54 protein-coding genes and 2 tRNA genes (2 of these 56 cut by a window edge) are annotated in these 57043 nt (G+C 62.6%); 28 read left to right on the forward strand and 28 right to left on the reverse strand.

The annotated features are described in order from the left end of the window. From FJ548_RS06095 to FJ548_RS06105, 3 genes are all read right to left on the reverse strand, one after another. On the reverse strand, positions 1-921 hold the 5' portion of the coding sequence (locus FJ548_RS06095) for an undecaprenyl-phosphate glucose phosphotransferase (RefSeq protein WP_140609531.1). It extends 615 nt beyond the left edge of the window; the window shows 921 of its 1536 coding nt (coding positions 1-921); it begins with the start codon at positions 919-921; the stop codon falls past the left edge of the window. An 85-nt stretch (positions 922-1006) separates the two neighbouring features. Beyond that, positions 1007-2137 carry a glycosyltransferase gene (locus tag FJ548_RS06100; RefSeq protein ID WP_140777308.1) on the reverse strand — a complete coding sequence of 377 codons (1131 nt, stop codon included), beginning with the start codon at positions 2135-2137 and terminating at the stop codon, positions 1007-1009. Between the two features lie 10 nt (positions 2138-2147). After that, entirely contained in the window at positions 2148-2711 is a 564-nt protein-coding gene (locus FJ548_RS06105; protein WP_140777309.1) for a polysaccharide biosynthesis/export family protein, read from the reverse strand. A 264-nt stretch (positions 2712-2975) separates the two neighbouring features. Between FJ548_RS06105 and FJ548_RS06110 the strand changes: the two genes are divergently transcribed. Further along, complete coding sequence (locus FJ548_RS06110) at positions 2976-5276, forward strand: exopolysaccharide transport family protein (RefSeq protein WP_140777311.1); 2301 nt, start codon at positions 2976-2978, stop codon at positions 5274-5276. 40 nt (positions 5277-5316) lie between these two features. Here the strand turns inward: FJ548_RS06110 and FJ548_RS06115 are convergent, their stop codons facing one another. After that, positions 5317-6546 (reverse strand): GNAT family N-acetyltransferase, encoded by a 1230-nt coding sequence (locus FJ548_RS06115; RefSeq protein WP_140777313.1) that lies wholly within the window; start codon positions 6544-6546, stop codon positions 5317-5319. A 92-nt stretch (positions 6547-6638) separates the two neighbouring features. Between FJ548_RS06115 and FJ548_RS06120 the strand changes: the two genes are divergently transcribed. Then, positions 6639-7697 carry a polysaccharide deacetylase family protein gene (locus FJ548_RS06120; RefSeq protein ID WP_140777315.1) on the forward strand — a complete coding sequence of 353 codons (1059 nt, stop codon included), beginning with the start codon at positions 6639-6641 and terminating at the stop codon, positions 7695-7697. Between the two features lie 19 nt (positions 7698-7716). Here the strand turns inward: FJ548_RS06120 and FJ548_RS06125 are convergent, their stop codons facing one another. After that, the gene (locus FJ548_RS06125; protein ID WP_140766629.1) at positions 7717-7932 is read right to left on the reverse strand and encodes a DUF2842 domain-containing protein; all 216 of its coding nucleotides are present in this window, start codon (positions 7930-7932) and stop codon (positions 7717-7719) included. A gap of 152 nt (positions 7933-8084) precedes the next feature. Between FJ548_RS06125 and FJ548_RS06130 the strand changes: the two genes are divergently transcribed. Then, a complete protein-coding gene (locus FJ548_RS06130; RefSeq protein ID WP_140777317.1) occupies positions 8085-9176 on the forward strand; it encodes a COX15/CtaA family protein in 1092 nt (363 codons plus the stop codon). Positions 9177-9464: 288 nt separating this feature from the next. Here the strand turns inward: FJ548_RS06130 and argC are convergent, their stop codons facing one another. Further along, complete coding sequence (gene argC / locus FJ548_RS06140) at positions 9465-10391, reverse strand: N-acetyl-gamma-glutamyl-phosphate reductase (protein WP_140777319.1); 927 nt, start codon at positions 10389-10391, stop codon at positions 9465-9467. 29 nt (positions 10392-10420) lie between these two features. Next, positions 10421-11425 carry an agmatinase gene (speB, locus tag FJ548_RS06145; RefSeq protein ID WP_140777321.1) on the reverse strand — a complete coding sequence of 335 codons (1005 nt, stop codon included), beginning with the start codon at positions 11423-11425 and terminating at the stop codon, positions 10421-10423. Positions 11426-11546: 121 nt separating this feature from the next. Here speB and FJ548_RS06150 point away from each other — a divergent pair, with 121 nt between their 5' ends. Next, the gene (locus FJ548_RS06150) at positions 11547-12752 is read left to right on the forward strand and encodes an acyltransferase (protein ID WP_140777323.1); all 1206 of its coding nucleotides are present in this window, start codon (positions 11547-11549) and stop codon (positions 12750-12752) included. An 86-nt stretch (positions 12753-12838) separates the two neighbouring features. Further along, entirely contained in the window at positions 12839-13897 is a 1059-nt protein-coding gene (locus tag FJ548_RS06155) for a glycerophosphodiester phosphodiesterase family protein (RefSeq protein WP_140777325.1), read from the forward strand. 278 nt (positions 13898-14175) lie between these two features. On the opposite strand, the gene rpsI is transcribed toward FJ548_RS06155, so the two are convergent. From rpsI to FJ548_RS06180, 5 genes are all read right to left on the reverse strand, one after another. Beyond that, positions 14176-14658, reverse strand: a complete 483-nt coding sequence (gene rpsI / locus FJ548_RS06160; RefSeq protein ID WP_140609507.1) for a 30S ribosomal protein S9 — start codon at positions 14656-14658, stop codon at positions 14176-14178. A 1-nt stretch (position 14659) separates the two neighbouring features. Next, the gene (gene rplM / locus FJ548_RS06165; protein ID WP_010915638.1) at positions 14660-15124 is read right to left on the reverse strand and encodes a 50S ribosomal protein L13; all 465 of its coding nucleotides are present in this window, start codon (positions 15122-15124) and stop codon (positions 14660-14662) included. A 252-nt stretch (positions 15125-15376) separates the two neighbouring features. Beyond that, a complete protein-coding gene (locus FJ548_RS06170; protein ID WP_140777327.1) occupies positions 15377-15775 on the reverse strand; it encodes a type II toxin-antitoxin system HicB family antitoxin in 399 nt (132 codons plus the stop codon). Between the two features lie 17 nt (positions 15776-15792). Beyond that, positions 15793-15984, reverse strand: a complete 192-nt coding sequence (locus FJ548_RS06175; protein WP_140777387.1) for a type II toxin-antitoxin system HicA family toxin — start codon at positions 15982-15984, stop codon at positions 15793-15795. A gap of 61 nt (positions 15985-16045) precedes the next feature. Beyond that, positions 16046-16495, reverse strand: a complete 450-nt coding sequence (locus FJ548_RS06180) for a PaaI family thioesterase (protein WP_140777329.1) — start codon at positions 16493-16495, stop codon at positions 16046-16048. A gap of 154 nt (positions 16496-16649) precedes the next feature. Between FJ548_RS06180 and FJ548_RS06185 the strand changes: the two genes are divergently transcribed. The 6 genes from FJ548_RS06185 to FJ548_RS06210 all read left to right on the forward strand — a co-directional run bounded on the left by FJ548_RS06185 (position 16650) and on the right by FJ548_RS06210 (position 21128). Continuing rightward, complete coding sequence (locus tag FJ548_RS06185; RefSeq protein ID WP_140777331.1) at positions 16650-17474, forward strand: enoyl-CoA hydratase; 825 nt, start codon at positions 16650-16652, stop codon at positions 17472-17474. A gap of 2 nt (positions 17475-17476) precedes the next feature. Then, positions 17477-17899: a VOC family protein gene (locus FJ548_RS06190; RefSeq protein WP_140777333.1), complete on the forward strand. Its 423-nt coding sequence runs from the start codon at positions 17477-17479 to the stop codon at positions 17897-17899. A gap of 119 nt (positions 17900-18018) precedes the next feature. Further along, on the forward strand, positions 18019-18777 hold the full coding sequence (locus tag FJ548_RS06195) for a GNAT family N-acetyltransferase (RefSeq protein WP_246678569.1): 759 nt from the start codon (positions 18019-18021) through the stop codon (positions 18775-18777). Further along, a complete protein-coding gene (locus FJ548_RS06200) occupies positions 18774-19295 on the forward strand; it encodes a CoA-binding protein (RefSeq protein ID WP_140777335.1) in 522 nt (173 codons plus the stop codon). Before FJ548_RS06195 ends, FJ548_RS06200 begins: the two co-directional genes overlap by 4 nt. A 201-nt stretch (positions 19296-19496) precedes the next feature. Continuing rightward, a complete protein-coding gene (locus FJ548_RS06205) occupies positions 19497-20777 on the forward strand; it encodes an O-acetylhomoserine aminocarboxypropyltransferase (protein WP_140609495.1) in 1281 nt (426 codons plus the stop codon). A gap of 6 nt (positions 20778-20783) precedes the next feature. Further along, the gene (locus FJ548_RS06210; protein ID WP_140609493.1) at positions 20784-21128 is read left to right on the forward strand and encodes a cupin domain-containing protein; all 345 of its coding nucleotides are present in this window, start codon (positions 20784-20786) and stop codon (positions 21126-21128) included. Between the two features lie 44 nt (positions 21129-21172). Here the strand turns inward: FJ548_RS06210 and FJ548_RS06215 are convergent, their stop codons facing one another. Further along, entirely contained in the window at positions 21173-22423 is a 1251-nt protein-coding gene (locus tag FJ548_RS06215; protein WP_140609491.1) for a cytochrome P450, read from the reverse strand. Between the two features lie 214 nt (positions 22424-22637). Further along, positions 22638-23228, reverse strand: coding sequence for a hypothetical protein (locus FJ548_RS06220; protein ID WP_140777337.1), 591 nt, complete (start codon positions 23226-23228; stop codon positions 22638-22640). A gap of 340 nt (positions 23229-23568) precedes the next feature. Between FJ548_RS06220 and clpP the strand changes: the two genes are divergently transcribed. The 4 genes from clpP (at position 23569) to FJ548_RS06240 (ending at position 28921) form a co-directional block, all read left to right on the forward strand. Further along, positions 23569-24198 (forward strand): ATP-dependent Clp endopeptidase proteolytic subunit ClpP, encoded by a 630-nt coding sequence (gene clpP / locus FJ548_RS06225; protein WP_027028064.1) that lies wholly within the window; start codon positions 23569-23571, stop codon positions 24196-24198. Positions 24199-24493: 295 nt separating this feature from the next. Beyond that, complete coding sequence (gene clpX, locus FJ548_RS06230) at positions 24494-25768, forward strand: ATP-dependent Clp protease ATP-binding subunit ClpX (RefSeq protein WP_140609487.1); 1275 nt, start codon at positions 24494-24496, stop codon at positions 25766-25768. Positions 25769-26040: 272 nt separating this feature from the next. Beyond that, positions 26041-28452 carry an endopeptidase La gene (lon, locus tag FJ548_RS06235; protein ID WP_140777391.1) on the forward strand — a complete coding sequence of 804 codons (2412 nt, stop codon included), beginning with the start codon at positions 26041-26043 and terminating at the stop codon, positions 28450-28452. A 196-nt stretch (positions 28453-28648) separates the two neighbouring features. Continuing rightward, the gene (locus tag FJ548_RS06240; protein WP_140609483.1) at positions 28649-28921 is read left to right on the forward strand and encodes an HU family DNA-binding protein; all 273 of its coding nucleotides are present in this window, start codon (positions 28649-28651) and stop codon (positions 28919-28921) included. Positions 28922-29005: 84 nt separating this feature from the next. Here the strand turns inward: FJ548_RS06240 and FJ548_RS06245 are convergent, their stop codons facing one another. Continuing rightward, entirely contained in the window at positions 29006-30028 is a 1023-nt protein-coding gene (locus FJ548_RS06245) for an aldo/keto reductase (RefSeq protein ID WP_140692583.1), read from the reverse strand. 164 nt (positions 30029-30192) lie between these two features. Here FJ548_RS06245 and FJ548_RS06250 point away from each other — a divergent pair, with 164 nt between their 5' ends. Both FJ548_RS06250 and FJ548_RS06255 read left to right on the forward strand, forming a co-directional pair. After that, positions 30193-30759, forward strand: coding sequence for an SIS domain-containing protein (locus tag FJ548_RS06250; protein WP_140692580.1), 567 nt, complete (start codon positions 30193-30195; stop codon positions 30757-30759). A gap of 3 nt (positions 30760-30762) precedes the next feature. After that, on the forward strand, positions 30763-31506 hold the full coding sequence (locus tag FJ548_RS06255; protein ID WP_140777339.1) for a creatininase family protein: 744 nt from the start codon (positions 30763-30765) through the stop codon (positions 31504-31506). 65 nt (positions 31507-31571) lie between these two features. Here the strand turns inward: FJ548_RS06255 and FJ548_RS06260 are convergent, their stop codons facing one another. The 3 genes from FJ548_RS06260 to FJ548_RS06270 all read right to left on the reverse strand — a co-directional run bounded on the left by FJ548_RS06260 (position 31572) and on the right by FJ548_RS06270 (position 35380). After that, a complete protein-coding gene (locus tag FJ548_RS06260; protein ID WP_140609475.1) occupies positions 31572-32489 on the reverse strand; it encodes a carbohydrate ABC transporter permease in 918 nt (305 codons plus the stop codon). Positions 32490-32500: 11 nt separating this feature from the next. Further along, positions 32501-33622, reverse strand: a complete 1122-nt coding sequence (locus tag FJ548_RS06265; protein WP_140609473.1) for a sugar ABC transporter permease — start codon at positions 33620-33622, stop codon at positions 32501-32503. A gap of 90 nt (positions 33623-33712) precedes the next feature. After that, complete coding sequence (locus tag FJ548_RS06270) at positions 33713-35380, reverse strand: sugar ABC transporter substrate-binding protein (RefSeq protein WP_140777341.1); 1668 nt, start codon at positions 35378-35380, stop codon at positions 33713-33715. A 293-nt stretch (positions 35381-35673) separates the two neighbouring features. Between FJ548_RS06270 and ugpC the strand changes: the two genes are divergently transcribed. From ugpC to rbsK, 3 genes are read left to right on the forward strand one after another with little or no spacing between them, the layout of a single operon-like run. Beyond that, complete coding sequence (gene ugpC / locus FJ548_RS06275; RefSeq protein WP_140692568.1) at positions 35674-36723, forward strand: sn-glycerol-3-phosphate ABC transporter ATP-binding protein UgpC; 1050 nt, start codon at positions 35674-35676, stop codon at positions 36721-36723. A gap of 27 nt (positions 36724-36750) precedes the next feature. After that, entirely contained in the window at positions 36751-37203 is a 453-nt protein-coding gene (locus FJ548_RS06280; RefSeq protein WP_140692565.1) for an RbsD/FucU family protein, read from the forward strand. A 4-nt stretch (positions 37204-37207) separates the two neighbouring features. Next, complete coding sequence (gene rbsK, locus FJ548_RS06285) at positions 37208-38146, forward strand: ribokinase (RefSeq protein ID WP_140692562.1); 939 nt, start codon at positions 37208-37210, stop codon at positions 38144-38146. A 9-nt stretch (positions 38147-38155) separates the two neighbouring features. On the opposite strand, the gene FJ548_RS06290 is transcribed toward rbsK, so the two are convergent. Beyond that, a tRNA-Val gene (locus FJ548_RS06290) sits at positions 38156-38231 on the reverse strand. Positions 38232-38447: 216 nt separating this feature from the next. Between FJ548_RS06290 and FJ548_RS06295 the strand changes: the two genes are divergently transcribed. Continuing rightward, a tRNA-Asp gene (locus FJ548_RS06295) sits at positions 38448-38524 on the forward strand. Positions 38525-38660: 136 nt separating this feature from the next. On the opposite strand, the gene FJ548_RS06300 is transcribed toward FJ548_RS06295, so the two are convergent. From FJ548_RS06300 to FJ548_RS06325, 6 genes are all read right to left on the reverse strand, one after another. Beyond that, entirely contained in the window at positions 38661-39431 is a 771-nt protein-coding gene (locus FJ548_RS06300) for an SDR family oxidoreductase (protein WP_140777343.1), read from the reverse strand. Positions 39432-39444: 13 nt separating this feature from the next. Then, entirely contained in the window at positions 39445-40440 is a 996-nt protein-coding gene (locus tag FJ548_RS06305; protein ID WP_140777345.1) for an ABC transporter permease, read from the reverse strand. A gap of 110 nt (positions 40441-40550) precedes the next feature. Next, entirely contained in the window at positions 40551-41591 is a 1041-nt protein-coding gene (locus FJ548_RS06310) for a sugar ABC transporter substrate-binding protein (protein ID WP_140777347.1), read from the reverse strand. 39 nt (positions 41592-41630) lie between these two features. Further along, positions 41631-42395, reverse strand: coding sequence for an ATP-binding cassette domain-containing protein (locus FJ548_RS06315; protein WP_140777349.1), 765 nt, complete (start codon positions 42393-42395; stop codon positions 41631-41633). Then, complete coding sequence (locus FJ548_RS06320) at positions 42392-43558, reverse strand: ROK family transcriptional regulator (RefSeq protein WP_140766651.1); 1167 nt, start codon at positions 43556-43558, stop codon at positions 42392-42394. The genes FJ548_RS06315 and FJ548_RS06320 overlap by 4 nt, the downstream gene beginning before the upstream one ends. A gap of 271 nt (positions 43559-43829) precedes the next feature. Then, the gene (locus tag FJ548_RS06325; protein ID WP_140777351.1) at positions 43830-45134 is read right to left on the reverse strand and encodes a M23 family metallopeptidase; all 1305 of its coding nucleotides are present in this window, start codon (positions 45132-45134) and stop codon (positions 43830-43832) included. Between the two features lie 292 nt (positions 45135-45426). Between FJ548_RS06325 and FJ548_RS06330 the strand changes: the two genes are divergently transcribed. Continuing rightward, positions 45427-46434: a sterol desaturase family protein gene (locus tag FJ548_RS06330; protein ID WP_181168723.1), complete on the forward strand. Its 1008-nt coding sequence runs from the start codon at positions 45427-45429 to the stop codon at positions 46432-46434. Then, positions 46431-47576 (forward strand): GNAT family N-acetyltransferase, encoded by a 1146-nt coding sequence (locus tag FJ548_RS06335; RefSeq protein ID WP_140777353.1) that lies wholly within the window; start codon positions 46431-46433, stop codon positions 47574-47576. Before FJ548_RS06330 ends, FJ548_RS06335 begins: the two co-directional genes overlap by 4 nt. A gap of 32 nt (positions 47577-47608) precedes the next feature. On the opposite strand, the gene FJ548_RS06340 is transcribed toward FJ548_RS06335, so the two are convergent. Beyond that, complete coding sequence (locus tag FJ548_RS06340; protein ID WP_140766654.1) at positions 47609-48076, reverse strand: peroxiredoxin; 468 nt, start codon at positions 48074-48076, stop codon at positions 47609-47611. A gap of 95 nt (positions 48077-48171) precedes the next feature. Between FJ548_RS06340 and FJ548_RS06345 the strand changes: the two genes are divergently transcribed. Further along, the gene (locus FJ548_RS06345; protein WP_140777355.1) at positions 48172-51558 is read left to right on the forward strand and encodes a DUF3971 domain-containing protein; all 3387 of its coding nucleotides are present in this window, start codon (positions 48172-48174) and stop codon (positions 51556-51558) included. Between the two features lie 6 nt (positions 51559-51564). Here the strand turns inward: FJ548_RS06345 and tyrS are convergent, their stop codons facing one another. After that, positions 51565-52818 carry a tyrosine--tRNA ligase gene (gene tyrS, locus FJ548_RS06350; protein WP_140766656.1) on the reverse strand — a complete coding sequence of 418 codons (1254 nt, stop codon included), beginning with the start codon at positions 52816-52818 and terminating at the stop codon, positions 51565-51567. A 369-nt stretch (positions 52819-53187) separates the two neighbouring features. Here tyrS and FJ548_RS06355 point away from each other — a divergent pair, with 369 nt between their 5' ends. The 4 genes from FJ548_RS06355 to FJ548_RS06370 all read left to right on the forward strand — a co-directional run bounded on the left by FJ548_RS06355 (position 53188) and on the right by FJ548_RS06370 (position 56784). After that, on the forward strand, positions 53188-53922 hold the full coding sequence (locus FJ548_RS06355) for a glycosyltransferase family 2 protein (RefSeq protein ID WP_140609441.1): 735 nt from the start codon (positions 53188-53190) through the stop codon (positions 53920-53922). Continuing rightward, a complete protein-coding gene (locus FJ548_RS06360; protein ID WP_140609439.1) occupies positions 53915-54247 on the forward strand; it encodes a lipid-A-disaccharide synthase N-terminal domain-containing protein in 333 nt (110 codons plus the stop codon). The genes FJ548_RS06355 and FJ548_RS06360 overlap by 8 nt, the downstream gene beginning before the upstream one ends. Positions 54248-54287: 40 nt before the next feature. Continuing rightward, a complete protein-coding gene (locus FJ548_RS06365; RefSeq protein WP_181165581.1) occupies positions 54288-55937 on the forward strand; it encodes a glycosyltransferase family 39 protein in 1650 nt (549 codons plus the stop codon). Positions 55938-56127: 190 nt separating this feature from the next. Next, a complete protein-coding gene (locus FJ548_RS06370) occupies positions 56128-56784 on the forward strand; it encodes a phosphatase PAP2 family protein (RefSeq protein ID WP_246678570.1) in 657 nt (218 codons plus the stop codon). Positions 56785-56897: 113 nt separating this feature from the next. On the opposite strand, the gene FJ548_RS06375 is transcribed toward FJ548_RS06370, so the two are convergent. Continuing rightward, positions 56898-57043, reverse strand: partial view of an alpha/beta hydrolase gene (locus FJ548_RS06375; protein WP_027042409.1) — the 3' end only. It continues 529 nt past the right edge of the window; only the last 146 of its 675 coding nucleotides appear in the window; its start codon lies off the right edge, out of view — the gene reads right to left on this strand; its stop codon occupies positions 56898-56900.

A 57043-nucleotide genomic window follows, 5' to 3' on the forward strand; every position in this document is an offset into this window, starting at 1 on the left:
CTTGTCGAAAATGTCGAGCATCGGCACCGAGCCGATGTAGGAATAGGCGCGCGGACGAAACTGCAGCGCGTTGGAGTGTGCCGACAGCCGGATGTCGACCGGCAGGACCCACAGCTTCTTCAGCAATTGCAGGACGCGCGTTTCGGCGGTCAGCGGCAGCGACACGATCAGCATGTCGATGCGGGCGATGCGGGCGAATTCGATCAGTTCCGAAATGGTGCCGAGCTTGGGATACCCGGCAACGATGGGCGGCGAGCGCTTGTCGCTGCGATCGTCGAAGATGCCGCAGATGCGGATGTCGTTGTAAGGCTGCTTTTCGACCGAGCGGATCAGGATCTCCGCCGCCCTGCCGCCGCCGACGATGACGGCGCGCCGCTCCATGCGGCCATCGCGTGCCCAGCGCCGGATCAGCTTCGACATCACCAGCCTGAGGCCGAAGAGGAAGACAAAGCCGACGACGAACCACGTCCCGAACAGCAGGCGTGAATAATCTTCCGACATCTTCGTGGCGAAGGCTGTCAACGCCATCAGGGCGAAGGCGCCGGCCCAGGCCAGCAGGATGCGGCCGAAATTGGCGATCGGCCGCATGAGGGAGACCACCTGATAGCAATCGGTGACATCAAGCAGCACCACGGCGAGGAACGACGCGGCGGCAATCGTCACCGGATATTGCCAGGCGAGATAGTTGAAGAACCCGACATAGTAGAAATAGACGCAGAGCCCCGAAACGAACAGCACCGCGAATTCGACCATGCGCAGGACGCCGCTGACCATGATCGGCGACATCGTATCGCGCCGGTATTGCGTGGCGACCTGTCGGGCAACGTCGTTCATGCCGCCCGGCGCATCGCCATCGGCCGGGCCGTCGAATTTACGCACCGCTTCGGGTGAAAAGCGGCGCGCGGGGTCGATCTCGTTCATGGGACAGTCCGCAAGCTTCCCTCGGGGATAGCAAAAGAGAGCTAAGAAACCCTTGAAGCAACGCATGGCTTTGGAAGGGCTTGGACTAGCTGTCGAGCGCGGCGAAGTAGGCTTTCTCGATTTCGGCGGCCATGACGTCGGCGCCGAAACGCGCCCTGAGGCCGGAACTGTCGGGCATCAGTTCGCGATAGGCGGCAAGGTCGGTCAGCGCCTGGCTCATCTTGCCGGCAAGCTCGGCCGCATCGGGCCGGATCAGGGCAGGGGAATCGGAACCAAAAATCTCTGGTATGCCGCCGACGGCTGTCGCGATCATCGGCCTTGCCCCGGCAAGGGCCTCCAGCACGATATAGGGCATCGCCTCGGCACGCGAAGGAACCACGACGAGCGCCGCCAGCGCGAAAGCCTCCCTGGCCGGCACTGGTGGCAGGAAACGGACATGGCCCTCAAGTCCCAGGCGCCGCACTTGTGCGTGGTAGCGTGGCAGGTCGTCGCCGTCGCCGACCATCACCGCGCTCAGCGCGCGGCCGAGGCGAGGGCCGGCGGCGGCCAGGGCATCGATGAAGATGTCTGGCCCCTTGAGGTCCCGCATCATGCCGATATAGAGCAGGTCCGCCGCATCGGCGTTGGCGATCACGGGTTCGAATTCGGCCGCGCGCAAGCCGTTGTAGACCAGCGCGTTCGGAATGGGCGGTTCGCCCACCTTCCTGCGATAGGTCCGCCGCTCATAATCGGAGACGAACAGCAGGCAATCGGTGAAGCGCGCCATGAAGCGCTCGAGCGCGAAGAACATCTTTCCGGTGGCGGTGTTTTCGTCATAGTGGAGGGAGCCGCCATGCGGCGAATAAAGGCGGGCTACGCGAGACCTTGACACCCGCAACAGTGAGCCGAACAGACGGGCATAGGCGCCACCCTTGGCGCCGTGCCCGTGCAGCACGTCCGGCCGCAATTCCTTGATGATCCTGTAGGTGCGTCTGGCCGAGGCGAGGTCGCCCGGGCCGACATGACGCTGCATTGGCGTGCGGTGGATGCCGAGCGCCAGCGTCTCCTTCATCTGCGCGAACAGACGCTCCTCGAATTCGCCGCCCGTGGTCGAATCGCAGACGATGCCCACCATGTGACCGGCGGCGGCCTGCGCTTCCGTCAAATCGCGCACATGCCGGAAAATTCCTCCGACGGGTGAACGAAAGCAGTGGACGATCCTGAGCTTGTCCGTCACGTGGTGTCATTCAGAACAGGCGTTCACGAACGTAGACAGTGTCTCCGGGCAGCAGCGGGTCCGAGGTGACCACGCGGCCGGTCATCACCTTGCCGTTGATGTCGCGCGTGATGTCGACGCTTTCCTGATTGGCGCGCGGCGTGAAGCCGCCGGCAATGGCGATGGCCTTCTGCACGGTCAGGCCGGGTACGTAGGAATACTGGCCGGCGGCGCCGACTTCGCCCATGACGAAGATCGGCCTGTAGCGATCGATCTCGACCGAGACGTCGGGGTCGCGCAGATAGCCTCGCCGCAGCTTGTCGGCGATCGCCTTTTCCATCTGCTGCGCGGTGTGGCCGCGGGCCGGTATCGCGCCGACGAGCGGGAATGAGATATAGCCCGACTGGTCCACACTGTAGGTATTGGTCAGCCCGTCCTGCTCGAACACCGTGACACGGACACGGTCGCCGGCACCGAGACGGTAGGGCTGGTCGAGGATCTCGTGGAAGGCTGCCGGCGTCGGCCGGTAGCTGGAGCAGCCGGCGAGCATCGATACGGCAAGCAGTGCGCGAAAGAGGGAAGCAGTGCTTTTCATGACCGGATACGTACCTTCGACTGGCCGCTGCCGCATCGCAGCAAACATCTGGGATCGGGCTCGTTATCATCCTGTTAGGGTTAATGGCCGGTAAAGGAGTCGGCTGATGCCGTTTACGCCGGCGAGAATTTCGCCGTATTTGCTGGTTTATCGTTTTTCTTGCCGTTCGCGCGTAAATGCTAACCAAAACTTACCGTGATCTTAACGGCTGAGTTACCATAGTTGTTTACGGTGTATCCCGACCCAGTTTCGGAGTAGGGATGCATGTTCGTTCAATCCGCGGCCGCAGATGTCGACGTTGATCTCAGGCAGCTTTTCGCCAGCCTGGCGAGGAACTGGCTGCGCATCCTGGTCTTCGTTCTGGTGGTGACAGGACTGGCGTTCGCGTTCGCTTCGCTCGCGACCCGGCATTACAAGGCCCAGACGCAGGTGGAGATCGTTCCGCGCGAATCCGTCTACACCCGTCCGGCCGGCAACGCTGACGGCGACAAGCCGATCCTCGACGAGCAAGGCGTTGCCACCCAGGTCCAGATAATTTCGTCCAACGAGATCCTGAAGCGGGTGGCGCAGAAGCTCGGCCTGTCGCGGCTGTCCGAGTTCGACGAAACGATCAATATGTCCTCGCTGAGCCGCGTGCTGATCCTGCTCGGCTTGAAAAACGACCCGATGGACGTTCCGGCCGACGAGCGTGTCCTGAAGAAGATGCGTGAGAAGCTCAACGTCTATGGTGTTGAAAAAACCCGCATCATTGCCATCGAGTTCTCCTCAGAGGATCCCAAGCTCGCCGCCGCCATTCCCGATGCCATCGCCGCCGCGTATATTGCGGGGCAGGGTGCGGCCAAGCGCGAATCGAACACTGCTGCCGCCGACTTTCTGGCGCCCGAGATCGCCGACCTGTCGAAGCAGGTCAAGGATGCCGAGGCCAAGGTCGCGGCCTACCGCGCCCAGTCCGACCTCCTGATTGGCGGCAACAATTCCGTTCTGGCCACCCAGCAACTGGCCGAGTTGTCGACCGAATTGTCCCGGGTGCGGGCCAACCGCGCCGCGGCCGAAGGCACCGCCGACAGTGTGCGCAAGGCACTGCAGAACGGCGGCTCGCTGGATTCGCTGCCGGAAGTGCTGTCGTCCGACCTGATCCAGCGTCTGCGTGAGCGGCAGGTCGAGCTGCGCGCCAACATCGCCGATATGTCGACGACACTGCTCGACAATCATCCGCGCATCCGCGCCGCGAAATCGCAGTTGGCCGACCTCGATGCGCAGATCCGCAGCGAAGCCCAGAAGGTCATGAAAGGCCTTGTGATGCAGGCGGACGCGGCCAAGGCGCGCGAAAACCAGCTCGTCGCGGACGTCAACACGCTCAAAGCGGCTTCGGCGCAGGCCGGCGAACAGCAGGTCGGCCTCGACGCGCTGCAGCGCGATGCCGCCGCCAAGCGCCAGCAGCTCGAACTCTACCTGACCAACTACCGCGAGGCGGCTTCGCGTCAGGACCGCAACTATGTCCCGGTCGATGCCCGCATCGTCTCGCCGGCCTCGGTGCCCGCCGAGCCATACTTTCCCAAGGTCGGGCCGATCATCGGTGCGGCCGCAGCGGCTTCGCTTCTGCTGGCGGCGGTGTTCACGCTGTTGCGGGAGCTCTTCTCGGGCCGAGCAATGCGCCCGGCCACAGGAGCCCGCTTTGAGCCGATCGACGAAGTGCCGATGCCGCCGACTGTCCATCAGGAACCATCTGCTCGCCTGGAACCGCCTGTCGCCAGCGAGCTCGCCAATCGTGCCGCCGAAGCGCCATTGCCCGAAACGGTCATAGGCCCGGAGATGATCGTGCAGCCCCAACCAGCTGTGGAGGCAGTATCTGCCGCCCATGCCGCCCCTGTCGCCGGGGCCGCGCCCATGGCTGAGGCCAAGCCTATGGCTGAGGCCAAGCCCGTGGCCGAGGCCGAGCCTGTCACGGAGATCCAGCGGCCACGCTCCGTGCTTGGCGAGATCGACATCGAGAAGGCCGCTGAAAAGCTGATCGCGAGCGGGGCCGCGCGCGCCATATTCGTTTCGCCCGAAGGCGACGAGGCGGCCGCGTCGGCGATCCTGGTGGCGCGTGAGGTGTCCGACACCGGCCTGCGCGTCCTGCTGCTCGACCTCACCGCCTCGGGCGCCGCCTCGCGGCCGATGCTCGACAGCGGGCTTTTCCCGGGCATCACCGATCTGCTCGCCTCGCAGGCGCAGTTCAGCGATGTGATCCATGCCGATCTTTATTCCGACTGCCATGTCATCCCCGTTGGCACCGCCGACCCGATCCGCGCCATGCGCGCCGCCGACAGGCTGCCGATCATCATGCAGTCGCTGACCACGGCCTATGATCTGGTGGTGGTCGAATGCGGACCGGCCGACGCGCAAGGCATCAGCCGCCTGGGCAGCGATGCCACCGAGGTGTTCCTGTCCATGCTCGAGCCGGACGACGAAGTGACGCGAGCCGCCGTCAAGCTGATCGAGAACGGCTATCCAGACCTGACCCTTGTTACGCCGCTTGGCCACGAACCGCCCGGCACCCCGGGTCGGCGCTCCGCGGCTTGAAAGAACAGCCGTTGGGAGGCTTACTCACTTTACGGCGAGCTTAGCTGTCGTCCTCGCCAGCCGCGGGTGCTGCCTGTCCGGCTGACTTACGGCGCAGCATCTTGGCCAGCTTCCAGATCGCCGGGCTATTCTTGATGAAAGCCTTCAGCCGTGCATTCTGGCGAAGCATCAATGCCAGCGCACGGCCCTTCAGCGTCAGCGGGACCAGCACCTCGAAATGCTGCGTTTCGATATCGCACCATTGTCGCTTGTAGGGCTCGTCGCCGACGGAGAAATCATAGACCGCGAAACCCGTCTCGCAGGCCTCCTGGATGTTGTCGAAGAACAGGAAGTCGCCGGGACTGGTGTGCGCGAGATCGTCCTCGGCGATCGCTCCGAACTCGCAGATCAGCCGCCTGCCCGAGCGGCTCGATCCGGTGATGGCGCGCAGCTTGCCGGCAATCTCCAGTCCGTGCAGCACGAAAGGAGGCTCGGGCTGGTCCAACGCCTGGGCAAACAGCTCTCGGAAGAAGGCGCGCGTCGGATCGTCCCCGAAGACGTTGGCAATGCCCATCTTGCGAAAGCGAAGCTCCTTCATCTCGAAGAAGGCGTCGAGCAACCGCTCCACCTCGTCCGAGCTGCGAGCCTCGATGCGGCGGTGGCTGCCGACGGCCTCGAATTTGCGGGTCTGCGAACGATGCTTCTTGCGTTTGCGCTTTCCGCCGGCGCGCAGCAGCAACGCATCGAAGCCTCCGGCAAGGTCGGCGGCCAGCGAAAGATTGGGGCTGGAAAAACGTGCAAGCGACGCCAGCGGATTGGCGATATCATCGAGCTTGGGCAGCAAGCGTTCCAGCGCGATGAGATCGATGTCCGGACGGGATTTGGCGACGGCCGCAAGCATCGAACGGATGGCGGCGACATCCGCATTGGCCAGCCATTGCGGGTCAGCGGCCGCGAAATTGCCGTTGGCGTGCCGGCCGCCCATGAAACGGGCGACTCGGAACCGTCCCTGGTTCACAACTTCCAGCGCCAGTGCGAAGACCGGCTTGCCTTCGAGAGCGAGCGTAGCCACGAGGAGTTCGGGCTTGACCTGCGCGGCCCAGTTCATGACCCAGGTCGCGCCCTGTGCCGGCGCACAGACCGCCGAGCGGCAGAACCTCGCATAGGCCGCCAGCCCCTCGGCGCCCGCGACCGAGATCGATGGCCCGGCGGCACCCCCAGGCAGGGCGCGTGGTGATGCCTCGGTCGCCGCAAGCCGATTGCCGTCAAATGGCGCCATTGCGTCAACCATACCTCAATCCTTAAGGCGTATTGATCCCGATTTGGGGGGGGCGCTCAGGCGTGTTCCGTGCTTGGATCAGCCTAGGCGCAAAAGGTGAATGAATGATCGACGGTGGGGAGGCTATCCGAAAACTGGCGCTCAACGTCGCGCGCTATACCGGCCTCGCCCCATTGGCCAGACCGTTTGTCGGCGGCATCGGCGCCATCCTGATGCTGCACCGCGTGACGGCGACACCCGAAAAGCCGGATAGCGCAAACCGGCACCTCAACATCGCGCCCGGCTTCCTCGACGCCGTGATCGCCGACATGAAGGCCGGCGGCTACGCCTTTGTCTCGATGGACGAAGCCGTGGAGCGCATCAAGGCAGGCGGCAAGGGCGGCCGCTTCGCCACCATCACCGCCGACGACGCCTATCGTGACAACATGACCGAGGCGCTGCCGGTGCTGGAAAAGCACGGTGCGCCGATCACCATCTATGTCGCCCCGGGACTGATCGACGGCACCGCCGATCTGTGGTGGGACGTGATCGAGGATATCGTCAATGCCTGCGACCGGCTGACGCTGGCGACCTCAAATAGTCCGATCGTGATTGATTGCGCGACCCCCGCCAGGAAGCGTCAGGCCATAGCCCGGTTGCATGCTTACCTCGCCACCGAGGTCCGCGAGGAAGACCTTAGGACTGTGCTGCGCGATCTGGCCACTTCCAATGGCATCGACGCGGATGCTCCGCGCCTGCGGACCCTGATGAACTGGAATGAGATTCGCACTATTTCCGCGCATCCGCTGGTGACGATCGGCGCCCATACGATCAACCACAGCAATCTGAAGCGGCTTTCCGAGGCCGATGCGCGACACGAGATCGGCGCCGTGAAGGATATGTTGCGGGCCAGGCTCGGCAGGGTGCCGCGCCATTTTGCCTACCCTTATGGCTATGCAAGCGCCGTCGGCTGCCGCGAAGTGGGCTTTGCCCGCGAGGCCGGCTATGCCTCCGCCGTGACGACCCGCCATGGTGTGCTGCGCGCGGAACATGCCGGTTTTCTCCACGCTTTGCCTCGCATTTCGGTCAATGGCCGCTACCAGAGCCTTGCCCATATCCGCACCATGCTGTCGGGCGTGACGACGCCGCTCGCCAATGCCGGCAAAATGGTCGTCACCGTCTGACGGGCTGCCAAGGCATGGCTCAGCGCTTGGCGCGTGGCTCCAGCATCAGCCACTTGATGATGCCCATGGCCGGCAGAACCCAGAGCAGGCCGCTGAGCAGAAAGAAGAAGAAATGCACCCACGCGCCCGATTCCGACAGGCGGGCGACCGCGAAGATCGATGCGACCAGCGCGTAGATGATAACCAGCGCCACCAGCAGGAACATTCCGATCAGCTTTTTCACGCGAATGGGCATGGCTTGGCCTCGTTGATCGCTATCGCTTAGGCCGAACACACGGCACGCGCAACCCGTGACAGGCGGCGCGACGGCGTGCCGCGCCGCCCGGTCTTGCCAGCAGGAATGCGATGGTCCACCAATCCGCGACATCAACCTGCCGGGATAGATTTATGGCCGCCATCACTGCTGCCGCGCCTTACCAGGCCCGTGACCGCGACCTGCACAACCGGGCGCTGGTGCGCGGCTGGCTCTACGTCGTGCTTCTGGTGCTGTTTGCGTTGGTGCTGGTTGGCGGCGCGACGCGGCTGACCGAGTCCGGCCTGTCGATCACCGAGTGGCAGCCGATCCATGGCGTCATCCCGCCGCTCAACGACGCCGAGTGGCAGGAGGAATTCCAGCGCTATCAGCAGATCCCGCAATACACCGAGCTCAACAAGGGCATGACTATCGAGGCATTCAAGTCGATCTTCTGGTGGGAGTGGGCGCACCGTCTGCTGGCGCGCAGCGTCGGCCTGGTCTTTGCCTTGCCGCTGCTGTTCTTCTGGGTGACGCGCCGGATAGAGCGCGGGCTCGGACCGAAACTTGCGGGAATTCTTCTCCTCGGCGGCCTGCAGGGCGCTATTGGCTGGTGGATGGTGGCCTCAGGCCTGGTCGACCGTGTGTCGGTGAGCCAGTACAGGCTGGCCACGCACCTGACGCTGGCGGCACTGATCTTCACCGCGACCATGGTCGTCGCCCGCGGGCTGGCGCCGCATTCCGAGCCCGCCGCCGATCGCTCGACGCAGAGATTGGCCGGTTTCTTCGTGCTTCTGGCGCTGATCCAAATCTATCTCGGCGGCCTGGTCGCCGGTCTCGACGCCGGTATGAGCTACAACACCTGGCCGCTGATGGATGGCAGGATCATCCCTGGCGATCTGCTGATCCTCGAGCCGGTATGGCGCAACGTCTTCGAGAACCCGAAGACGGTGCAGTTCATACATCGCCTCGGCGCCTACACGATCTTCGCCGTCGCGCTCTGGCACATGATCACCACGCGCCGTCGGCTGCCCGGCTCAACCCATGCCCGCCGCGCGACGCTGCTGTTCGTGCTGGTGCTAGTGCAGGCCTCTATCGGCATCGGCACGCTGCTGATGCAGGTGCCCCTGCATATGGCGCTGACGCATCAAGGGTTCGCGCTGGTTGTGCTCGGTTTTGCCGCCGCCCATTGGCGCGGCACCAAAGGTGCCTATCCGCTCCCGCATGAGGTCGCGGTCAGGAACTGATCCGAGCCGGGTCAAAGGTCACATCCAGAATTCGTTCGACTGCGTGGTCCTACCGCCGTCGAATTCGGCCTGCGACGCTGCGGCGGACGGTGCGGGCTGGCCTTGACCGCTTTCGCAGCCGTGTCCGCTTCGCCGCGCAACTCGTCGGCGACATCGTCGAACGGTTTGAGCGCCTATGGCCGGCGAGCCGTCCTCGAACCGCACCTTCCAGCTACGGCTCGTAATGGTCTTGGCAATGAGTTCGGGCGCGCTGACCCTTCCAGCGCGCCGAGAAGGCGGATGCGTCCATCAAAGGCCGAGCATCAGGTCCATGTTCTGGACGGCCGCACCCGAGGCGCCCTTGCCGAGATTGTCGTAGACCGCCAGCAGCAGCGCCTGCGCTCTGTCGTCGTTGGCGAAGACATAGACCTTCATGCGGTTGGTGCCGTTGTAGATCTCGGGATCGATCTCCGGCATGCGTTCCAGCTGGGCATACGGAGCCACTTCGACCACGCCGCCCTCGATGGCGGCGAAATGGTCGGCAATGGCCGCATGCAACTCCGCACCCGTCGGCACATAGTCGAGGCCGCCGAGTTGCAGCGGCACCACCGTGATCATGCCTTGGGCAAAATTGCCGACCGCCGGCTGCATGATCGGATCATGCGACAGCTTCGCGTAGGCCCGCAGTTCCGGCACATGCTTGTGCTGCAAGGTCAGGCCATAGGGCAGAAACTCCGAGGCATCCTCGCCCTTGACGACGTAGTCCTCGATCATCGGACGTCCGCCGCCCGAATAGCCCGAAATGCCGTTGACTGTGATCGGGAAATCGGCCGGCAGCAGACCGGCGGTGACCAGTGGCCTGAGCGTCGCGATCGGCCCCTGCGGCCAGCAGCCGGGATTGGCGATGCGCTTCGCCGTGGCGATCTTCTTCGCCTGCTCCTTGTCCATTTCGGCGAAACCATATTCCCAGCCTTCGGCGACACGATGCGCGGTCGACGCATCGATGACTTTGGTGGTGTCGTTGGTGATCAGCGAGACGCTTTCCTTCGCCGCATCGTCCGGCAGGCACAGGATCGCGATGTCGGCGGCATTGAGGAATTCGGCGCGCGCCGCCGTTTCCTTGCGGCGCTCGGCAGGAATGGAAATGATCTCGAGGTCGCCACGCTCGGCAAGCAGCGCCCGGATCTGGAGGCCGGTGGTGCCGTGCTCGCCGTCGATGAAGATTTTCGGTTTCATTGCCTGATTAATTCCCTGAAGTTTCAAGATTATATGCCGTTACCGTGATTCACGGCGGCGCCGTTGTGGCCATTATTCAATTCTTCCTGTCGCGCCTTCCGCTCCGCCAGCAGACCGAGATATTGCATGGCGATCATCGAGCCGGCGATCGCCGTAATATCGGCGTGATCATAGGCCGGCGCAACCTCCACCACATCGGCGCCGACAATATCGACCTGGTTGAGCTGGCGCAGCGTCGACAGGATTTTCGCCGAGGATGGCCCGCCGGCAACCGGCGTGCCGGTGCCGGGCGCGTAGGCGGGGTCGAGGCAGTCGATGTCAAAGGTCAGATAGGTCTTCTTGCCGCCGGTGCGGTCGACGATGGCGTAGGCGATGTCGGAGGCGCGCATCTCCTCGATCTCGTGGCCGTAAAGGATCTTGATGCCGAACGTGTCGGGCGCATGGGTGCGGATGCCGATCTGAATCGAACGGTCGGGATCGATGATGCCCTCGTTGACCGCGCGGCCGACGAAGGATCCATGGTCGATGCGCTTGCCGTCATCGGGCCATGTGTCCTGATGGGCGTCGAACTGTACCAAAGCAAGCGGTCCGTGGATGGCGGCATGCGCCTTGAGCAGTGGCCACGTCACGAAATGATCGCCGCCGAGGGTCAGCAGGAAGGCGCCTGACTTCAATATCTTCGACGCTTCGCGTTCGATCGCTGCCGGCGTCTTCTGATGGTTGCCGGAATCGAGCAGGCAATCGCCGTAGTCGACCACGGCGAGATGCTCGAACAGGTCGCGTGAGAAGGGGTACTGCGGATCATTGTCGAGGATCGCCGAGGCACGACGAATCGCCTGCGGCCCGAAACGGGCGCCGGGCCGGTTGGTAACGGCGGCATCAAACGGAATGCCCCACACCACCGCGTCCGCGCCTTTCACATCCTTGGTGTACCGACGGCGCATGAACGACAGCGCGCCGGAATAGGTCGGCTCGAACGCGGCGCCCGTTTTGGAACGGGCGGTGAAGGCGTGATCGATGTTCTTGTTCGCCATTACGAATCCTCGTTTTTATCGGGTGCAACAACTACAGAACCGGCATGGAAGATGCCAGTCATAGCTTGGGGAGACGAAACGGCGCCGCCCGGGTGCCACGGCAACACAGGATTGTATCATCATGACGCAGACCGCGTTTCTTGGTCCGTCCGATGCCGTAGTGTCGACCCACACCGGCACGATCGCCGGCGAACGCTTCCAGGTGCTTGATTCGTGGCGCGGCATCTGCGCCCTGCTGGTGGCGCTGTTTCATTTTCCGACCGCTTCGGCGATCTCGCAGAGCGGCTTCATCGGTTCGTCCTATTTGGTCGTCGATTTCTTCTTTGTCCTTTCCGGCTTCGTCATTGCCAGCAGCTACGCCAATCGGCTGAGCCAGCCAGCCCAGCTTGCCCGCTTCGCGCTGGTGCGTTTCGGCCGAATCTACCCGCTGCATCTGCTCATGCTTGCCGCCTTCGCGGGGTTCGAACTGCTGCGGCTGCTGTTGCCGGCACTGCATGGCACCGGCGCCGCACCCTTCACCGAAGGGTTCGATCTGAAGAGCCTGCTTGCCAATCTTCTGTTGCTGCAGGGTGTCGGCTTCGAGGATCGACTGACCTGGAATGCACCGAGCTGGAGCATTTCGGCGGAGTTCTTCGCCTATCTCCTGTTCGCGGGCGTGGTGTTCGTCGCCGGCGCGCGCGCCTGGGTGTGGTTCGTCGCCGCTGCCGTCACCGCGCCGTTGTTCCTGCTCGGCTTCTCCACGCATCATATGGATGTGTCCTACGATTTCGGCTTCATCCGCTGCCTCTACGGCTTCTCGCTCGGTGCCCTGCTTGCCTGGTTTCAGCATGATTCCATTGCAGGGGCGCGACAGTTCCTCGCCAGCAGCCGGCGGATGAACTGGACGCTGGCTGAAATTGTCATGGTGGCGGTGATCGTCGTTTTTGTCTCGCTGGCGGGCGACAATGATTTCGGCATCGCAGCACCCCTCGTGTTCGCGCTGGCGCTGTTTCTCTTCGCCCATGAAGGCGGCTGGATTTCCGCTATGTTGAGGGTGCCGTTCATGCTGACGCTCGGCGCGCTGTCCTACTCGATCTACATGGTCCATCTCTTCGTCCAGGCGCGCATGATCAACCTCGCCGGGCTCGTCGGGCGCAAGCTCGACCTCGATCTTGTCGGTGACATCGTCCTGCGTGGCCAACCCGCGACGGGGTTCGGTGCCGGCTGGGCCGGGACGGTGGCGATCGTCATCATGCTGGCCGCCACCATCGCGGTGTCGTGGATCACCTGGCGCTTCGTCGAAACGCCGGCGATGGCGTGGTTCCGCCGCGAATCGAAGCGCCTCTGAGGCGAGCATCCGCTAGCCGGCTTCGTTCACCTGCCTGTCACGGGCATCGCCTATCCGGATATCGATCCGGCAAGGAGCGATTCTCGATGCGGACCCTTTGGCTGAGCCTTCTGTTTTCCACGGCGCTTGTGGCATCTGCTGGCGAGTCAGTGGCCGGCGAAACCCGCGCCAGACAAATCCTCGACCGCTTCGAAAATGCCAACCAGTGGCGCGACCCTGTCATGGTGGCCGCGCATCGCGCCGGCAGCATGCAGGCCGGCAAGACGCTCTACGCGGAGAATTCGCTTGCGGCTGTCGAGGGCTCGATCGCCATGGGCGCCGAGATCGTCGAGGTCGATATCAGGCGCTCGAAGGACGGCGAGTTCGTCGTCATGCATGACAGCTGGCTCGATCGCACCACGACCTGCAAGGGCGAGGTGGTGAGGTACACGCTGGCCGAACTGAAGACCTGCCGACTGGTGGTCGAAGGCACTCGCGCCGTCACCGACGAGCGGGTCTCAACGCTGCGCGAGATGCTGCTGGCGACCCGGGACAGGATCCTCATCAATCTCCACAACAAGCTTGAAGTCGGCGACCTGCCGGGCATGATCGCGGTCGCCCAGGATCTCGGTATGGCCGACCAGGTCATCGTCAAGGAGAACCTGTGGAACCAGAGCCGGATTGCCACGGTGAAGACCGCCATGGCCGCGATCGGCGGCGGCTTCCAGTTCATGCCGATCATCGCCGATGACGCGGTGCACGATGCCGGTTTCGCCGAGACCGTCGACCATTCTTTCTCGCCGCGCGCGATCGAGTTGATCAACTGGCGGGCAGGCGCCGAGACGCTGACCGCAACCGGCGGACCGCTGTTCAGCACGCGCATGCGGGCGGCGGCGGTGCGGGGCAACTGGCACATCTGGGCCGATACCTACGCCATCGTCAACAAGCCCGGCGGCTTCCTGGCCGGCGGCCGCGGCGACGAACTGGCGGTGCAAGCCAGCCTGCCGCGCGAAGCCTGGGGGTTCTGGGTCGACCGCGGCGCCAGCATCATCCAGACCGACGAGCCGAAGGCGGCAATCGACTGGCTGGCGGCGAACGGCTATCGCGTGCCATATGCGGACGGAGCGCGGCCTGCGGAGCAGGCGCACACGGCGAGCATCAACTAAGCAATCGAACGCCGGCTCGTCACCTCTCCCGGCGCTTCGTGCCGACCTCCCCATCGAGAGGAAGTGGAAGGGTCGCGGCAAATTCTCCGCCCCGGAATGGACCGCAAGAGCAGCAGGTTTTCATATCGAGCGGGCCACGGGTGGCACCAAGCGTGACGCCACCTATGAGGAGGCCACGAAGGTGGGGTTCGGTGATAGCGCGACAATGACCGGGTGCGCATAACAAAACAAAAAGGCCGCTCGGAGGCGGCCTTTTCGGTATCGGCAGTTCGAAACGCTTAGCGCTTCGAGAACTGGAACGAACGACGGGCCTTCGCCTTGCCGTACTTCTTGCGCTCGACGACGCGGCTGTCGCGGGTCAGGAAGCCGCCCTTCTTGAGCACGGCGCGCAGCGCCGGCTCGTAGTAGGTCAGCGCCTTGGAGATGCCGTGACGCACCGCGCCGGCCTGGCCGGAGAGGCCGCCGCCGACGACAGTGGCGACGATGTCGTACTGGCCCGAGCGGTTGGAGGCGATGATCGGCTGGTTGAGGATCATCTGCAGGACCGGACGCGCGAAATAGGTCGCGAATTCCTTGTCGTTGACGACGATCTTGCCGGAACCCGGCTTCACCCAGACACGCGCGATGGCGTTCTTGCGCTTGCCGGTGGCATAGGCGCGGCCCGATTTGTCGAGCTTCTGGACGTGGACGGGGGCCGCGGCCTGTGCGTTGGAGTTGCCGGTGGCGGCGCCCAGTTCTGCGAGCGAGGAAAGCTCAGCCATCTTATGCGACCTTCTTGTTCTTGGAATTCAGCTTGGCCACGTCGAGGACTTCAGGCTGCTGGGCGACGTGTGGATGCTCCGCGCCTGCATAGACGCGCAGGTTCTTCATCTGGCGGCGGCCGAGCGGGCCACGCGGGACCATGCGCTCAACGGCCTTCTCGACGACACGCTCGGGGAAACGGCCCTCGAGCAGCTGGCGCGCGGTGCGCTCCTTGATGCCGCCGGGATGCCCGGTGTGCCAGTAATAGACCTTGTCGGTGAACTTCTTGCCGGTGAACACCACCTTGTCGGCATTGATGACGATGACATTGTCGCCGTCGTCGACATGCGGGGTGAAGGTCGGCTTGTGCTTGCCGCGAAGATGATTGGCGATGACAGTGGCGAGACGGCCGACGACGAGACCCTCGGCGTCGATCAGGATCCACTTCTTCACCACATCCGCAGGCTTCTGCGAAAAGGTTGTCATGTTTTCTGCTTTCGGTTCTGACCTTCACGAGGAAGGCGTTTCTTGTTGCTTGGATTGCCGAAAGGCCCGTGCCCGTCGGCAATAACAAAACGGCGGCCGTTGCGGGCCGCTGCTTCGTGAGGGGCTTATAGGCGAGGGGCGGCGCAGCGTCAAGGCGCATTGAAAGTCTTGCGTCAGAGAAAGTATCGCCAAAACATGTAGTTAGATGAGAGGTATTATTTTACCGCATCGATTTGGCGTGGCCTGCCGCGCTTAGTGCTTTGCTTCAATCTCCTTGCGGGCCGCGCTTGAGAGGAAGGCTGATCTGGTAATGCCGCGTTCGCGCGCGGCCGCGTCGATGGCCCGCAATACGCCGCGCTCGAAGGTCACATTTGCCCGGACGACGGCGCTGTCATTATCGATGAGCGGTACAGAAACCAGATAGCTGCCTCCAGCGAGTGCGCTGCGTATGTCGGGAAGCGCGACAATCGCTTCGTGGCTGGACGGCTCGGGGACGGGCATATCCTCCGCCCACAGTTGCAGTGCTTCGGTCGCGTTCGGCACGATGTCCTTGGCTTCGTCCGCAGCCGAAAAACAGCCGGGAATATCAGGAAAGCGAATGCCGAACGCGCTATCGGCATCCTTGTCGACCAATACGAAATAATTCTTCATCCTAGTCTCCAAACCGTTCACGCGGTCCTAATCCAGCCCGCTTGCTTGGCGATCGCACGAGCTGTGCCGGTTGGCAGATCCTTTTCCGGATGGGGAACAATCAACACGATCTCGCCTTTGCGGAACTTGTGGTGTGAACCGCGCACCGAGATCAGCTCGAACCCTTCATTCCTCAGGCGTTTCACGATTTTACGACTATCACGCTCCAGCAAAGGTCACCTGTGCGCATATATATACACATTAGAGAAAAATCCAACATCACGTAAGTGATTAAGCTCGTCTCGGCGGGATCGAATACGTACCGGTGGCATGCGCCACCGTCTGCCGCGCCGGCCCGGCGACGATATCGATGTCGAACACCATCAGGTTCTTTCCCAGCTTCAGGATGCGGCAATGGCCGTCGATCGGCCCGGCCTCGGCCTTGCGCACGAAGTTGATGTTGAGGTTGGTCGTGACCGAGAGCGCGTCCGGCCCGGCATGGCTGAGCACGCAGACATAACCACCGATGTCGGCCAGCGTGAACAGGGCAGGTCCGGACACCGTGCCGCCGGGACGCAGATGCCGTTCGCCGGCATTGAGCCGCACCGTGCAACCGCCGGGAAATACGTCGATCGCCTCATAGGCGGTGGAATTCTCGTTGAGTTGCGGAAAGACGGTTTCCATCAGCGCGTTGATCTGCGCTGCGGTCAGCACCGGCTCGAGTTTTGTCTGGGCGGGCATGTCGGTCTCTCATTCTGCGACAGGCCTGTATGGGCGCAGCCGGGCGTTTCTGGCAACACCTTCATCCGGCTGGCGCAAGCGATGGGTGTTGGATGAAACCCGATCCGGTATTAGATACTCCGGCAGCCCGATCGGAATCGCGGAGACCCTAGCCATGGCCGAAATCCTTGCCATCACGCCTGCAGCCGCCGAGGAGGGCCCGGTCACGACGAGCCTGGATAGGGGCGTGCTGCGCCTGACGCTCGCCAACCCCCCCGCCAACGCGCTGTCGCTTTCCGTAATGACGGCGCTGACCACGGAACTCGACCGCGCCAAGGCGGACAAGGCTGTTCGCGTCATCGTGCTGTCGGCTGCCGGCAAGGTCTTTTGCGCCGGCCATGATTTGAAGGAGATGACCGCGCGCCGCTCCGATGCCGATCGCGGCAAGGCCTTCTTCGAAGAGACGTTCGCCGCTTGCGCCACGCTGATGCAGGCGATCGTGCGCCATCCCGTGCCCGTGATCGCCGAAGTCGACGGCCTGGCGACCGCCGCCGGCCTGCAACTGGTCGCGAGCTGCGACCTGGCGATTGCCTCGCATGAGGCGACCTTCTGCACCCCAGGCGTCAACATCGGCCTGTTCTGCTCGACGCCGATGGTGGCGCTGTCACGCAATGTCTCTCGCAAGCAGGCGATGGAGATGCTGCTCATCGGCGAGACGATCGACGCCGCGACGGCCAAGGAATTCGGCCTGGTCAACCGCGTGGTGCCGCGCGAGTACCTGAATCAGATTGTCACCAAATACGCGCAAACCATTGCTTCCAAGTCATCTCTGGTGGTGAAGACCGGCAAGGAAGCCTTCTACGCGCAGGCCGAAATGGGGCTGGCGGATGCCTATGCCTATACCGGCCGCGTCATGGTCGAGAATATGCTCGCGCGGGATGCGCAGGAGGGCATTGGCGCCTTCATCGGCAAGCGTAAACCGGAATGGATGGACGACTAGCCGTGGAGCCGCGTATCTCCATCATCACCATCGCTACGGATGATCTCGACCGGGCAGTACGCTTCTATGAAGCGATGGGCTTGAAACGCCATGCCGGGATTACCGACGGGGTAGCCTTCTTCCAGATGGGCGGTGCCATTCTCGGCCTGTTCCCGCGCGCCAGCGCCGAGGCGGATTCCGGGATCACTTTTGCTGGGGCTCCTTCCGCCATCTATCTCGCCTACAACACCCGCTCCGATGCCGAAGTCGACGAGGTGCTCGCCTTGGCGGAGCAGGCTGGCGGGCGCATCGTCAAGCCGGCCGGCCGCGCCTTCTGGGGCGGCTGGTATGGCTACTTCGCCGATGCGGACGGACATGTCTGGGAGGTGGCACACAATCCGGCCTTTCCGATCGCAGAAGACGGCACGATTTCGCTGCCTGATTGATGGCTTACCGCAAGCAGCTGACGCGGCTCAAGGCACGTATCTCAAGCGCATTTTGCTCGATGCCGAGCGCGTGGCTATCCGCAGGCCTTCATGGAGGAAGCGCTGAGGGAGGACGACGCGTGACTGTCGAGGATGACCTCAACTGGCGGGTCGAGCAGGCTTGCCGCGAGGGTTGGCCGGCGGCAACCGAGACGGTCGTCGAAGGCTGGCTTATGAGGCGCTCAGGTGGCAGAATCCGCCGCACCAATTCGGTCAATCCGCTACGCGGCAACCGGGCAGGGCCGGCGGAAGCTCTTGCCTCTGCCGAGACCTTTTATGCCGGTTATGGCCAGATACCGTTGTTTCGCGTTCCCGGTGTCGCCGGCGAGATGGATGCGGTTCTCGACCAGCACGGTTATGCCGTCGAAGGCGGTACGATCCATCTCTACGCCGATATCGATGCGATGGCCCGGGTGCGCGACGAAAAGGTCGTGATTTCCGCCACACCGGGCGAGGACTGGTTCGGCGCGCGATTTCGCATGAGCGGCTATGACGATGCCGATCGCCGCATCCTTCGGGAGATGACCGGGTTGATCGTCGGCGACCGCGCGTTTGTGTCCTGTGAATACGACAGCGAAATCGCTGCCCTGGCCTATGGTGTCATCCGCGATGGGCTGCTTGTGGTGGAATCGGTTGAAACGGATGCCCGCTTCAGGCAGCAAGGCCTCGGCCGCAGGACCGTTGGCAGCCTGATCGATTGGGCGCGGCGGGCAGGCGCCACGGCTGCCTGCTTGCAGGTCGTGGCAGACAACGTGCCCGGGCGTGCACTCTACGCTTCGCTCGGCTTCAACCGCGAACTCTACCGATACCACTACCGCAGGAAGGCAGTTGCCCAGTGAACCACGACACCTATGACAATGCCCATATCGGCGGCATCCTCAATTCGGTGAAGACCATCGCCATGGTCGGCGCGTCGGCCAACGACGTGCGGCCGAGCTATTTCGTGCTGAAATATTTGCTGGCCAAGGGATTCTCGGTGTTTCCGATCAATCCCGGTCAGGCCGGCAAGGAAATCCTCGGCCGGATGACCTATGCCAGGCTGGCCGATGTGCCCGAGCCGATCGACATGGTCGATATCTTTCGCGCACCGCCAGCGGTGCCGGGTATTGTCGACGAGGTGTTGCGGCTCGATCCTTTGCCCAAGGTCATCTGGATGCAGCTTGGCGTACGCCATGACGAGGCCGCCGCGCGCGCCGAGGCCGCCGGGATCAAGGTGGTGATGAACCGCTGCCCCAAGATCGAGTACGGCAAGCTGTCCGGCGAGATCGGCTGGACCGGTGTCAATTCCGGCGTGCTGTCATCGAAAAAGCCGTTGATGCGCCAAGGCTTCCAGAGTTTTGGTGTGCGCCAGAAATGACGCAACCTGAAAACCGGGATCGCTTTTTTCGCAAGAGATTTTGGTCAAGCGCTGATGCGCAAAAATTTTCCGGGATGCGATTGAGTTTCCCCCGCGTTCATCGCAGATCGCGCGCCGAAAGGCATTTTCTTCTTTGCATTCCGGTCCGGGCTTCGCCAAGAATGCCTGGCGAATTTTGAGAAATTCTCGAGGGAGGTTTCAGTGATCCGTACGCCCGGTTTCAATACGCTCGCCGTCCACGCCGGCGCCAAGCCCGACCCGGCTACTGGCGCGCGCGCCACGCCGATCTACCAGACCACCTCCTTTGTCTTCGACGACGCCGATCATGCCGCATCGCTGTTCGGGCTGAAGGCCTTCGGCAACATCTACACCCGCATCATGAACCCCACCCAGGCGGTGCTCGAGGAACGCGTTGCCGCGCTCGAGGGCGGCACGGCTGCGCTTGCCGTCGCCTCCGGCCACGCCGCGCAGGTGATCGTGTTCCACAATCTGATGCAGCCGGGCGATAATTTCGTCGCCGCCAACAAGCTTTATGGCGGTTCGATCAACCAGTTCGGCCATGCCTTCAAGAATTACGGCTGGGAAGTGCGGTGGGCCGACACCAACGACGTCTCCACCTTCGAGAGTCAGATCGACGACAGGACCAAGGCGATCTTCATCGAGAGCCTCGCAAACCCCGGCGGCACTTTTGTCGATATCGAAAAGATCGGCGAGATCGCGCGCAAGCACGGCTTGCCGCTGATCGTCGACAACACGCTGGCCTCGCCCTACCTGATCCGGCCGATCGAGCATGGCGCCGACATCGTCGTTCATTCGCTGACCAAGTTCATCGGCGGCCACGGCAATTCGATCGGCGGCGTCATCGTCGACGGCGGCACCTTTGACTGGTCGAAGTCCGGCAAATACCCGATGCTGTCGGAACCGCGCCCTGAATATGGCGGTCTCGTGCTGCACGAAACCTTCGGCAATTTCGCTTTCGCCATCGCCGCGCGCGTGCTCGGCCTGCGCGATCTCGGACCTGCGATCTCGCCCTTCAATGCCTTCCTCATCCTGACCGGTCTTGAAACCTTGCCGCTGCGCATGCAGCGCCACTGCGACAACGCGGTCACGGTCGCCGGCTGGCTGTCAAACCATCCCAAGGTCGCCTGGGTGAATTATCCAGGCCTGCCCAGCGACAAGAACAACGCGCTGCAGAAAAAGTACTCGCCCTTGGGCGCTGGCGCCGTGTTTACCTTCGGCCTCAAGGGCGGCTACGAGGCCGGCGTCAAATTCGTCGAGGCGCTGGAATTGTTCTCGCATCTGGCCAATGTCGGCGACACCAAATCGCTCGTCATTCACCCCGCGTCGACCACGCACCGCCAGCTTTCGGACGAGCAGAAGGTCAAGGCCGGCGCCGGCCCGGACACCGTGCGGCTTTCCATCGGCATTGAGGACGTCAGCGATATCGTCGCCGACCTCGAACAGGCGCTCGCCAAGGTTTGATCGCTGATGTCTAGCTTTCTTTCCGTCGACACCAAGACCGTCGAGCCCGAATCTGGCGCGCCGGCGCCGGACCGGCTGATCTCGGGCGATCCGAAATTCCGCACCTGGAACGTCGAGGAGCGGGACGGTGGGCTCTACGCAGGTATCTGGGAATCGACGCCGGGCAAGTGGCGCATCGTCTACGACGAATGGGAATTCTGCCACATCCTGTCTGGCGTTTCGGTTATCGCGGAGGACGGTGGCGAAGCGCGCACCGTCAAGGCCGGCGACAGTTTCGTTCTGCGGCCGGGCTTCAAGGGCAGCTGGGAAGTGCTTGAAACGACTTGCAAGGAGTATGTGATCAAGCTGTGAGCTGTTTTGGCCGGGAACTCGCGCAACCTCGGGCCCGCGATCGTTCAGAAGCCGACGGCGAGCTTTTCCAGCCCATGGAAGTGGTAGGTGTCGCGGAAGCGCGGTTCCTCGGCAAGATGCAGTTGCGGGTGCCGATCGAACAGCGTCTTCAGCGACACCTGCAGCTCCAGCCTGGCCAGCGGCGCGCCGATACAGAAATGGATGCCGGCGCCGAAGGACACGTTCTTCTGGTCCGCACGATCCGGCCGGAAGGCCAGAGGTTCGGCGAAGCCGCGCGGATCGTGATTGGCCATGCCAAGCAAAAGCCCGATCGTCTCGCCCGGTTGCACGATGATGCCCGGGGCGATCTCGATCTCCTGATAGGCATAGCGCGTGAACATATGCAGCGGCGCGTCGAAGCGCAGGCATTCCTCTACGGTAGCAGCGGTTCCTTCGGGCGACGTGAAGAAGCGGCGCGGGTCGCCGCTCTGCGCCAGGATAGAGCGCACCGCGTTGCCGGTCTGATGCACGGTCGCTTCATGCCCGGCATTGAGCAGCAGGATGGCAGAGGACACCATCTCGTCTTCCGATAGTTTCTGGCCGTCCTCCTGCGCCGAGATCAGCAGCGACAGCAGGTCGTCGCCCGGGTTCTTGCGTCGCTCGATGACGTAGCCGCGCAGGAAATCGGAGAACTCGCGTGCCGCGCGGTTGGCGGTGTCCTCGGTCTCGCGGGTACGGCCATGGATATACATGGCGACCATTTGATGTGACCAGTCGAGCAGTTGCGGCCCCATCTCGACCGGCACGCCGAGCATTTCGGCGATGATGGTGATCGGCAGGGGAGAAGCGAAGGCCGGCAGCAGGTCGACGGTTTTCTCTCCTTCGAAACAATCGATCAGCTCGTGGGCGAGGGCTTCGACACGCGGCCGCAGCCGTTCGACCTGGCGTGAGACGAAGGCCCGGTTGACCAGTGTCCTCAGCCGCGTGTGCACCGGCGGTTCCAGTTCGAGCATGGAGTTCGCCTCGATGCCGTCGAATGCCTCGAGATGGCTGCGGTCCTCGCCGATGCCGCGGCTGTCGGGAATGCCGGCCGGGTTCTGGCGGCCGAAGCGGCGGTCGCGCAGCAGCCGGTTGACATCATCGAAGCCGCCAAAGCACCAGAACCCGAACTCCTCCCAGTAGAACGCATTCGAGACGCCATGCAGGAAGGCATAGGCCTCGTACGGGTTCAGGAAGAAGGCCGGCCCGTGCGGGTCGAGCCTCAGGTGGCGGGTCGCCGGATCAAGGGCAAGGTAAGGAAGTGCCGGTTTGGTCATTCCAGACCAATAGCGCGGCTTGCCAGCTTGGTTCCAGACCGTATGTCGCGCCCAATGAACTAAGTTTGGCGGACCAGTCGATTGAGCCGGCCGGTGCGCTGCGGAAGGCCTGGACGGACGAGTGCGATTGTCGTCAGCGCGGGCAGTGGCGATATCGCCGGCCCTGAAGACATGGCTGCGGGCCGAGGTCCGAGCGCGCCTGCCTGAAGCTGAATTAGTCCTGGCAATGCCGGGGAATATGCACGCGCCGCCAGCCCGAAGAGCCTTCCCGCACCAGCACGCGCCGCGCGATGGTCTGGTAGGACGCAGGAACATCGGTGACGCGCCTTTGCTCCGGCTGCACCAGCACTTCCTCGGCGATTTGGTCATATTGCGCCGGGATGACGATGCGGCGGGTACGTTCCGCCTGGATCACCACCGTCTCGGCGACGCGTTCGTAGCGCGCCTTGTGCCAGATCTTGCAGAGCACGCGGCGCCCATGGATGACGCGCCACTCCCAGGAATAGCCGCCGCCATCGACCTTCGCGGTGTGGTAGACGGTGCGGGTGATCGCGGGCACGACTTCGTAGCTCACCTGTGTCGGAACGGTCATCACCACGCGTTCGCGCGTGCCATAGATGGGTGGGGTGTAGTCGACCTGCTGGCCCGGCGGGCTTATCATCACGTCTTCATAGACCGTGTCGTAGACGGCCGGTGCGCGCACCGGTTCATAGCACTCGACAGCGCGGCCACCGGCTGCCGTCTGCGACGTCGTGCCGAGCATTGCCAGCCCGGCAACGGCGAAGGACGCGCTTCTGCTGAGCATCACATTCCCCCTGTTTGAACTGCAGGCACAAGTTCAACATTGAATTGTAGGGTAAGCGGTCCTGGAGAAAAGCGGTTTCCCGCATCTCGTTAAGTGACGCGGTTAAGAAATTGCTACGTTGGCGGCGGGTTGATTGTGCGGCTGTGGCACGGCGGAGGCTGTCATTGCAACGAATCCTGGCCGTAAAGCTTGATTCGCCTTACCCAGATGGCTAGGACGGGTCGGCCTTGCACAAGGATGAGCCGGCATCCTATCTACGCAACAACGATCCAGAACCGATTCTGCCCGACTTGCCAGCATTCCCGGCGCCGGAACCCCACCGCGAGATAAGAGATAACTGATGAAGAACCCCGTCGAAACCTACATGAACCTCGTTCCGATGGTGGTCGAACAGACCAATCGCGGCGAGCGGGCCTACGACATCTTCTCGCGCCTCCTCAAGGAGCGCATCATTTTCATCACCGGACCGGTCGAGGACGGCATGGCGACGCTGGTCTGCGCGCAGCTTCTGTTCCTCGAAGCCGAGAATCCGAAGAAGGAAATCAACCTCTACATCAATTCGCCAGGCGGCGTCGTTACCTCGGGCATGGCGATCTACGACACCATGCAGTTCATCAAGCCGGCCGTGTCGACCCTCTGTATCGGCCAGGCCGCCTCGATGGGTTCGCTGCTCCTGACCGCTGGCCACAAGGACATGCGCTTCGCCACGCCGAATGCGCGCATCATGGTCCACCAGCCGTCCGGCGGCTTCCAGGGCCAGGCGTCCGACATCGAACGCCACGCCCAGGACATCATCAAGCTGAAGCGCCGCCTCAACGAGGTCTATGTCAAGCACACCGGCAAGAGCTATGACGAGATCGAGAAGACGCTCGATCGCGACCATTTCATGACCGCCGACGAGGCGAAGGATTTCGGCCTTATCGATAAGGTCATTTCGTCGCGCGAGGCGGCCGAAGGGGCGCTGGCATAAAGGCTAATTGGCAACTGGATGGCACCATCACGCGCTTTTGGCGCGTCTTGCGGCATTTCGGCCACAATTGGCTGTTCCCTCGGGGATTGGGATTTGCCTACGTTAAGGCTATGTTGATTTTCGACGGCTTAGCTTTGTGTGGGGTGCTGCGAATCATTGCCACGTTTTCTGATTTGTGTTTCGTACGGAATACGTTGCGGGAGCCGGGACACTGGCGGCGGCGGATTCCCGCGATAGATTAAAGTTACGCCCTTTCAGCCAGACCATCGGCGGGCGGCCATGAAAGGACATGAAAATGCCTGCGAACAATACCGGCGGCGGTGATTCCAAGAACACGCTTTATTGCTCGTTTTGCGGCAAGAGCCAGCACGAAGTGCGTAAGCTGATCGCTGGCCCGACGGTCTTCATCTGCGACGAGTGCGTCGAACTCTGCATGGACATCATCCGCGAGGAGAACAAGACCTCGATGGTGAAGTCGCGCGAGGGCGTGCCGACTCCGCAGGAGATCCTCAAGGTTCTCGACGACTACGTCATCGGCCAGCCCTACGCCAAGCGTGTGCTGTCGGTGGCGGTCCACAACCACTACAAGCGCCTCGCGCATGCGGGCAAGAACAACGATGTCGAACTGGCCAAGTCCAACATCCTGCTGATCGGCCCGACCGGTTGCGGCAAGACGCTGCTTGCGCAGACGCTGGCCCGCATCATCGACGTGCCCTTCACCATGGCGGATGCCACGACGCTGACCGAGGCCGGCTACGTCGGCGAGGACGTCGAGAACATCATCCTGAAGCTGTTGCAGTCGGCCGACTACAATGTCGAGCGCGCCCAGCGCGGCATCGTCTACATCGATGAGATCGACAAGATTTCGCGCAAGTCCGACAATCCCTCGATCACCCGCGACGTGTCGGGCGAAGGCGTGCAGCAGGCGCTGCTGAAGATCATGGAAGGCACGGTCGCCTCCGTGCCGCCGCAGGGCGGCAGGAAGCATCCGCAGCAGGAATTCCTGCAGGTGGACACCGCCAACATCCTGTTCATCTGCGGCGGCGCGTTTGCCGGCCTGGACAAGATCATCTCGGATCGCGGCCGCAAGACCTCGATCGGCTTCGGCGCCATCGTCGCTTCGCCTGAGGATCGCCGCACCGGCGATGTGTTCCGGCTTGTCGAGCCGGAGGATCTGCTGAAGTTCGGCCTCATTCCGGAGTTCGTCGGCCGTTTGCCGGTCCTGGCGACGCTGGAGGATCTCGACGAGCCGGCGCTGATCCAGATCCTGACCGAGCCGAAGAACGCTCTGGTCAAGCAGTATCAGCGGCTGTTCGAGATGGAGAATGTCGACCTGACGTTCCACGAGAACGCCTTGTCGGCGATCGCCAAGCGCGCCATCGAGCGCAAGACCGGCGCGCGCGGCCTGCGTTCGATCATGGAAGCGATCCTGCTCGACACCATGTTCGAACTGCCCGCGCTCGAAGGCGTGCGCGAAGTGGTGATTTCGGAAGAAGTGGTGACCGGCAGCGCCCGGCCGCTCTACATCTATTCCGAACAGAAGGAAAAGAAGGGCAACGTCAGCGCGTGATATCGCACTTGATCCGATGTTTTTTATGGAACGGCGCCCTCGCGGCGCCGTTTTGCTGTGAGGGCATGCGACCTTTGCACTGGAGTGGATTGCGGCGATGTTAACTCTTGATCTTTGCCCCTCTTGCATCCACCTAACACGAGAAGGCCGAGGTGCCCGATTTCTGTGCTGTAAAACTCCCGTCACAAACGGTGGTAGGCGGAACGATCCCCGGTCGTTAATATGAGATTCGCGGTTGGCCTGATGGCGACCGCGACATGAAAGGTTGGACAATGGCCAAAATATCCAAGGCTCCCAGCGACGGCGTCTTCGCAGTCCTCCCACTGCGCGACATCGTGGTGTTCCCGCATATGATCGTTCCGCTCTTCGTTGGGCGTGAAAAGTCGATCAAGGCGTTGGAAGAGGTGATGGGTCAGGAAAAGCAGATCCTGCTTGCCACCCAGATGAATGCCGCCGATGACGATCCCGAGCCCGATGCCATCTTCGACATCGGCACGCTCGCCAATGTGCTGCAATTGCTGAAGCTGCCCGACGGCACCGTCAAGGTTCTGGTCGAAGGCGCCTCGCGCGCGAAAATCGTCTCCTTCACCGACCGCCCCGACTTCCACGAGGCCCGCGCCACGGCGCTGGTCGAGCCGGAAGAGGAAGAGGTCGAGGTTGAGGCGCTGGCTCGTTCGGTCGTCACCGACTTCGAGAACTACGTCAAGCTGAACAAGAAGATCTCGCCCGAAGTGGTGGGTGCCGCCAGCCAGATCGACGACTATTCCAAGCTCGCCGATACGGTTGCCTCGCATCTCGCCATCAAGATCCCTGAAAAGCAGGAGATGCTGGCCACGCTCTCGGTCAAGGAGCGGCTGGAAAAGGCGATGGGCTTCATGGAAGCCGAAATCTCCGTCCTGCAGGTGGAGAAGCGCATCCGCTCGCGCGTCAAGCGCCAGATGGAGAAGACCCAGCGCGAATACTACCTCAACGAGCAGATGAAGGCGATCCAGAAGGAGCTCGGCGAAGGCGAGGATGGCCGCGACGAGGCCGCCGAGATCGAGGCGCGCATCAAGAAGACCAAGCTTTCCAAGGAGGCCCGCGAAAAGGCGGAAGCCGAACTGAAGAAGCTGCGGACAATGTCGCCGATGTCGGCTGAATCGACCGTTGTGCGCAACTATCTCGATTGGCTGCTGTCGATACCGTGGGGCAAGAACTCCAAGGTCAAGCAGGATTTGGCCTATGCGCAGAACGTGCTCGACACCGATCATTTCGGCCTCGACAAGGTCAAGGACCGCATCGTCGAGTATCTCGCCGTTCAGAGCCGCCAGAAGAAGCTGAAGGGGCCGATCCTGTGCCTCGTCGGCCCTCCCGGCGTCGGCAAGACCTCGCTCGGCAAGTCGATCGCCAAGGCGACCGGCCGCGAATTCATCCGCATGGCGCTTGGCGGCGTGCGTGATGAGGCCGAGATCCGTGGCCACCGGCGCACCTATATCGGCTCGATGCCCGGCAAGGTCATCCAGTCGATGAAGAAGGCGAAGAAGTCCAACCCGCTCTTCCTGCTCGACGAGATCGACAAGATGGGCCAGGACTTCCGTGGCGATCCATCGTCGGCGCTGCTCGAGGTGCTCGATCCCGAGCAGAACTCGACGTTCATGGACCATTACCTCGAGGTCGAATACGACCTGTCGAGCGTGATGTTCGTGACGACGGCGAACACGCTGAACATCCCTGCGCCCTTGATGGACCGCATGGAGATCATCCGTATCGCCGGCTACACCGAGGACGAGAAGATCGAAATCGCCAAGCGGCACTTGCTGCCCAAGGTGGTGCGTGACCATGCCCTGCAGCCGAAGGAATTCTCCATCGGCGAGGACGCGATCCGCGCTATCATCCAGACCTACACCCGTGAAGCGGGCGTCCGTAGCCTGGAGCGCGAGTTGATGAAGCTTGGGCGCAAGGCGGTGACCGAGATCCTGAAGACGAAGAAGAAGACGGTGAACATCACGGCGGCGAACCTCGCCGACTACCTCGGTGTCCAGCGCTTCCGCTTCGGCCAGGTCGAGGCTGACGATCAGGTCGGTGTGGTCACCGGTCTTGCCTGGACGGAAGTCGGCGGCGAACTGCTGACCATCGAAGGCGTCATGATGCCCGGCAAGGGCCGCATGACGGTGACCGGCAATTTGCGCGACGTGATGAAGGAATCGATCTCGGCGGCGGCCTCCTATGTCCGCTCGAGGGCGATCGATTTCGGCATTGAGCCGCCGCTGTTCGACAAGCGCGACATCCATGTGCACTTGCCGGAAGGCGCTACGCCGAAGGACGGCCCGTCTGCTGGCGCCGCCATGGCTACGGCTATCGTGTCGGTTCTGACGGGTATTCCGGTCCGCGCCAATGTGGCAATGACTGGCGAGATAACGCTTCGCGGCCGCATCTTGCCGATCGGTGGCCTCAAGGAGAAGCTGCTTGCCGCGCTCCGCGGCGGCATCAAGAAGGTGCTGATCCCGGAAGACAACGCCAAGGATCTGGCGGAGATTCCAGACAACGTGAAGAACGGCATGGAAATCATTCCGGTCTCGCGGGTCGGCGAAGTGTTGCGCCACGCACTGGTGCGCATGCCCGAGCCAATCGAATGGGTCGAGCCCGTCAATCCCCCGGCCGCGACTGACACGGCGGATGACGCTGGAAAGTCGCTTGCGCATTAGAGTCTGCTAAAGTTGCAGCGCACAAACAGAAAGCCGGGCCTCGCGCCCGGCTTTTTCATGTTAAAATCCCCGGATTTCCGGGCTTTTTTCCACTTTTCCCGGGCTTTTCGACTTGGTTGCGGGAACGCTTCTTTCTAAAGTCCGTTTCCTGCCGGATGAGTCGTATGTTCCGGCGTTCTCATGGAAGGGAATTTTTATGAACAAGAACGAACTGGTGTCCGCTGTCGCCGACACCGCGAGCATTTCGAAGGGTGACGCGCAGTCGGCGGTCGATGCGGTATTTTCCGTGATCACCGGCGAACTGAAGAAGGGCGGCGATGTACGGCTTGTCGGCTTTGGCAATTTCACCGTGTCAAAGCGTGCGGCTTCGACCGGCCGCAACCCGCAGACCGGCGCTGAAGTGCAGATCCCGGCACGCACCGTGCCGAAGTTCTCGGCCGGCAAAGGCCTCAAGGACGCAGTCAACTAAGCGCGTTTTTTTCTTTTTTCAGAGACCAGAAAAGCCGGGCTCCCCGGCTTTTCCTTTTTATCTCTGCCTGGAGGCGGATGATTGTCATGCGGTTGGCGCATCCGCACGCATCAGACCTTCCTGTTTGAGGTCGGCCCAGAGGGCGGCGGGCAGTTTCGCGTCGAGCAGCGCCCGGTTGCTTTCTACTTCGCTCGGCCGCTGGCCGCCGGGGATCACTGAAACGACCGAGGGGTGCAGCAGCGGGAATTTGAGCGCCGCCTCGATCAGCCGCACGCCATGGCGTTTGCAGACAGCTTCGATGCCGGCGACCCGGTCGAGAATGTCCTTGGGCGCTTCGGAATAGTTGTAGTAGGCGCCGGGCTTTGGTCCCGTTGCAAGGATGCCGGAATTGAAGGGGCCGCCGAGAACGATGCCGATGCCGCGTTTCTGGCAAAGCGGCAGGAAGGACGTCAGCGCCTCCTGTTCGAGCAGCGTGTAGCGTCCGGCCAGCAGAAACAGGTCGAAATCGCCGCGCTCGGCCAGTGTCTGGGCAACCTGCCATTCATTGATACCGCCGCCGAAGGCCTTGATGACGCCCTGGTCGCGCAGCGACAGCAGCCCGTAATAGCCCGAGCGCATGAACTCCTCGATGCGCCGGTCGGACGCCTCCTTGCTGCCATGGGTGAAAATGTCGACATCGTGCACGAACAGGATGTCGATCCGGTCGACACCCAAGCGTTCGAGCGAGGCTTCGAATGAGCGCATGATGCCGTCATAGCTGTAATCGTACACCTCCTGACGCGACGGCGTGTCAAAGAACTTGCCTATGCCTGTGCGCTGCTCTGGCGGGCAGGCGCGCATGAGGCGTCCGACCTTGCTCGACAGCACGTAGTCGTCGCGCTTCTTCGAGCGCAGGAACGGATTGAGGCGTGTTTCGGATAGGCCAAGCCCATAGAGCGGCGCGGTGTCGTAATAGCGGCAGCCGGTCGCCCAAGCGGCGTCGAGCGTTGCATTGGCATCCTCGTCCGAGACGGCGCGATAGAGATTACCCAGCGGCGCGGTGCCGAAGCCGAGTTCTGTAAAGGTGATGCCGCCATTGCCGATGCGGTCGAAATGCCGTGTCTTCATATCTTAGAGGTGTCCCGGGTTGATTTGTCTGACATGACATTATCACGCCTGTGGCCCGGCAAAAGCGCTGCACAGCGTTGGACATGCATTTTCGCCGTTGCTAGCATGAACGAAATCAAGCTGTTCGTGGAAAAATCCGGGATGATTTCGAGCGCGGGTTTGCCGTGAGCGACCAGAACGAAAACCTGTTCAGAACCGCGCTCGACGAACTTGGCGCCGTGCTGGCGCGCGTGGATGAAGGCCGCATCGATGCCGCGTGCAATATGTTGGCCGATGCCGGGCGGATCGTCGTCTATGGCTGCGGCCGCGAGGCCCTGCAGGTCAAGGGTTTTGCCATGCGGCTATATCATCTGGGACTGCCGGTCTCGGTGGTCGGCGACATGACCACGCCGCCGCTGGGGCCGGGCGATGTTTTCCTGGCCAGTTCCGGGCCGGGAGAAACCTCGACGGTGCTCACCTTGATGCGCGTCGCGCACGAAGCCGGCGCGACAAATCTGCTGCTGACCGCTCAGTCTGGTGGTAGTGCGGCGCGGCTGGCTGACGCCACGCTGCTCATCCCGGCCCAGACCATGGCCAACGACCAGGGACCGCAAAGGACTTCGGTGCTGCCGATGGGCTCGCTATTCGAGGGGGCGCTGTTCCTGCTGTTCGAGGTGATGGTGCTGAAGCTCAAAGCCCTGACCGGTGCGTCGCCTGAAGCCATGCGCGCGCGCCACACCAACATGGAATAGATCATGCGCTATGAACTGATGCTGCCGCACCAGATCCGCAAGGCGATCGCCGAGAACTGGCCGGTCGTTCTGCCGCTCGGCGTGCTGGAATACCATGGCGAGCACATGGCCGTCGGCATGGACACGCTGGCCGTCATCAAGACGCTGGAACTGTTCGAGAAGGAGAGGCACATCGTCATCCTGCCGCCCTTCTACTATGGCGCGGCGAGTTACGCGGTGGCCCCCCCGGAAGGCAGTGGTTCGGTGCAGGTCGGCGGCAATCAACTGGCGCCATTCGGCGAGGAGCTGTTCTACGGCCTGCTGCGCATCGGCTTCCGCAACATCCACGCCATCATTCACCACCAGACCGAGAATTTCGCCGCCGGCATGCCGACCGATCTGGCCTTCAAGACCGCGGGCCGGCAGGCCATCTTTCGGTTTCTCGAAAAGGAGCGCGGCGAGGGCTGGTGGGGTTCAAACACCATGACCGATTACTATGCCGGCCATGCCAGGGGCGAGAATGTCTTCAACTGGGTGCAGGTGCATCCGCTGATGCCGGCCGCCATGAACGGCAAGTATCCGTTCGATCATGCCGGGATCGGCGAGACGTCATTGATGCTGGCGCTATGTCCGGAAGCTGTCGATGCCGCTCACTTCGCCGACAATACCGGCTGGTATACGGCGAGCGCCAAGGATGCCTCGGCGGAACTCGGGAACAAGGGCGTCGCCATGATCATGGATCACCTGCGCGCTGTCGTGAAGCCCTGACTCCGGTTTTTCAGCCGCTCCGCCCGGTAGTCGGCGATGGATTTGTCAGGATCGCTCCTTGGCCGTCACTTCACGGCTCCTGCCGTCATGCCCATGATCAGATAGCGTTCCAGCGCGATGCCGATGACCGCCAGCGGCGCGATGGCCGCGGTGGCAAGGGCCGCCATCGACCACCAGTTGATGCCTTGCGAGCCGGTCTGGCTCGCCACCATCACCGGGATGGTCTTGGCATCGGTCGAGGTCAAAAGGGCGGCGAAGAAATACTCGTTCCAGCACAGCACCATCGCCAGGATGAAGGCGGCGACCATGCCCGGCAGCGCGATCGGCATGACGATGCGCAAGAATGCGCCCCAGATCGACAGGCCATCGACGAGTGCTGCTTCCTCCAGTTCGACCGGTATCGAGTTGAACTGGTCGCGCATGATCCAGATGACGATCGGCAGCACCATCAGCGTGTAGAGCAGGATCAGCCCGACGCGCGTGTCTAGCAGGCCGACCTCCCGGTAGAGGACCAGGAAGGGCAGGGCGAGCACCACAGGCGGCAGGATCAACTGCGACAGGAAGAAGAACGAGATATCCTCGTTCTTGAACCAGGCGAAGCGATAGCGGTAGCGCGTGAGGCCGTAGGCGGCGAGGCTGCCGATGATGATGGCGAGGCTCGACGCGCCAACCGAGGTGATGACCGAATTCATGAAGCGCTTGAAGAATTCGTCACGCACCGTGGAGGTCTGGGAAATCGAATCCGGCGACAGGCCAAGCGATCGCCAACCCTTCCAGTCCGGCTGGAAGTCTATGAAGGGGATGAGATGCCCTTGCGTGACGTCGACCGCCGATTTGAACGAGGTCGTTATCGTCCAGTAGATCGGGAACAGGCAGATGAAGGCCCAGAACACCAGCGCGCCGTAGATGAAGACGCGGCTGGTGATGAAGCTCGCCGGAGAGCGGATTTCGGAGGCGGTATAGTCGGTGGTCTGAACGCTCATGATCCGGCCACTCAGTTGACGTTGCGCACGAAGCGGTTGGCAAGCTTCAAGAGCCAGGTCACGAACACGACGATGATGACGAGATAGGCCATCGCCAGCATGGTGCCGTAGCCGACATTCGAGCGGTCGCGGTATTCGCGGTAGATGAAGCTCGATACGGAATCGGTCGCACCGCCCGGGCCGCCCGACGTCACCGTGATGATGATGTCGGCAAGCTTCAGCTTGAAGATGATGCGCAGGATCACCGCCGTCACCGACACCGGCAGCATCAGCGGGAAGGTGACCTGCCAGAAGGTCTGCCATGCGGTCGCGCCGTCGACGCGCGCCGCCTCGAGCACCTCGCGCGACATTGCCTGCAGGCCGGCGAGCAGCATGATCATCATGAACGGAATGAAGGTCCAGGCATCAAGCAGCATGATCGAGATGCGCGCGGTGATCGGGTCGGAAAAGAAGGCGGGATTGTCCCAGCCGAGATGGCGTGCCAGCGTTGCCGCCGGTCCGAACCGGTACTCCATGAGTGATTTGCCGATCATCCAGGACACCGCCACGGGCGACAGCATCAGCGGCATCAGGAAGACGACGCGGAAGAATTTTCGCGCCCGGATCTGCGCGTTGAGCAACAACGCCAGCCCGAAGGCGATGACATATTCGACCAGTACCGCCAGCACATAGAGCACCATGTTGAACAGCGCGTTGCGGTAGTAGGGATCGCCGAGCATCTGCCAGAAATTGTCGAGCCCGTTGAACCTGCGGCCACTGAAGGAACTGAGATTCCAGTCGGTGAGCGCTATGTAGAAACCGAACAGCGTCGGGAAGATCACCATGGCGATGGTGAAGAGCAGCGCCGGCAACAGGAACAGCGCGCGCTGGCCGTCCTCGCCACGCGTCAGAACCTGGCCGATGCCGAGTGCCACGCCCCACAACACATAGGCATAGACGACAGGACGCCACGTCTCGAAGCCGATCGTATCGATTTCGCTCTTGTAGAGGATCTGCACCACGATGGTCGCTAGCAAGCCAAACGTGGCGATTGTCATCAGCGCCCAGCCGAGACGTTTGCGGCCCGGCGGGATCAGATCATAAGGGACGGCGTCAGCCGGCCACTGGTGTGCGGTCGAAGTCTGGTCAGCCACAAATCTCGCCCGTTTTTAGAAAGTTCCGCGATGGCCGGAGGTCAGACATGGTCCGGCGGATCGCCCGCCGGACCATGGTGTGTATGGGCATTAGGCCATGCCGAGCGAAGCCTTATAAAGCTTGATCTGCTTTTCGCGGCCGATCTGGTCTGTCAGCTTTTCCCAGGCTGCGGCGATGGCATCCGCACCTTCCTGTGCCTTCATCTTGCCGGCGAAGGTGTTGGCCAAAATGTCCTCGGCGGCGCTGTAATACTGGAAGATGCCGGGGATGCGCGGCTCGATCGCCGCGTTGGGATGGTTGTAGCTATCGCCTTCCGACTTGAGGTAGGAGGTGATGAAGGCTTCGTCGTAGCCCGCGGCCACCCATTCCGGAATGTCGAAGTGCGAATTGCGGTAGGGCTGGAAGCCGGACGGATACATTGCCGTCCAGATCGACAGGTCCTTGCCGCCGAGATGGGCGGCGGCCGACCAGGCCGCCTTCTTTTTCTTTTCGTCCTTGTCGACGCGGGCCATGACATAGACGCCCCAGCCGAGATAGGCGCAGTTCGGCGAATAGTTCGGACCGCTGGCCAGCTTTTCCCATTTGCCAGTCTTGGAATTGTAGACATCGTCGGAGCCCGGCAGGATCGAGAAGCCGGTGACATCGCCGATGACCGATGAATCATTGGTCTTGACGTTCGAGCCGACGTCGCCCCACCAGGGGATCATCGAGCCCGTGCCGGCCAGGAATTGCTGGAAGGCGGTTGTGTTCGGGTCGGCGTTGATCTGGTCGGCGGGTTCGGAGGGCAGAGCGTCGATCACGTCCTGGATGGCGCGCACCCAGGCAGGGTTGTTGATCCGCGGCTTCATCGTGTCGGCGTCGAACAGCCAGGCCTTGTCGTCGGGGTGTTTGGCGTAGGCGGTGGCGCGGCTGCCCAGGAAGTAGAAACCGAAACCGCCCCATGGCTTGGGTGCATCGAGATAGCCATAGACATCCTGGCCCTTGAACTTCTTGCCCTTGAGGAACTTGGTCACGGCCTGCACCTGCTGCCAGGTTTTCGGCACGCCCCATTCGCCCTCACCGCCGCCATCCTTCCACTGCTTGGCAAGGTCCGCGTCTGCGAACACATCGGTGCGGTAATTGAAATTGTGCGTGTCGCCATCGATGGTCACGCGATACTGCTTGCCGTCCCACGTGCCGACCGGCGGCTTCAGATAGTTGACCAGATCGTCGAAATCGATCTGTTTCTTGACCCAGTCGGGCATCTCCGACGTCAGGCCCTTGCCGCAGACATCGCCTTCGAAGGGCGCGCCCATCTCGATGATGTCGAAGTCGACGGTGCCGGTGGCGATCGACTGCTGCAGGCGGGCGTTGTAATCAGCCTGCGCCAGGTCGATCCAGCTGATCTTGGCGCCCGTATAGGCCTCCCACGGCTTCAGGAAGCCGCGGAACAGCACATTGTGCAGGTTCTGGTTGTTGAGACCCATGAATGTCAGCTCGACGCCGGCGAACTCGCCTTGCTTGACATTTGCCTTGGTCGCGTCGAGGCAGAGCTCGCCGACCTTCTGGAAATCGGCATCGGTCGGCTGGCCTTTGCCAACGCCGGGAATCTGCAGGATTTTCGCACGAAGTTCGCTTGCCGCGGAGGCAGGGCGCGTCAAGGCGCCGAGCCCTGCACCGGATGCCGCCGCGATCGCCGCCATGCTGGCAGCGCCCTTCAATATGTCACGCCTGGTCGCACCAGCGCTGACCAGTTTTTCGTAAAGAGCTATTCTCATCGATTATTCCTCCCAGAATATCTGCGTGAACGGATGTAGCCAAACTTCTCAGGCATTGGAGCGCCAACGATTCTCCCGGCTCGGAAACGAAATACGCAGGCCCCCACCTGCTCGATTGAAATTCCGATTTTGCGGTTCGGGAAACCAGCGTTCGGACCAGCGCCCATCACTATTCTCACAACCAAACGCCGTGTCAACGAGAACAGGTTTTTATCTATAAGAGACCGACTTGCCCTGGCAGGTCGCGTTGGTTAGCTTCTGCGCCTACGGCCAGTGGAGCCGATGGGGGAGATATGGCTCAAGTCACAATCAGCAAAGTGGCCAAGGCATTTGGAACCGTCAAGGTTCTGCACGAAGTCAGCGTCGATATTTCGGATGGTCAGTTCGTGGTGCTGGTCGGTCCCTCGGGTTGCGGCAAGTCGACATTGCTCAGAATGGTGGCCGGGCTGGAGACCGTCTCGGGCGGCACGATCGCGATCGGCGACCGCGTCGTCAATCATCTGCCGCCGGCAAAACGCGACATCGCCATGGTGTTCCAGAACTATGCGCTCTATCCGCACAAGACTGTGGAGCAGAACATGGCGTTTGCCCTCAAATTGCGGAAAACCGATCCGGCCGTGGTCGCCGAGCGGGTCAAGCGGGCCGCCGACATCCTCGACCTCAACCCTTACCTGAAGCGCTACCCCCGGCAGCTTTCCGGCGGTCAGCGCCAGCGCGTGGCCATGGGCCGCGCCATCGTGCGCGACCCGCAGGTGTTCCTGTTCGACGAGCCGCTCTCCAATCTCGACGCCAAGCTGCGCGTGCAGATGCGCACCGAGATCAAGGAACTGCACCAGCGGCTGAAGACCACCACCATCTACGTCACCCACGACCAGATCGAGGCCATGACCATGGCCGACAAGATCGTCGTCATGCGCGATGGCCACATCGAGCAGGTCGGCGCGCCGCTGGATCTGTTCGACCGGCCGGCGAACCTGTTCGTCGCCGGCTTCATCGGCTCACCTTCGATGAACCTGCTCAAGGGCGTCATGCGCAAGGGCGGCGTCGACATTGCCGGAACGATGTTCCCGCTGGTTCCCAACAATGTCGTCGAGGAGGGGCGTGGCGTCGTCTACGGCGTGCGGCCCGAACATCTCGAAATCCACCCCGACGGCGTGCCGGCGAAGATTTCGGTGGTCGAGCCGACCGGCTCGGAGACGCTGGTGTTTCTCCGCTTCGGCGAAGGCGAGATGGTGGCGCTGTTTCGCGAGCGCCATGACTTCAGGCCCGGCGATACGTTAAAGCTCCGGCCAAGGCTGGACCACATCCATCTGTTCGACGCCGAGACCGGCACGCGTCTCTGATCTTAAACGGAGTTCACGAGGACCATCATGCTCAAAGGGATCGATCCGCTGCTCAATGCCGATGTGCTCCAGGCATTGCGGGCAATGGGCCATGGCGATGACCTGATCATCGCCGATACCAACTTCCCGTCCGATTCGGTGGCACGCCAGACGGCGCTCGGCCGGCTGCTGCGCATCGAAGCGTCGGCGGCGCAAGTGGTCAAGGCGGTGCTGTCGCTCTACCCGCTGGACACGTTCGTCGACGATTCCGCCGCCCGCATGGAGATCGTCGGCAAGCCGGACGAGATTCCGCCGGTGCAGAAAGAGGTGCAAAAGGAGATCGACGAGGCCGAGGGCAAATCCTGGCCGATGCTGCCGGTCGAGCGCTACGCCTTCTACGAGCGCGCCAAGCAGGCCTATTGCGTCATCCAGACCGGCGAGCGCCGCTTCTATGGCTGCTTCGCCTTCCGCAAGGGCGTTGTGCCGCCGGATGCGGAGTAGCGGCATGGCTTCGGGCACGCCGATCATCATCCTCGGTGTCTTTGTCGCCGACACCGCCTATCGCGCCGATCGCCAGCCCCGCATGGGCGAAACGATCCTCGGCAACTCCTTCAAGCTTGGGCCGGGCGGTAAGGGATCGAACCAGGCCGTGGCTGCCGGCAAGCTCGGCGCCGACATCACCTTTCTGACAAGGCTTGGTGTCGATGCCTTCGCCGACATGGCCAGGCGGACCTGGAAGGATGCCGGTGTGAAAAGCGCCGTCATCGACACGCCGGACAGCTACACGGGCGCCGCCTACATCTTCGTCGAGGAGGGAAGCGGCAACAACGCCATCATCGTCAGCCCTGGCGCCGCCATGTTGATCTCGCCCGGTGACATCGAGGCCAATGCCGCCCTGGTCGGTGGCTCCGGCGTTTTTGTCACCCAGCTCGAACAGCCGATCGATGCCGCGATGCGGGCACTGGAGATCGCGCGCGGGGCAGGGGTGACGACCATCCTCAATCCCGCCCCCGCCGCCAAGCTTCCCGACAGCATCTATGCGCTCTGCGACTATCTCACGCCCAACGAGACAGAGACCGAGGAACTGACCGGAATGAAGGTCTCCTCGGTCGACGACGCCCGCGCCGCCGCCGGAAAGCTGCTCGAAAAAGGTGTCGGCACGGTCATCGTCACGCTGGGCGACAAGGGCGCGTTGCTGCACACGAAGAATCGCTCCGAGCACATCCTGGCGATCAACGCAGGTCCAGTGGTCGAAACCACGGGGGCGGGGGACGCCTTCAACGGTGGCCTTGCCGCCGCGCTGTCGCGAGGCGTGGAGCCGCTGGAAGCGGTGCGATTCGCCTGTGCCGTCGCCGGCATTTCGGTGACGCGACCCGGCACGGCGCCGTCGATGCCGGCACTGCAGGAGGTCGAGGCGCTGCTGGCGAAGGTTAAAGAAGTTTGAAGGCTTGAATGGTGGGCGATGACGGGCTCGAACCGCCGACATCTTCGGTGTAAACGAAGCGCTCTACCAACTGAGCTAATCGCCCGCTCCGGGCCGGACCTTTAAGCGGTCGGGACCGGCTTCGCAAGGCCAAATGACATTCAACGCCCTGATCGCAGGCCGTATTTGCGAACAAAACGCCGGCTGTCAAAAAACCTTCTCCAGTTTGCTGTTATGATGGTTTGGTGCGCTTGACACCCGGTGGCGAACCCCTTATCCAGCGCCCCAACGACGAACACGGCTGACACGTGCTCGTCAATGCGCGGGTGTAGCTCAGTTGGTTAGAGTGCCGGCCTGTCACGCCGGAGGTCGCGGGTTCGAGCCCCGTCACTCGCGCCATTTCTCCTAGGGGTAACAAGCCCTTGGCTTGGGAGAAATGTCGACGTTGAATGTCAGGAACTTTCCATGAAAGTTCGGCTCAGGTTCTCTCTGAGGCCAGTTGCTTTCTCATAAATCCTCCATAAACTTACACCGATCATGGCGGCGCCATCCGAAAATCCTTACCCTCCGGCAACAGCTGCCCGCCATCGACGACAATGGTCGTGCCGGTGATGTAGCTGGCATCGTCCGAGGCGAGGAACAGGAAGGCATTGGCGACGTCGCGCGGGCTGCCGAGCCGACCGAGCGGGATGGAATCCTCCATGTTCTTGATATAGGCGGCGCCACGGTGCTGCTGGATGGCTTCGGTGAGGATGTTCCCCGGTTCGACGCCGTTGACGGTGATGCCGTAGCCGGAGAATTCGAGCGCGGCGGCGCGGATGAAGCCGTTGATTCCTGCCTTGCTGGCCGAATAGTGACCATGGCCTGGACTGGTGACATGCGGGCCGGTGATCGATGAGGTGTAGAGCATGCGGCCGAAGCGCTGCGCCTTCATCGGCACCAGGGCCGCGCGGCTGGCATTGAAGGTGCCGCGCAAATTGACGGCCATGACGCGGTCCCAGTCGTCGGCGCTGGTGTTTTCGATCAACTGCCAGGGATAGATGCCGGCATTCTGGACGATGATGTCAAGGCGGCCGTGGCGCTCCAGCGCCAGAGCCACGGCCGCCTCGGCATCGCGCATTTGCGAGATATCGGTGCGGACGAAAGGGGCTCCGAGCTCATTCGCCGTCGCTTGCCCGGCCTCGGTCTCGGTGTCGGCGAGCACCAGCCTTGCCCCTTCTTCGGCGAAGCGCAGCGCGATACCCTTGCCGATGCCGCGCGCGCTGCCGATGATCAGCGCCACCTTGTCTTTCAGTCGTCCGGTCATGCGAGCCGTCCTGTCATGCCAGTCTTTGGCGAATGGTTTGCTTGAATGCGTCGAGCAGCACGGCGGCAAGCACCAATAGGCCGTGGATGACCTGGGTGAAGTTGGCCGGCAGTCCCATCAGATTGATAGCGGTGTTGATGGCCGAGAGCAGAAGCACGCCGGCATAGACGCCGGGCAGGGTGCCGACGCCGCCTTTCAGGCTGACGCCGCCGATGACGACCGCGGCAAAGGCATTGAACAACAGGCCAACGCCAAGATTGGCGGTGGCGCCCGAGGTGCGGATCGCCAGCAGCCAGCCGGCGAGCCCGGCGATGGCGCCGGCGAGCACGAAGGCGATGATGAGGTTGCGATTCACCCGGATGCCGGCGCGGAAGGTAGCGGTTTCGTTGCCGCCGATCATCACCAGGTGCCGACCGAAGGGCGTCTTGGCCATGATCAGCGAGAAGACGACGAAACAGGCAATGGCGATCCAGGCGGTGAGCGGCAGGCCGATCAGCCGCTGGATACCGAACCAGCGGATGGAAGGCGCCAGATCCTGCGCCGAGCGGCCGCCCGAAATGACCAGCACCAGGCCGCGCACCCAGATGTAGGACGCCAGCGTGATGATGAAGGCGCTCATCTTGACCTTGACGACGAGCAACCCGTTGAAGGCGCCGATGAGGCCGCCGACGGCCAGCGCCAGTAGCAGCGACACCGGAACCATCAGCCATTCCGGGTGCAATTGAATGCCAAGGCCGATGCCCGATGAGCAGAACAGGATGCCAACCACCATGGCGCTGAGCGCGGCAACAGATTCGACCGACAGATCCATATGGCCGGCGATGATGACCAGCGCCAGTCCGATCGACATGACGCCCAGCACGCTCGAGGCTTCGATGATATTGGCGAAGATGCCGAGTTGGAAATAGTTCGGGACGAAGATGGAAAACACCACCAGCACGAAGACCAGCATGAACCAGACAAGGTTGTCGAGGACGAACTCCAGGGCATGGCGTGTGCGGGGGTTCATGGCATGATCCGGCTGGCGGCATGGCCCCAAATTTCAATCGGGACCGTGCACGGATTGAAGTTGCGGGGAGGTGCTCCGGGCCGTTGACCCGGAGCGTTTCGTCATCTCACCTATTCGACGGCCTTGACGGTATCCGTCGGCGCCTTCTGGTTGCCCCAGAAGGCCGGATTGTCGACGTTTTCCTTGGTGATGGCGGCACCCGGGATCTTGATGTTCGGTCCCCAGGCTTCCTTGGTCACGACCGACTTCAGCCCGAGAACGTCATAGTCGCCGGGCTTGATCTCCTGCTTGTTGGCGACCTTGTCCATGAACATGGCGACCGCCGCCGCCTGCGCGTAGAGCGGCTGCTCGACTTCGACGTTGAGCCAGCCCTTGCGGATCAGGTCGAGGCCGACCGGCGCGCCGTTCGAGCTCATCAGCATGACGTCGCCGGGCTTCTTGCCGGCGGCCTCGAGCGAGGCGACGGCGGCGACCGATAGATGCGCGGCGTGGCTGAAGATCAGGTCGATGTCGGGATTGGCCAGCATCTGGTCGGCGACGATGGTTCCGGCATTGCTCGCCTCCCACTGCATGGCCGGGAGCGAGATGATCTTGACGTCCGGGAACGCCTTCATCTTCTCCTCAAAGCCCTTCTGGATGTCGAGCGTATAGGGATCGCCGGGATCGCCGAGCACCTGCAGGACCTTGCCCTTCACCGATCCGTTCTTCGCCTTCAGCAGCTTCTCGGCCTGGTCGGCGGCGATATGGCCGATCTCGACGGTGCCCGCCACCGAGGTGAAGTCGGAAGGCGTCGACGTGATCTGGCGGTCGAACTCGACCACCGGGATGCCGGCGGCGCGCGCCGCCTCGATGGATGGCTTCAGCGCGTTGAAATCGACGGCGGCCAGAATGATCGCCTTCGGCTTCAGTGCGATGACGTCGTTCATCTGCGACTGCTGCGCGTCGGTCTTGTTGTCGGCGTTCAGCGTTTTCATCTCATAGCCGACCTGTTTCAGGAACAGTTCCAGCGCGGTCACGGAGCCGGTCTGGAATTCATCCAGCAAAGTCGGCACCAAATAGTAGACGGTACCCTTGGACTGGGCGAATGCCGGCGTGAGCGTGGCAAAGGCCAGTGCCAGGATACCGAAGACAGCAAGAAGTATTCTCTTCATGTCATTGGCTCCCTGTTAAGCCGGACCCCTCTTTATCCCTCAGCCTGTCGGTCCGGCACCGGCAAGCGTCTCCCCGGTGATCATGTTGATCACCGCATCGGGACTTGTTTTGTTTCTGGCGACATCGCCGGCCACGACACCTTGCCGGATCACCACGATCCGGTCGGCGACCTGAAAGGCTTGCTGCATGATATGGGTGATGATGACGACTCCGATGCCCTGGCTCGCCACCTGGCGGATCATGTCGAGGCCGCGCCGCGTCTGCTCGACGCCAAGGGCGGCGAAGGGCTCGTCGAGCAGCACCAGCTTGCCACCCCAGTGCACGAACCGGTTGAGCTCGATGGCCTGCCGCTGGCCGCCCGAGAGATGCTCGACATTGGTGCGCAATGATGGAATGCGGGTGCCGGCGCTGGCCAGCGCCTTCCCGACGACGGCCTCCATGGCACGCTCGTCGAGCACGGGAATGCCAAGCACCTTCCTGGTGATCTCGCGGCCCATGAAGAAATTCGCCACCACATCGACATTGGTGCACAGCGACAGATCCTGGTAGACGGTCTCGATGCCCGCCGTCTTGGCTTCCGCCGGGGACCTTGCAAGAAACTCCTTGCCCTCGAACAGCATGCGGCCCGAGGTCGGCTCCAGTCCGCCTGATATGATCTTGACCAGCGTCGATTTGCCGGCGCCATTGTCGCCGAGCAGCGCCACCACTTCGCCTTTGCCGATGGAAAAGCTGATCCCCTTCAGCGCTTCGATCGCGCCATAATTCTTGGTGACGTTGTCGAGCACCAGCAGGGGTTCGCTCATGCCGCGATCTCCTTTGCTGTCAGAAGATCGCGACCGCGTTCTCGCTCGGCCGCGAACATCTGGCCGAAGCGGGGGGAAAGCACTCCGGAAACCGCGAGGGCGGCGGCGCCGCGCAGCACCGAATGTTGACCGCCGCGCGCGACCATGACCCGCGGCGTCGTCCGGTCCTTGCGCGCGGAAACGGAGTTGTGCAGGCCGTTGGTGGAACCAGCCAGCCGCTCGAGCAGATCCGTGGACGCCAGCCCGCCGAGGATAACCGTTTCAGGGTCGAACAGGTTCTCGATGATGGCAATGGCATTGTGAAAGATCGGCGCGACATGCGCGACCCAATCGGCCTCGCTGCCGTTCCAGCGCCGGAGCGCCTCGAGCGAGAGGTATCGTTCGAGGCAACCCCGGTTGCCGCAGGGGCAAGCCTCGCCACCGGGAACGACCGGGATATGGCCGATCTCGCCGGCATTTCCCCAGGCGCCGCGCAGCGCGCCGCCGTCATGGACCATGACGCCGCCAAGGCCGACGCCGAAATAGAGGTAGTAATATTCGGAGAATTGAGCGCCGAGCCCGTAGAGACGCTCGCCCATCGCGGCAGCCGCCATGTCGGTCTCAAAGAAGGCCGGCAGCCCGGTCGAGGCCGCCAGCCGCTCGCGCAGCGCCACGTCCTTCCAGCCGGTCATGGTGGTCGGGCCGACAAAACTCATGGATTCCACACCGAACGGCCCAGGCAGCGCCATGCCGACCCCCAGAACCCGTCCGCCGACCCGCAATCTGGTCAATTCGACCACCATTGCGCCGATCAGGTCGAAGGCATGGTCCGGCGTCACATTGGGGGCTTCGCGGTAGGTGCTTTCGACCACGTCGCCGCTCAAGTTGGTCAGAGCGGCATCGATGCCGAGCGGCGTCAGGTGGATGCCGACGGCATAGCCACCTTCCGGGTTGATGCGCAGCGTCGCCGGAGGCAGCCCGCGTCCCTTGGGCTCCTCGCGCAGGGACAGGATATAGCCCTGTTCCTCCAGTTCGCGAACGATGGTCGACACCGTCTGGACGGTGAGGCCGACATGTGTGGCGATGTCGCCACGCGCAATGGGACCGTGCCGGCGGATGGACTCCAGCACGATGCGCCGGTTGTAAGGCCGCCCGAACTCCTGATTGGTCCCCCGCAATGCCATGCTTGCGCCCTCGGTTGACGCAAGGTTCGCACCAAAGATTTATTCAGTCAAATGGAATTCAAAAATAGTTCGATCGCAACACCGATGAAATGCATGTTCACCGGGGCGCGGTCGCAGTGAGGGTTGACGATACTGGCATGGTCGTGGGGCCAGTCGTCCGTCGGTCGGTCGAAACGGAGGCCGCATGGATGAGGAGTAGCCGGCTCGCCGGATTGGCCGCGGAGCGGGGCAGACTGTTCTGAATTCCCAGGCGGACGAACAGACCAGCGCCTCAGAGAAACTGTGCGACCTTCTTGCCGACTGTGAGAAAGCGCAGAGGATCGATCGCCTCGCCATTGTGGCGGACTTCATAGTGCAGGTGCGGGCCGGTCGAGCGGCCGCTGCTGCCCGTCTTGCCGATGATGGCGCCTGCGTCAAGTTTCTGGCCTACGCTGACGTCGATTTCGCTCAGATGCCCGTAACGGGTCGCAAAACCGTTGCCGTGATCGACTTCCACCATGCGGCCATAACCGCCGTTCCAGCCGGCCTTGGTGACGACACCGGGCGCGGTGACCCGGGCGACCATGCCGATGGGCGCCCTGAAATCCATGCCCGAATGCAGCGCGGCGGTGCCGAGGATGGGATCGGTGCGCACTCCGAACGGGCTGGTGACGGAATGGCCGGGAGCGGGATTGGCAAGCGGCAGCTGGCGCGCTTCCTTCTTGAGATGATCAAGCGTGTCCAGCGCTTCGTCCAGTTCTTTGACCTTGCTGTCGAACATCATTGAACTGTCGAGCGGGATCAGCGGTCCGCCGACATCGCTTTCGTTCTTGCCGAAATCGTTGTCGACCGGCAGTCCGGCCGCCTGCAGCGCCTGCTGGATGGCATCGGCGCTTTTATAGGCATTGTCCGCGAGCGTGCTGATGCGGGTGAGTTGGTCGTTCTCGATGGATTTCAGCGACTGGTTGATCGAGACGAACAGCTTGTCGGCACGATCGGCGGCTGAATCGCTGGGCAGCGGATCGGTGCGGGTCGACCACAGGGAGAACGGCCTCGTATCGGCAGCGCCCAGGTCGGCGCTCAGGCTGGCGACCGCATAATTCCGCGCCGGCTGGTTGATGCTGCCGGTCACCTCGGCGCGCTTGTCAGTCTTGGCAGCCGTTGCCGGATCCTCGGCGGGCACCGCTCCGACCTCGTTCTCGGCGCGTTCGAGCAGCGGACCGAGACGGCCGTGACGCTGGCTGAGCTGCGTCTGGCGTTCAAGCAGTTCGCTGACCTTGGTCTCCATCAATTGCTGGTCGAGAAGCTGCCGGCTGGTGATGCGGTCGACCTGCGCACGAAGCGCCGAAATGCGGTCTTCGTAGGCTTGCTGCATGCGCGCCTGGCGCGCGGTGGTGGCGCCGATCAGGTCGTCGCGCAGCACGAGATAGGACGTGGCCAGGAGGTAACCGATGGCGATGGCGGCCAGCGCGGAACCGATGAATGCCGCGAGCCAGGGTCGGATCGTGAAGTGCCTGATCTCATTGCCCCGGGCGATGATGACCGTGTGCGGTTCCTTGCGCTTGCCGAACATTGCGGACTGACCGGTTGCGTTCACGGGACCAAGCTTTCGTCTACGACACCACGACAGCTGGATTACACATTATTAGGGTTAACAAAGGCTTGCCGGATCGAATGCGTGGCAACGAATGCACGCCGCGCGGGCGGAAGGTTGCATGAAGACCGCCAACTTGAGGCTCCGGTGTCGCGAAATCCTGGCGATCGGCACCAATGTGCTGGCAGGAAGAAGCGACTGTCGCTCGCGCGATAGGGGTTAGTTTCTTAACTGTTTTCGATTGCTTTTAGTTCACGGTTTTCGAGTAAAAGCGTGCCGGGATTTGGGATTCATCATGGCGGTGGGAATACTGAGCGATCTGGTTGGCAAGATCCTCGACAGGATTTCGGGCACTGGTCTGCTGGCGACGGGGCTTTTGCTGCTGACTGCCTTGGTCAGTGCGCTCGTGGCCTATTGGCGCACGGTCGAGAATAAGAGCTGGAAGGAGTTTTTCGAGTTCGTCATCCCGCACGAGGTCATCACCCATCCCTCGGCGAAGGCCGATCTGCTTTTCTGGGTGACGAAGAAGGCCCTGATGCCCTTCCTGATGCTGCCTGCCGGCATTGTCTTCGTCACTGCGGTTGGCTACGCAACCAACTGGCTGTTTTCGACACTCTTCCAATTCCAGCCGCCTCTGGTCGAGGGGCCGGCGGGGCCGGTGACGGTGCTGATCTTCACCATCACCATGCTGCTTGCCTATGACATTTCCTATTATCTCTATCACGTTGCCCAGCATCGCTATCCGCTGCTTTGGGAGTTGCACAAGGTGCATCACTCGGCCGAGGTGATGGTCGGGATCACCAAGGACCGGGTCCACCCGCTCGACGAGCTGATGAATCGGGCTTGGGACGGCCTCATCGTGGGAGTCTGCTTCGGCATCTGGTCGCTGATCTCGCTGAACCTTGTCGAACTGACCGTCTTTGGCGTGAACGTCTATGTCATGCGCAACATCCTGATGATGGATTTCGTAAGGCACACGCATTTCAAGATCTCGTTCGGCCCGCTCAACAATGTGATCCTGTGTCCTCATTGGCACCAGTTGCATCACAGCACCGATCCACGCCACTACGACAAGAATTTCGGCCTGCTGTTCTCGTTCTGGGACCGGCTGTTCGGAACATTGTACGTGCCGAAGCCCGACGAGGACTTCAAGTTCGGACTGATCGACCGCGATGTGCGCGATTATCAGTCGCTCGCAGGCCTCTATGTCATGCCGCTGAAGCGGATGTGGAGGCATATCGCCAGGCGCATGCGCCCTGGAAAACCACGGACCTCACGATCATCGGAAGGGACACGGCCATGAACGCTCCTCCTTTCGTGCTCGCCATCCCGCCGACACGCACCTTCGAAGTCGTAACATCGGCGGAGCGGCTGGCCGAGATCACGCCGGCCTGGAGCGCACTTTGGCGGCGCGTCGGCGGGCTGGTCTTCCAGCACCCAGAATGGATCGCGGCCTGGTGGCGCACGACCCCGCACCAGGAACTGCGCACGCTCAGGATCGGACTGGCCTGGAACGGCGACCGGCTCGATGGCGTGATTGCGCTTGCCACTTTCAAGCGCTCCGGCATCCGCATCCTCGAATGGGCGGCGAAGGATCACAGCGACTATGGCGACGCGCTGTTTGCTCCCGACAACGACCCGCAAGCGCTCTCCCGGCTCTGGCAGTATGTTCTTGATCAGGGTGGCTTCGACCTGATCTATCTCAACCGTCTGCTGCCGGATGCCAGTGTTCGTGCTCTGCTGAACCCGGCCTCGCGCCATGGCAATGCGCTACGGCCCAACCACCGCAGCGAAATCAGCTACCGTGTCGCCGGTCCCTGGCAGGGTGGGGTGAAATGGTTCGAGACGCTGTCCAAGAAGGCCCGGCAAAACTACCGTCGTGGCCGCAAGTTCATGGGGGAAGGCGGCGAATTGTGTTTCCGCCTGCTGGATGCGGACGAGCCGCGCGAGCCTGTGCTCGCGCGGGTTGCGGCGCTGAAGCGCCTCTGGCTCGCCCGGCATGGCCGCGTCTCGGACCTGTTCGATGAGGGCTCGCCCGTTCTCGCCGCGCTTGTTTCCGTGCTGGCCGAACTCGGGCTGTTGCGCATCTTCGTGCTGGAGCTTGACGGCACGATTATCGCCGTCTCCATCAATTTCCAGCAGCACGGCACGATGATGGCTTTCGTCACCACCTACGATCCCGAATACGAGCGCGCCTCGCCGGGTATGGTGCTGATGATTGACTATATCCAGTGGTCGCTCGACCGCGGCTTGGCCAAGGTTGACTTTCTCTGCGGCGGCGAGGACTTCAAGCGCCGCTTCGCCACGCAATCAGTCACGCTATGGTCGATGATGGGCGCGCGCGGTCTGCGCGGCCATCTCGCCGCGCTCGCCGATCATGCGAACCATGTTGCGAAATCCTGGCGGCCGCAGCGGCAGCCGAAGGCGGAAACACCCGACGAGTAAGGCCGGCTCGTGTGAACGTGGCATCGCCGCGCTCAAAGGGCGCGAACCGCCGCGAGCACTTCCTCGGCATGGTCCTTGACCCGGACCTTGCGCCAGATCCGGGCGATCCGGCCGTCGCGGCCGATCAGGAACGTCGCGCGCTCGACGCCCATGTATTTGCGGCCATACATCGATTTTTCGACCCACAGATGGTAGGCCTCGATCACCTTGCGCTCCTCGTCGGCGGCGAGGTCGATGGTGAGGTTGTATTTCGACTTGAACTTGTCGTGCTTCCTGACGGGGTCGGGCGACAGGCCGATCACGACGGCGCCGGCCTTCTCGAATTCCGGTTTCAGCTGTGAAAAGCTGATTGCTTCCTGCGTGCAACTCGTCGTGTCGTCCTGCGGATAGAAATAGAGCACCACCGGCTTGCCGGCGGATGCGGCAAGGCTGAGCGAGCCGCCACCATCCCGCGGCAGGTCGAATTGCGGCGCAAGATCACCCACGTCGAGGTCAGCCATACCGATGCCCTTGTTTGAGGTTACGCGCGAAGCCACACCGATATAGTGTCGACCGGGGATTCGTCCACGAGCGAATTCGTACAACGGAAGATTGCGTGGATCAGGAGCAACCGCAGCACGAAAAGATCAGGTTCCGGCGGGATGAAATCACCGACCTGGGGGCCATGCCGTCCGCGTGCCGCGTTCCGCCGCTCGGCCAGGCGTCGATCGGCCGCGGCTTCCGCATCCTTTCGCGCGTGTTCGCCGGCGTGGTCGCGCTCATGCTGCTGGCTGCGGTGGGCGTTTATCTCATAGGCCTTTCCGGCATCGGGGCAGACCGGCTGCGCATCGAGGCGGAGAGCGCCATCGAGAGGCTGGCGGGCGTCGATGTCCATGTCGCGATCGGGCCTGCTCGCATCACGCTCGACGGTTCGAGCTTCATCGCTCTCCAGGTGAGCGATGTCAGCCTGAAGACCAGCGACGGCAACGCCATGGCCGACGCGGGACGCGTGCGCTTCGGCGTTCGCCTTGTGCCGCTGCTATGGGGTGAGGTGCGGCTGACCAGCGCCAGGATCTCCGATGCGCGCATCGTCACGGCGGCGATGCCGTCGGGCGGCGACTGGACCGCTGAATTGCGCAATGGCGATGGGCTGATCGACCCGGAAAAACTGTCCGACGCTGTGTTCGGCAACATCGGCAATGCACTCGATGCGGTGCGCGAGGAATCGATGCATCGCATCGATCTTCACAATGTCGAATTCGTCTTGCCCGAGGCTGGTACGATCAAGTCGATCAAGGTGGCCGACGCCACCGTCGTTCAATCCGGGGCTGGCGGTATCGAGCTGTCGTCGCAGGTGGATCTGGACGGCAAGGCGGTGACCATTGCCGCATCCGCGGCACGCGATGCGATGACCAGGCGCGTAACGGCACTGGATGCCACGATCGGGATTGCCGGCGACGGCAACGAAGTCGCGGCGGCGGGTGGTGGCAAGCTGGGCGCGCTCACTCTGAAGCTCAAGGGAGCGCAAGGGGCGGGCGACACCGCCGCGCGGCTGAAGGCGTCCCTGTCGTCCACCGGCTCGGTGCTCGATCTGGGCCCGCGCGGGCTGCTGCCGGCCGCTCTCGATGTCGATGCTACGCTTGTCCACGGCAGCAACAAGATTCAGGTCGACCGGCTGTTGCTCAAGACCGGTCGCTCGACCTTCGATTTCGCCGGCTCGATCGGGCCTAAGCCCTCGACTGGCGCCGCGGGCGAGGAGCCAGCCTACCGCTATGACCTGACCAGTGACGGCTCTACACTGGCGCCTTCGGAATCACCCGAGCCCGCACTGACCTTCCTCGCCCGCATCGCCGGCGTCTATCAGACGAAAAGCCACAAATTGGTGGCCGAACAGATCGCCGTCCGGTCCGCCGCTTCCAGCGAGGTGCTCGGCACCGCGGCCGTGGAATTCGTCGACGGCAAGGCTCCCGGAATCAATCTGGCGCTCAACATCCACGATATGCCGGTCTCTCACGTCAAACAGCTTTGGCCGTGGTTTTCGGCGCGCAATGCGCGGCTCTGGGTGCTGGACAATCTGTTCGGCGGCCGCGTCGTCAATGCCAACCTCCAGTTCCAGGTCGTGCCGGATCGCCTGGGCAACGGCGTGCCGCTTTCGGCGGATGAGGTGTTCGGCCGCTTCCAGATCGAAGGGTCGCGCTTCGACACGGCCGGCCGCATTCCGCCGATACGCGATGCGGTGGGCGTCGTCGGCTTCCACGGCAATGATGTCGATATCGCGCTCTCTTCGGGCACCGTCTTCATGCCCAGCGGCCGCACCGTGGCGGCGCGCAACGGCACGCTGACGATCAAGGCGGCGAACCGCCCGCCGGTCATCGGCGCACTCGACATCGACGTTGCCGGCGATGCATCCGCTGTCGCCGAACTTGCCTCCTACGAACCGATCAATGCCATGCGCCATGTCGGCTTGCTGCCCGAAGACCTCTCCGGCGGCGTCACCGGTCATGTCAGGGCGGATATCCCGTTGCAATTCGGCGTCGACACCTCGAAGCTCGATTGGCTGGTGTCGCTCGACTACACCGGCCTGTCTCTGGCCAAGCCGTTCGAGGGGCAGACCGTGACGGCTGCCGACGGCTCGATCACGGTCGACCCGGAAAAGGCTGTCATTTCCGCCAAGGCGTCGCTGAACGGCATTCCGGCCGAACTCGATCTCGTCGAGCCGCTGGCGGATGATGGGCCGGCGCGCAGCCGCAAGGTGGCCCTGGTGCTCGACGACAAGGTCCGGGCCGCCGCCATGCCCGGCCTGACGCCGCTGCTCGGCGGAACAGTGAAGGTCGCGATCGACAAGAGCGGCAGCGGCAACCAGAACGTCTCGGCCGACCTGACCAACGCCAGGCTGGACATTCCCTGGGCCGGCTGGAGCAAGGGGGCAGGGGTTCCCGCCAACGTCACCTTCGTCATGACCAAATCCGGCGACACCACGACGCTGTCCGACTTCAACCTCGACGGCAAGACATTCTCCATCGACGGCGGCATCGTGTTGGTCAACGGCGCCCTGTCATCGGCAAAATTCAGCAAGGTCACCTTGAACAGGGGCGACGATGTCGCGGTTTCGGTGAAGCGATCGGGCAAGGGCTATGCGGTCAACATCAGCGGCAACGCCCTGGACGCCCGCTCGCTGATCAAGCAGTTCACCTCGGATGTGGATACGGCCACCAAGACCACTGGCGCTGACGCCATTTCGGTCAGCGCCGATGTCGATCTACTCACCGGGTTCCACGACGAGCAATTGTCCAACCTGAAGCTCGACTACAGCGCGGCCGGTTCGAGGGTGAACGGCCTCAAGGTCAGCGCCACGGCGAGTTCAGGCGCCGCCATAGCGGTCAGCAACACGACCGGCGACGGCCGGCGCGCGCTCAACGTGCAATCGGCGGACGCCGGCGCGATCCTCAGGTTCCTCAACATCTACGAGCATATGGAAGGTGGCTCGATCACGCTGGCGCTGACGGGGGCCAGCGACGGGCCGATGAAGGGCAAGGTCGACACCACCAACTTCTTCGTCGTCAACGAACCGAAACTGGCCTCCATCGTCTCGACTACGCCGGCAGGCGACAGCCGCAGCCTTAACCAGGCGGTCAAGGGCTCTCTCGACACCTCGCGGGTCAAGTTCGAGCGCGGTTATGCCGAGATCGAGAAAGGCAGCGGCTATCTGAAGCTGGCCAACGGCGTGCTGCGCGGCCCGCGCATCGGCACGACGTTCCAGGGCATCCTTTATGACCAGAACAACAATATGGACATGACCGGCACCTTCATGCCGGTCTATGGCCTCAACCGCATCTTTGGCGAACTGCCCATCGTCGGCGCGCTTCTGGGCAACGGCCGCGACCGCGGCCTGATCGGCGTCACCTACCGGCTGAGGGGCAACGCCAACAAGCCGGTGCTCGACGTCAATCCGTTGTCGGTGATCGCGCCAGGCATATTCAGGTCGATCTTCGAATATCGGTGAGGGGCCTCAGACTGGCCGCACCAGGACGTGTTTTTTCCTGCCCAGTGAAAGCTTTACTACGTTTTCCGGACTCAAATCCTGAAGCGTGACCATGCGGCGATCATCGCTGACCGACTGATCGTTCAGGCGCACGGCGCCACCCTGGATGTGCCGCCGCGCCTCGCCATTGGACGAAGCCAACCCAGCCGTGACCAGCAGCGACAGGATGCCGACGCCGGCCTCCAGAGCGGCCTTGTCGGCCTCCACGGTCGGCAATGTTTCGGCGAGCGCGCCTTCCTCGAACGTCTTGCGCGCTGTCTCTCCGGCTTGTTCCGCGGCGGCGCGACCGTGCAGCAAAGCGGTGATTTCGGTGGCGAGGATTTTCTTTGCCTCATTGATCTCGGATCCACTGAGCCGCTCAAGCCGCGCGACCTCGTCCAATGGCAATGTCGTGTAGAGTTTCAGGAAACGGGCAACGTCGGCATCCTCGGTGTTGCGCCAGTACTGCCAGAACTCGTAGGCGCTCAGCATTTCCGCGTCGAGCCAGACCGCGCCCGAGGCCGACTTGCCCATCTTGGCGCCGGACGAGGTCGTCAGCAGCGGCGTCGTCAGCGCGTAAAGCTGCGCATCCTCCATGCGGCGGCCGAGATCGATACCGTTGATGATATTGCCCCACTGATCGGAGCCGCCCATCTGCAGGCGGCAGCCGAGACGTTTGTAGAGCTCGACGAAATCATAGGCCTGCAGGATCATGTAATTGAATTCGAGGAACGACAGCGACTGCTCGCGATCGAGCCGGAGCTTGACGGAATCGAAGGCGAGCATGCGGTTGACCGAAAAGTGCCGGCCGACGTCGCGCAGGAAATTGACGTAGTTGATCTCCATCAGCCAGTCGGCGTTGTTGATCATCACCGCGTCGTTGGGACCACTGCCGAATTTCAGGTATGGCATGAAGTTGCGGCGGATGCCGGCCAGGTTGTCGTCAATGTCCTGCGGCGTCAAAAGTTTGCGCGCCTCGTCCTTGAAGGACGGATCGCCGATCATCGAGGTGCCGCCACCCATCAGCGCGATCGGCCGATGACCGGTCTTCTGCAACCAGTGCAGCATCATGATCTGGATGAGTGAACCAGCATGCAAGCTCTTGGCGGTCGCATCGAAACCGATATAGGCCGTTACCGTCTCCGTGGCGAAAAGCTGGTCGAGACCGGCATCATCCGAGGTCTGATGGATAAAGCCGCGCTCGCTCATCGTGCGCAGGAAGTCGGATTTGAAGGCGGACATTTTTTCTTTCCCGAGAGCGTCGGCGCAATCCGGCGCGGACATATGAACGCGCGCGTTTAGCACCCAAGCGCGATCAGCAAAAGTGGAATCCGGTTTTGCGCCTGTTCGCGGCACCAGGAGTTCGTGAGCAGCAAAAAATGGAATCCGGTTTTGCTGGTGCGCCGACCCGGAGTTCCCGATCAGGAAAGCGGCAACGCGATCAACCCTTGTTGAAACGGCGTAGCGCGCCATGGGGCACGAATGCTTGCTTCATCGTTTCGGCTGGCGTAATGAGGCGCCGCGCCACAAGGTTCCTGCAACCCCACGACCTCCAACGGCACCGCATGGCATCCATCGAATGCCATACCCGACGACAGAGCCCCACGCGACATGCCGGACGCATTGATATCCATCGTCATTCCTTGCAGGAACGAGGCGGCAAACCTGCCGCTGCTGATCGACGAGATCGAGACGGCGATGACCGGGCGTGATTTCGAGCTGATCATCGTCAATGACGGTTCGACCGACGAAACCGCTGCGGTGCTTGCCGAGCAGGCGGCACGTCGGCCATTCCCGGTGCGGGAATTGCGGCACCCGAAATCCGCCGGCCAGAGTCTCTCGGTGCGTTCGGGCGCCTGGGCGGCGCGCGGCGGCATCGTCGCAACGATCGACGGCGACGGACAGAACGATCCGCAATACATTCCCGTGCTCGTCGACGCATTGCGGCAGGCCGGCCCCGATTTCGGCGCCGCGCAGGGACAGCGCCTCAAGCGCCGCGACAGCAAGGTCAAGCAACTGGCGTCGCGTTTCGCCAACTGGCTGAGAAACGCCATCCTGCATGATGAGACGCGCGACACCGGCTGCGGCCTGAAAGCGGTTCATACCGATATCTTACGCAAACTGCCGTTCTTCGACGGCACCCATCGCTTCGTTCCGGCCCTGGTTATCCAAGAGGGGTATCGCGTCGTGCATTGCGACGTCATCGATCGCTCGCGCCGGCACGGGAAATCGAACTACGGCATTTTCGATCGCGGCCTGCAAGGCGTGCTCGATCTTGGCGGCGTCTGGTGGTTGCGCCGCAGGCGTCGCAGAATGCCAAAAGTAGAGGAAATCAGGCGTGGTTAACGTGTTACAGGAACTGGTAACCTGGCTTCACCAGGTTTTCATCAAGCAATTCGACGCCTGGGTTCTGCTCGGTTTCATCGCCCAGTTCTTCTTCACCATGCGCTTCGTCGTGCAGTGGCTCGCTTCGGAAAAGGCCAAGCGCAGCGTCGTGCCGGTGGCGTTCTGGTTTTTCTCGTTGTTTGGCGGCGGTCTGCTTCTGATCTACGCCATCCAGCGCCAGGATCCGGTGTTCATCGCCGGCCAGGCCATGGGCATGTTCATCTATGTCAGAAATCTCTGGCTGATCGCCAATGAGCGCAAGGCGGCTATGACCAAGGTCGATTGAGCGGCCCGTCACTTCGAAAATCCATCACAGAGGCTAAAGCATGGCGTTGAACAGGAACTACATTCTTCTCTTCCTGTTCAGCCTGCTGATGACGATGTCGGGATTGGCATCGATGCCGCCGCTCGACCGCGACGAACCGCGCTTCGTCCAAGCCACCAAGCAGATGGTCGAGAGCGGCGACTATGTCGATATCCGCTTTCAGGATGCCTCGCGCTACCAGAAGCCGATCGGCATCTACTGGCTGCAATCGGCGGCCGTGGCACTCAGCGGGCAAGGCGCCGGGGCGCCGATCTGGATCTACCGCACGGTCTCCGCGCTTGGCATCGCCATTGCCGTGCTGGCGATTGCATGGACAGGGACCAATCTGTTTGGAGCGAGTGCCGGTATTGCCGCCGGCCTGGTGATGGCCGCGATCTTCGCCACCGCTTTCGAAGGCCGCGACGCAAAGACCGATGCGATGCTGCTGGCCTGCTGCGTGGCGGCACAAGGCGCGCTGGCGCAGATCTATCTGGCATCGCGCCGCAACGAGCCGGTTGGCGGCCATCTCTGGTGGATCTTCTGGATCGCCCAAGGGGCGGCGATCCTGATCAAGGGCCCGATCGCGCCGCTGCTGTCGGCGCTGACCATCGCGGTGCTGTTCGCCTTCGAGCGTGATGGGCGCTGGCTGTCGAAGCTCAGGGTCGGGCGCGGACTGCTGCTCGTCGTGCTGATCGCGCTGCCTTGGCTCGCCGCGATTACCTGGAAGAGCCACGGCGCCTTCCTGCAGCAGGCGGTCGGCAAGGACATGCTCGGCAAGGTCGCGTCGGGCGAGGAATCGCACGGCCTGCCGCCCGGCTTCTACATGCTGACCTATTCGCTGTTCATGTGGCCGTTCGGGTTGATCGCGGTCGGCGCCGGCCTTCAGGCCCTGAACCGTCTGCGCGACGATATCAGGCTGCGCTTTTGCCTTGCCTGGTATATTCCATTCTGGCTGGTGTTCGAACTGATCCCGACGAAGCTGCCGCATTACGTGCTGCCGGCCTATCCCGGCATGGCGCTGCTGATCGGCTGGTTGCTGACGTTGCAGCCGCAGGACGCCAATGCACCGCTCAAGCGCTGGCAGCAATGGCTGTGGTGGTCGACCGCGTTTGGTCTGGTGGTGGTCAGCCTCGGCCTTGCCGCGGTCTGCATCGGAGCGCCGATTTACCTCACCCACGCTTTCTCCTGGTGGAGCATTCCGGCGGCAGCCGCCGCGCTCGGCACCGGCTATCTCGCGTTTTCCCGGCAGCTGCAGGTGCCGCTGCCCCGCATCGGCGCCGTCGCGGCTTGTGCTGGCATCACCTATGCCTTGCTGTTCGGGGTCATCGCGCCGTCGCTGAAACCGATATGGCTGAGCCCGGCGATCAAGGCGGCGGTGCTTGCCAATAAACCTTGCGACACGACGGTGCTGGCCTCGGCGCGCTACCAGGAACCGAGCCTGGTGTTCCTGGTCGGCACGAAAACGGTGCTGACGGATGTCGGCGGCGTTGCGGAACATCTGCTTGCCGACCCTGCCTGCGCGCTGGGGCTGGCGCCGATCGGCGACGAGCAGAAACTCAATGGTATGCTGTCGGTGCGAGGCAAATCGGTGAACCGTGTCGCCGAGATCGATGGCCTCAATTATTCGTCGGGAGACAAACTGTCGCTCGGCCTTTACCGTGTCGCGCAATGACTTCGATGATGGTGTCGAGTTCCCAATGCTCGTGAAATCGCGCCTACCCTTTTCTGGCAAGCTCCTGGGGGTGGGGCGGCGGTCGGTCGACAATTTTCGCGACACGATGCGCATCGCGAAGGGCCGCTTTGCCGCTCGTCCTGCCCGATACCCAGATATAGTGTGGCCGGTTTGGGCAATTGTTTGGGTCTTGCTGACGGCTGCCGCGTTCGTTCGGCTCGACACGCTGGCGGGGCAGATTCATGGCCAGTGGTCGCCCGGCGTCGGCAGGCTCGCAGAATTCCTGACGCAGTTCGCGCTCGGTGGCTGGTACCTGATCCCGTCGGCGCTCCTGCTTGTCGCAGCCAACCTGACCGATTGGCGCAGTCTTTCGCGGCGGCGGTTGATGCTCATCTACAACTGGACCTGCCTGGCGTTTCTCGTGCTCGCCTCGGTCGGCCTGTCCGGCTTGCTGGTGAACGTCCTCAAATATGCGATCGGACGTGCCCGCCCGCTCTATTTCCAGGATTTCGGTGTTCTTGCGCTGCATCCTTTTGCCTTCGACGCCCGCTTCGCCGGATTTCCCTCCGGCCACGCCACGACGATGGGCGCCGTGTTCGGCATCCTGCTGCTCTTGTTTCCGCGGCGCTGGTATATCGCCCTGGCTGTGACGGCCTGCATCGCCTCGACCAGGGTCTTCGTCGGTGCGCACTATCCGAGCGACACGGTGGCCGGCTTCGGCCTTGGCTGCGCCTTCGCGCTTGTCTGCGGGTTGGTTTTTGCCCGCCTCGGCTTCATCTTCCGGCCGGCAGCGACGGGCCTGCCGGTCCGCAAATCGTCATTCCGGCTGGTTGCGCCAGAAAGATAGGCGGTGCCGGGCGCGTGGATGAGCGAAAAGCTTGCCTAATGTGGCCGGCACGCCCGCAAAGCAGATACCGGCGAGGCGGACATTGTCCGCCCGCCATGGCATGACCTGACGTCTTAGCGCAGCCGCTTCGGCCGAGGATCCGACAACTCGCCGGCGAGCCGCCGATCGAGATAGTCGGCACATTCCTCGATTAAAAGGTCGGCGTCATTGGCGAAGAAATGGTTGGCGCCGGGCAAGGTCTTCTGGGTGATGGTGATGC

Source organism: Mesorhizobium sp. B2-4-17, assembly GCF_006441275.1.
Lineage (GTDB): Bacteria > Pseudomonadota > Alphaproteobacteria > Rhizobiales > Rhizobiaceae > Mesorhizobium.

Bases quoted from the DNA above. Each gene is read 5' to 3' on its own strand.
- ugpC (WP_140692568.1), top strand. From the start codon at position 35,674: ATGGCTCAAGTCACAATCAGCAAAGTGGCCAAGGCATTTGGAACCGTC.
- FJ548_RS06150 (WP_140777323.1), top strand. From the start codon at position 11,547: ATGACGCAGACCGCGTTTCTTGGTCCGTCCGATGCCGTAGTGTCGACC.
- FJ548_RS06105 (WP_140777309.1), bottom strand. From the start codon at position 2,711: ATGAAAAGCACTGCTTCCCTCTTTCGCGCACTGCTTGCCGTATCGATG.
- clpX (WP_140609487.1), top strand. From the start codon at position 24,494: ATGCCTGCGAACAATACCGGCGGCGGTGATTCCAAGAACACGCTTTAT.
- clpP (WP_027028064.1), top strand. From the start codon at position 23,569: ATGAAGAACCCCGTCGAAACCTACATGAACCTCGTTCCGATGGTGGTC.
- FJ548_RS06245 (WP_140692583.1), bottom strand. From the start codon at position 30,028: ATGAAGACACGGCATTTCGACCGCATCGGCAATGGCGGCATCACCTTT.
- FJ548_RS06155 (WP_140777325.1), top strand. From the start codon at position 12,839: ATGCGGACCCTTTGGCTGAGCCTTCTGTTTTCCACGGCGCTTGTGGCA.
- FJ548_RS06260 (WP_140609475.1), bottom strand. From the start codon at position 32,489: ATGAGCGTTCAGACCACCGACTATACCGCCTCCGAAATCCGCTCTCCG.
- FJ548_RS06335 (WP_140777353.1), top strand. From the start codon at position 46,431: ATGAACGCTCCTCCTTTCGTGCTCGCCATCCCGCCGACACGCACCTTC.
- FJ548_RS06330 (WP_181168723.1), top strand. From the start codon at position 45,427: ATGGCGGTGGGAATACTGAGCGATCTGGTTGGCAAGATCCTCGACAGG.
- rpsI (WP_140609507.1), bottom strand. From the start codon at position 14,658: ATGGCTGAGCTTTCCTCGCTCGCAGAACTGGGCGCCGCCACCGGCAAC.
- FJ548_RS06170 (WP_140777327.1), bottom strand. From the start codon at position 15,775: ATGAAGAATTATTTCGTATTGGTCGACAAGGATGCCGATAGCGCGTTC.
- FJ548_RS06180 (WP_140777329.1), bottom strand. From the start codon at position 16,495: ATGCCCGCCCAGACAAAACTCGAGCCGGTGCTGACCGCAGCGCAGATC.
- FJ548_RS06300 (WP_140777343.1), bottom strand. From the start codon at position 39,431: ATGACCGGACGACTGAAAGACAAGGTGGCGCTGATCATCGGCAGCGCG.
- FJ548_RS06185 (WP_140777331.1), top strand. From the start codon at position 16,650: ATGGCCGAAATCCTTGCCATCACGCCTGCAGCCGCCGAGGAGGGCCCG.
- FJ548_RS06115 (WP_140777313.1), bottom strand. From the start codon at position 6,546: ATGGTTGACGCAATGGCGCCATTTGACGGCAATCGGCTTGCGGCGACC.
- FJ548_RS06120 (WP_140777315.1), top strand. From the start codon at position 6,639: ATGATCGACGGTGGGGAGGCTATCCGAAAACTGGCGCTCAACGTCGCG.
- FJ548_RS06215 (WP_140609491.1), bottom strand. From the start codon at position 22,423: ATGACCAAACCGGCACTTCCTTACCTTGCCCTTGATCCGGCGACCCGC.
- speB (WP_140777321.1), bottom strand. From the start codon at position 11,425: ATGGCGAACAAGAACATCGATCACGCCTTCACCGCCCGTTCCAAAACG.
- FJ548_RS06240 (WP_140609483.1), top strand. From the start codon at position 28,649: ATGAACAAGAACGAACTGGTGTCCGCTGTCGCCGACACCGCGAGCATT.
- FJ548_RS06310 (WP_140777347.1), bottom strand. From the start codon at position 41,591: ATGAAGAGAATACTTCTTGCTGTCTTCGGTATCCTGGCACTGGCCTTT.
- FJ548_RS06315 (WP_140777349.1), bottom strand. From the start codon at position 42,395: ATGAGCGAACCCCTGCTGGTGCTCGACAACGTCACCAAGAATTATGGC.
- FJ548_RS06270 (WP_140777341.1), bottom strand. From the start codon at position 35,380: ATGAGAATAGCTCTTTACGAAAAACTGGTCAGCGCTGGTGCGACCAGG.
- FJ548_RS06355 (WP_140609441.1), top strand. From the start codon at position 53,188: ATGCCGGACGCATTGATATCCATCGTCATTCCTTGCAGGAACGAGGCG.
- FJ548_RS06340 (WP_140766654.1), bottom strand. From the start codon at position 48,076: ATGGCTGACCTCGACGTGGGTGATCTTGCGCCGCAATTCGACCTGCCG.
- tyrS (WP_140766656.1), bottom strand. From the start codon at position 52,818: ATGTCCGCCTTCAAATCCGACTTCCTGCGCACGATGAGCGAGCGCGGC.
- FJ548_RS06125 (WP_140766629.1), bottom strand. From the start codon at position 7,932: ATGCCCATTCGCGTGAAAAAGCTGATCGGAATGTTCCTGCTGGTGGCG.
- lon (WP_140777391.1), top strand. From the start codon at position 26,041: ATGGCCAAAATATCCAAGGCTCCCAGCGACGGCGTCTTCGCAGTCCTC.
- FJ548_RS06365 (WP_181165581.1), top strand. From the start codon at position 54,288: ATGGCGTTGAACAGGAACTACATTCTTCTCTTCCTGTTCAGCCTGCTG.
- FJ548_RS06305 (WP_140777345.1), bottom strand. From the start codon at position 40,440: ATGAACCCCCGCACACGCCATGCCCTGGAGTTCGTCCTCGACAACCTT.
- FJ548_RS06280 (WP_140692565.1), top strand. From the start codon at position 36,751: ATGCTCAAAGGGATCGATCCGCTGCTCAATGCCGATGTGCTCCAGGCA.
- FJ548_RS06320 (WP_140766651.1), bottom strand. From the start codon at position 43,558: ATGGCATTGCGGGGGACCAATCAGGAGTTCGGGCGGCCTTACAACCGG.
- FJ548_RS06210 (WP_140609493.1), top strand. From the start codon at position 20,784: ATGTCTAGCTTTCTTTCCGTCGACACCAAGACCGTCGAGCCCGAATCT.
- FJ548_RS06130 (WP_140777317.1), top strand. From the start codon at position 8,085: ATGGCCGCCATCACTGCTGCCGCGCCTTACCAGGCCCGTGACCGCGAC.
- argC (WP_140777319.1), bottom strand. From the start codon at position 10,391: ATGAAACCGAAAATCTTCATCGACGGCGAGCACGGCACCACCGGCCTC.
- rbsK (WP_140692562.1), top strand. From the start codon at position 37,208: ATGGCTTCGGGCACGCCGATCATCATCCTCGGTGTCTTTGTCGCCGAC.
- rplM (WP_010915638.1), bottom strand. From the start codon at position 15,124: ATGACAACCTTTTCGCAGAAGCCTGCGGATGTGGTGAAGAAGTGGATC.
- FJ548_RS06110 (WP_140777311.1), top strand. From the start codon at position 2,976: ATGTTCGTTCAATCCGCGGCCGCAGATGTCGACGTTGATCTCAGGCAG.
- FJ548_RS06220 (WP_140777337.1), bottom strand. From the start codon at position 23,228: ATGCTCAGCAGAAGCGCGTCCTTCGCCGTTGCCGGGCTGGCAATGCTC.
- FJ548_RS06255 (WP_140777339.1), top strand. From the start codon at position 30,763: ATGCGCTATGAACTGATGCTGCCGCACCAGATCCGCAAGGCGATCGCC.